51 protein-coding genes and 1 riboswitch (1 of these 52 cut by a window edge) are annotated in these 57671 nt (G+C 55.2%); of the genes, 22 read left to right on the top strand and 29 right to left on the bottom strand.

The features are described 5' to 3' along the window. Positions 1-158 precede the first annotated feature (158 nt). Entirely contained in the window at positions 159-707 is a 549-nt protein-coding gene (locus B9K09_RS02025; protein ID WP_087515283.1) for a cytochrome b, read from the top strand. An 88-nt stretch (positions 708-795) separates the two neighbouring features. Then, on the top strand, positions 796-1374 hold the full coding sequence (locus B9K09_RS02030; RefSeq protein WP_087515284.1) for a YceI family protein: 579 nt from the start codon (positions 796-798) through the stop codon (positions 1372-1374). A 131-nt stretch (positions 1375-1505) separates the two neighbouring features. Here the strand turns inward: B9K09_RS02030 and B9K09_RS02035 are convergent, their stop codons facing one another. From B9K09_RS02035 to B9K09_RS02045, 3 genes are all read right to left on the bottom strand, one after another. Beyond that, positions 1506-3392, bottom strand: coding sequence for a DEAD/DEAH box helicase (locus B9K09_RS02035; protein WP_087515285.1), 1887 nt, complete (start codon positions 3390-3392; stop codon positions 1506-1508). 365 nt (positions 3393-3757) lie between these two features. Next, the gene (gene metF, locus B9K09_RS02040) at positions 3758-4603 is read right to left on the bottom strand and encodes a methylenetetrahydrofolate reductase [NAD(P)H] (protein WP_087515286.1); all 846 of its coding nucleotides are present in this window, start codon (positions 4601-4603) and stop codon (positions 3758-3760) included. Positions 4604-4663: 60 nt separating this feature from the next. After that, positions 4664-6073 (bottom strand): adenosylhomocysteinase, encoded by a 1410-nt coding sequence (locus B9K09_RS02045; protein WP_087515287.1) that lies wholly within the window; start codon positions 6071-6073, stop codon positions 4664-4666. Between the two features lie 23 nt (positions 6074-6096). After that, positions 6097-6190, bottom strand: a riboswitch (S-adenosyl-L-homocysteine riboswitch). 140 nt (positions 6191-6330) lie between these two features. On the opposite strand from B9K09_RS02045, the gene B9K09_RS02050 reads away from it, so the two are divergent. Further along, on the top strand, positions 6331-6951 hold the full coding sequence (locus tag B9K09_RS02050; protein WP_087515288.1) for a TetR/AcrR family transcriptional regulator: 621 nt from the start codon (positions 6331-6333) through the stop codon (positions 6949-6951). Positions 6952-7064: 113 nt separating this feature from the next. On the opposite strand, the gene preA is transcribed toward B9K09_RS02050, so the two are convergent. The 3 genes from preA to hydA all read right to left on the bottom strand — a co-directional run bounded on the left by preA (position 7065) and on the right by hydA (position 11304). Further along, positions 7065-8342 (bottom strand): NAD-dependent dihydropyrimidine dehydrogenase subunit PreA, encoded by a 1278-nt coding sequence (gene preA, locus B9K09_RS02055; protein ID WP_177408695.1) that lies wholly within the window; start codon positions 8340-8342, stop codon positions 7065-7067. Further along, positions 8339-9706: an NAD(P)-dependent oxidoreductase gene (locus B9K09_RS02060; protein ID WP_087518945.1), complete on the bottom strand. Its 1368-nt coding sequence runs from the start codon at positions 9704-9706 to the stop codon at positions 8339-8341. The genes preA and B9K09_RS02060 overlap by 4 nt, the downstream gene beginning before the upstream one ends. A gap of 158 nt (positions 9707-9864) precedes the next feature. Beyond that, positions 9865-11304, bottom strand: a complete 1440-nt coding sequence (hydA, locus tag B9K09_RS02065; protein ID WP_087515290.1) for a dihydropyrimidinase — start codon at positions 11302-11304, stop codon at positions 9865-9867. Between the two features lie 616 nt (positions 11305-11920). Between hydA and B9K09_RS02070 the strand changes: the two genes are divergently transcribed. The 4 genes from B9K09_RS02070 to B9K09_RS02085 all read left to right on the top strand — a co-directional run bounded on the left by B9K09_RS02070 (position 11921) and on the right by B9K09_RS02085 (position 15816). After that, a complete protein-coding gene (locus B9K09_RS02070) occupies positions 11921-13411 on the top strand; it encodes an NCS1 family nucleobase:cation symporter-1 (RefSeq protein WP_087515291.1) in 1491 nt (496 codons plus the stop codon). Between the two features lie 35 nt (positions 13412-13446). After that, the gene (locus B9K09_RS02075) at positions 13447-14730 is read left to right on the top strand and encodes a Zn-dependent hydrolase (protein ID WP_087515292.1); all 1284 of its coding nucleotides are present in this window, start codon (positions 13447-13449) and stop codon (positions 14728-14730) included. 97 nt (positions 14731-14827) lie between these two features. Next, positions 14828-15214 (top strand): MAPEG family protein, encoded by a 387-nt coding sequence (locus B9K09_RS02080; protein WP_087515293.1) that lies wholly within the window; start codon positions 14828-14830, stop codon positions 15212-15214. Between the two features lie 152 nt (positions 15215-15366). Continuing rightward, positions 15367-15816 carry a cytochrome c gene (locus B9K09_RS02085; RefSeq protein ID WP_087518946.1) on the top strand — a complete coding sequence of 150 codons (450 nt, stop codon included), beginning with the start codon at positions 15367-15369 and terminating at the stop codon, positions 15814-15816. Between the two features lie 48 nt (positions 15817-15864). Here B9K09_RS02085 and B9K09_RS02090 read toward each other — a convergent pair whose 3' ends face one another. The 4 genes from B9K09_RS02090 to B9K09_RS02105 form a co-directional block, all read right to left on the bottom strand. Beyond that, on the bottom strand, positions 15865-16266 hold the full coding sequence (locus tag B9K09_RS02090) for a DUF1090 family protein (RefSeq protein ID WP_087515294.1): 402 nt from the start codon (positions 16264-16266) through the stop codon (positions 15865-15867). 81 nt (positions 16267-16347) lie between these two features. Beyond that, the gene (gene ligB, locus B9K09_RS02095) at positions 16348-18042 is read right to left on the bottom strand and encodes an NAD-dependent DNA ligase LigB (RefSeq protein WP_087515295.1); all 1695 of its coding nucleotides are present in this window, start codon (positions 18040-18042) and stop codon (positions 16348-16350) included. Between the two features lie 131 nt (positions 18043-18173). After that, a complete protein-coding gene (gene metK, locus B9K09_RS02100; protein ID WP_087515296.1) occupies positions 18174-19364 on the bottom strand; it encodes a methionine adenosyltransferase in 1191 nt (396 codons plus the stop codon). 12 nt (positions 19365-19376) lie between these two features. Next, a complete protein-coding gene (locus B9K09_RS02105) occupies positions 19377-20414 on the bottom strand; it encodes a metalloregulator ArsR/SmtB family transcription factor (protein WP_087515297.1) in 1038 nt (345 codons plus the stop codon). Between the two features lie 365 nt (positions 20415-20779). On the opposite strand from B9K09_RS02105, the gene tkt reads away from it, so the two are divergent. The 9 genes from tkt (at position 20780) to B9K09_RS02150 (ending at position 29448) form a co-directional block, all read left to right on the top strand. Beyond that, positions 20780-22777 carry a transketolase gene (gene tkt, locus B9K09_RS02110; RefSeq protein ID WP_087515298.1) on the top strand — a complete coding sequence of 666 codons (1998 nt, stop codon included), beginning with the start codon at positions 20780-20782 and terminating at the stop codon, positions 22775-22777. Positions 22778-22859: 82 nt separating this feature from the next. Then, on the top strand, positions 22860-23918 hold the full coding sequence (gene epd, locus B9K09_RS02115) for an erythrose-4-phosphate dehydrogenase (protein WP_087515299.1): 1059 nt from the start codon (positions 22860-22862) through the stop codon (positions 23916-23918). A gap of 4 nt (positions 23919-23922) precedes the next feature. Further along, complete coding sequence (locus B9K09_RS02120; RefSeq protein WP_087515300.1) at positions 23923-25101, top strand: phosphoglycerate kinase; 1179 nt, start codon at positions 23923-23925, stop codon at positions 25099-25101. Positions 25102-25170: 69 nt separating this feature from the next. After that, positions 25171-25365, top strand: a complete 195-nt coding sequence (locus tag B9K09_RS02125) for a hypothetical protein (RefSeq protein WP_256574187.1) — start codon at positions 25171-25173, stop codon at positions 25363-25365. Between the two features lie 268 nt (positions 25366-25633). After that, positions 25634-25960 carry an MliC family protein gene (locus B9K09_RS02130; RefSeq protein ID WP_087518947.1) on the top strand — a complete coding sequence of 109 codons (327 nt, stop codon included), beginning with the start codon at positions 25634-25636 and terminating at the stop codon, positions 25958-25960. A 61-nt stretch (positions 25961-26021) separates the two neighbouring features. Beyond that, on the top strand, positions 26022-27086 hold the full coding sequence (fba, locus tag B9K09_RS02135; RefSeq protein WP_087515302.1) for a class II fructose-bisphosphate aldolase: 1065 nt from the start codon (positions 26022-26024) through the stop codon (positions 27084-27086). Between the two features lie 203 nt (positions 27087-27289). Further along, positions 27290-27733: a hypothetical protein gene (locus tag B9K09_RS02140; protein WP_087515303.1), complete on the top strand. Its 444-nt coding sequence runs from the start codon at positions 27290-27292 to the stop codon at positions 27731-27733. Between the two features lie 26 nt (positions 27734-27759). Further along, entirely contained in the window at positions 27760-28890 is a 1131-nt protein-coding gene (locus B9K09_RS02145) for a PQQ-dependent sugar dehydrogenase (RefSeq protein WP_087515304.1), read from the top strand. A gap of 48 nt (positions 28891-28938) precedes the next feature. After that, a complete protein-coding gene (locus B9K09_RS02150; RefSeq protein WP_087515305.1) occupies positions 28939-29448 on the top strand; it encodes a M48 family metallopeptidase in 510 nt (169 codons plus the stop codon). Between the two features lie 13 nt (positions 29449-29461). On the opposite strand, the gene B9K09_RS02155 is transcribed toward B9K09_RS02150, so the two are convergent. The 4 genes from B9K09_RS02155 to B9K09_RS02170 all read right to left on the bottom strand — a co-directional run bounded on the left by B9K09_RS02155 (position 29462) and on the right by B9K09_RS02170 (position 31713). Continuing rightward, positions 29462-30025 (bottom strand): hypothetical protein, encoded by a 564-nt coding sequence (locus B9K09_RS02155; RefSeq protein ID WP_087515306.1) that lies wholly within the window; start codon positions 30023-30025, stop codon positions 29462-29464. Continuing rightward, a complete protein-coding gene (locus B9K09_RS02160) occupies positions 30022-30801 on the bottom strand; it encodes a DUF2092 domain-containing protein (RefSeq protein WP_087515307.1) in 780 nt (259 codons plus the stop codon). Before B9K09_RS02160 ends, B9K09_RS02155 begins: the two co-directional genes overlap by 4 nt. An 88-nt stretch (positions 30802-30889) precedes the next feature. After that, on the bottom strand, positions 30890-31135 hold the full coding sequence (locus tag B9K09_RS02165) for a DUF2789 domain-containing protein (protein WP_087515308.1): 246 nt from the start codon (positions 31133-31135) through the stop codon (positions 30890-30892). Positions 31136-31230: 95 nt separating this feature from the next. Then, on the bottom strand, positions 31231-31713 hold the full coding sequence (locus B9K09_RS02170) for a GreA/GreB family elongation factor (protein WP_087518948.1): 483 nt from the start codon (positions 31711-31713) through the stop codon (positions 31231-31233). A 180-nt stretch (positions 31714-31893) separates the two neighbouring features. Between B9K09_RS02170 and B9K09_RS02175 the strand changes: the two genes are divergently transcribed. Beyond that, the gene (locus tag B9K09_RS02175) at positions 31894-32124 is read left to right on the top strand and encodes a hypothetical protein (RefSeq protein ID WP_087515309.1); all 231 of its coding nucleotides are present in this window, start codon (positions 31894-31896) and stop codon (positions 32122-32124) included. 35 nt (positions 32125-32159) lie between these two features. On the opposite strand, the gene yccS is transcribed toward B9K09_RS02175, so the two are convergent. Next, entirely contained in the window at positions 32160-34340 is a 2181-nt protein-coding gene (yccS, locus tag B9K09_RS02180; RefSeq protein WP_087515310.1) for a YccS family putative transporter, read from the bottom strand. Positions 34341-34569: 229 nt separating this feature from the next. On the opposite strand from yccS, the gene B9K09_RS02185 reads away from it, so the two are divergent. From B9K09_RS02185 to ald, 3 genes are all read left to right on the top strand, one after another. Next, positions 34570-35157 (top strand): TetR/AcrR family transcriptional regulator, encoded by a 588-nt coding sequence (locus tag B9K09_RS02185; RefSeq protein ID WP_087515311.1) that lies wholly within the window; start codon positions 34570-34572, stop codon positions 35155-35157. Between the two features lie 48 nt (positions 35158-35205). Then, positions 35206-35886, top strand: coding sequence for a glutathione S-transferase family protein (locus B9K09_RS02190; RefSeq protein WP_087515312.1), 681 nt, complete (start codon positions 35206-35208; stop codon positions 35884-35886). 273 nt (positions 35887-36159) lie between these two features. After that, on the top strand, positions 36160-37281 hold the full coding sequence (gene ald / locus B9K09_RS02195; protein ID WP_087515313.1) for an alanine dehydrogenase: 1122 nt from the start codon (positions 36160-36162) through the stop codon (positions 37279-37281). 29 nt (positions 37282-37310) lie between these two features. Here ald and B9K09_RS02200 read toward each other — a convergent pair whose 3' ends face one another. The 9 genes from B9K09_RS02200 to B9K09_RS02240 form a co-directional block, all read right to left on the bottom strand. Continuing rightward, complete coding sequence (locus tag B9K09_RS02200; RefSeq protein WP_087515314.1) at positions 37311-39155, bottom strand: SLC13 family permease; 1845 nt, start codon at positions 39153-39155, stop codon at positions 37311-37313. Positions 39156-39296: 141 nt separating this feature from the next. Continuing rightward, positions 39297-40517, bottom strand: a complete 1221-nt coding sequence (locus B9K09_RS02205) for an NAD(P)/FAD-dependent oxidoreductase (protein ID WP_371917427.1) — start codon at positions 40515-40517, stop codon at positions 39297-39299. A 33-nt stretch (positions 40518-40550) separates the two neighbouring features. Further along, complete coding sequence (locus B9K09_RS02210) at positions 40551-41012, bottom strand: DUF302 domain-containing protein (protein ID WP_087515315.1); 462 nt, start codon at positions 41010-41012, stop codon at positions 40551-40553. Between the two features lie 131 nt (positions 41013-41143). After that, entirely contained in the window at positions 41144-42523 is a 1380-nt protein-coding gene (gene dbpA / locus B9K09_RS02215; protein WP_087515316.1) for an ATP-dependent RNA helicase DbpA, read from the bottom strand. Positions 42524-42762: 239 nt separating this feature from the next. After that, a complete protein-coding gene (gene mdtD / locus B9K09_RS02220; RefSeq protein ID WP_087515317.1) occupies positions 42763-44184 on the bottom strand; it encodes a multidrug transporter subunit MdtD in 1422 nt (473 codons plus the stop codon). A 241-nt stretch (positions 44185-44425) separates the two neighbouring features. Then, complete coding sequence (gene betA, locus B9K09_RS02225) at positions 44426-46126, bottom strand: choline dehydrogenase (RefSeq protein ID WP_087515318.1); 1701 nt, start codon at positions 46124-46126, stop codon at positions 44426-44428. Between the two features lie 133 nt (positions 46127-46259). After that, positions 46260-47732 carry a betaine-aldehyde dehydrogenase gene (betB, locus tag B9K09_RS02230; protein WP_087515319.1) on the bottom strand — a complete coding sequence of 491 codons (1473 nt, stop codon included), beginning with the start codon at positions 47730-47732 and terminating at the stop codon, positions 46260-46262. A gap of 293 nt (positions 47733-48025) precedes the next feature. Next, positions 48026-48616: a transcriptional regulator BetI gene (gene betI, locus B9K09_RS02235; RefSeq protein WP_087515320.1), complete on the bottom strand. Its 591-nt coding sequence runs from the start codon at positions 48614-48616 to the stop codon at positions 48026-48028. A 119-nt stretch (positions 48617-48735) separates the two neighbouring features. Then, complete coding sequence (locus tag B9K09_RS02240) at positions 48736-49044, bottom strand: putative quinol monooxygenase (protein WP_087515321.1); 309 nt, start codon at positions 49042-49044, stop codon at positions 48736-48738. Positions 49045-49215: 171 nt separating this feature from the next. On the opposite strand from B9K09_RS02240, the gene B9K09_RS02245 reads away from it, so the two are divergent. Next, entirely contained in the window at positions 49216-49806 is a 591-nt protein-coding gene (locus B9K09_RS02245) for an NAD(P)H-dependent oxidoreductase (protein ID WP_087515322.1), read from the top strand. A 95-nt stretch (positions 49807-49901) separates the two neighbouring features. On the opposite strand, the gene B9K09_RS02250 is transcribed toward B9K09_RS02245, so the two are convergent. Genes B9K09_RS02250 through B9K09_RS02260 form a run of 3 tightly spaced genes read right to left on the bottom strand, consistent with a single transcriptional unit; the run spans position 49902 to position 55621 of the window. Then, complete coding sequence (locus B9K09_RS02250) at positions 49902-51326, bottom strand: efflux transporter outer membrane subunit (protein WP_087515323.1); 1425 nt, start codon at positions 51324-51326, stop codon at positions 49902-49904. Beyond that, a complete protein-coding gene (locus B9K09_RS02255) occupies positions 51323-54460 on the bottom strand; it encodes an efflux RND transporter permease subunit (protein WP_087515324.1) in 3138 nt (1045 codons plus the stop codon). The genes B9K09_RS02250 and B9K09_RS02255 overlap by 4 nt, the downstream gene beginning before the upstream one ends. A gap of 12 nt (positions 54461-54472) precedes the next feature. Next, the gene (locus B9K09_RS02260) at positions 54473-55621 is read right to left on the bottom strand and encodes an efflux RND transporter periplasmic adaptor subunit (protein WP_087515325.1); all 1149 of its coding nucleotides are present in this window, start codon (positions 55619-55621) and stop codon (positions 54473-54475) included. A gap of 402 nt (positions 55622-56023) precedes the next feature. On the opposite strand from B9K09_RS02260, the gene B9K09_RS02265 reads away from it, so the two are divergent. Then, a complete protein-coding gene (locus B9K09_RS02265) occupies positions 56024-56395 on the top strand; it encodes a MarR family winged helix-turn-helix transcriptional regulator (protein WP_157699317.1) in 372 nt (123 codons plus the stop codon). An 81-nt stretch (positions 56396-56476) separates the two neighbouring features. Here the strand turns inward: B9K09_RS02265 and B9K09_RS02270 are convergent, their stop codons facing one another. Together B9K09_RS02270 and B9K09_RS02275 are read right to left on the bottom strand one after the other, a co-directional pair. Then, the gene (locus B9K09_RS02270; protein ID WP_087515327.1) at positions 56477-57334 is read right to left on the bottom strand and encodes a glycine betaine ABC transporter substrate-binding protein; all 858 of its coding nucleotides are present in this window, start codon (positions 57332-57334) and stop codon (positions 56477-56479) included. 218 nt (positions 57335-57552) lie between these two features. After that, positions 57553-57671: the 3' end of a choline ABC transporter substrate-binding protein gene (locus B9K09_RS02275; RefSeq protein WP_087515328.1), read on the bottom strand. Its footprint extends 826 nt past the window's final position; 119 of the gene's 945 nt are visible here — the last part of the coding sequence; the start codon falls outside the window, past its right edge — the gene reads right to left on this strand; the stop codon is at positions 57553-57555.

A 57671-nucleotide genomic window follows, 5' to 3' on the forward strand; every position in this document is an offset into this window, starting at 1 on the left:
TATGCTCTAGATACAAATAAATACTCTGTAAAGCCTGTAGCCCTTTGTTAGTTATCGTATTTCCCGATATTTCAAAGCGAAAATTTACGCTTTATATCGATAGTTTTGTTGCTAATCTTGGCTCAACTTGAAAGTCATAATTTTTGTGGAACATATTGATGCAGTGGCGCAACTCTCCCTCACGTTACGGCGTGATTAGTATTTCGATGCACTGGCTGGTGGCCGTGGTGGTATTTGGCTTGTTTGGTCTTGGTGTCTGGATGGTCGAGCTTGATTACTACAGCAGCGTTTACACCGATGCTCCGATGATCCATAAAGGCATCGGTATTTTGCTGTTTATAGCCATGCTCCTGCGAGTGTGCTGGCGTTGGATCAGCCCGCCGCCGGGACACCTACAAAGTCATGGTCGTGTGACTCAGCTGGCCACTAAATTGGGCCACGCATTCCTGTATATCGGTTTGTTTGTGTTGATGATTGCCGGTTACCTGATTTCAACTGCAGACGGTCGTGGTATCAGTGTCTTTGGCTTGTTTGAAGTGCCGGCGACCCTTACCGGCATTCCTGATCAGGAAGATATTGCAGGTTTGGTGCACGAATACCTGGCCTGGACGATCGTTATTTTTGCGGGGCTGCATGGTTTGGCTGCGCTCAAGCACCATTTTATTGATCGTGACAGCACGCTAAAACGCATGCTTGGCCGCGAATAAATTTTAGTTGTTGAATCGCGTGGACAGTCTGCGCACCCCTGAAACGTTGCAATATGATTTTGCAAGATTACTTTGGAAGGAAGACTCTATGTTGAAGAAAACGCTTGCCGCACTCGCGCTAGGCACTGCTTTGATCGGTGCGGGTCAGGCTTCTGCTGCTGATTACGTGATCGACACAAAAGGCCAGCACGCCTTTGTTAATTTCAAGATTAACCATTTGGGTTACAGCTGGTTGTACGGCACCTTTAAAGAATTCGATGGCAGCTTCAGCTACGACGCCAAGACGCCAGAAGCCAGCAAAGTTAAAGTAACCCTGCAGACCGAGAGCGTTGACACCAACCATGCTGAGCGCGATAAGCACATCCGCAGTGGTGACTTCCTTAACGTCAGCAAAAACCCAACAGCCACCTTCGAATCGACTTCGGTTAAATCGACTGGCGACGGTGCAGCTGATGTTACCGGCAACCTGACCCTTAACGGTGTGACCAAGCCTGTTGTTGTTAAGGCCAAGTTCGTCGGTGAAGGTGATGACCCGTGGGGCGGCTACCGCGCTGGCTTTGAAGGCACCACCACGATCAAGCTGAAAGACTTCAACATCGAAAAAGACCTCGGTCCTGCGGCGCAGGAAGTTGAGTTGATCATTTCGTTTGAAGGTGTTCGTCAGTAATTACTGATTGATCATAAAAAACGCCGACTTCAAGTCGGCGTTTTTTATGGGCGAAGAACACTCAATTCGCGGTGCGCAGATACAGCAACGCCGGCACTGGGCCGGCGTTGTTGTATGCAGCAGTTGCAGCCTTACTCGTCGCGGTTACGCGTTAGCAATGCTGGTTTCTCACTGCGTGGACGACTGCTCGGCAGTTGGTCCAGTTGCTCCGGTGTTGGGAACCGGTCAAGGCGCGAGCTTTTATGCATGATGACAGGCTGTTTGTCTGTCGTCTTGTTAGCCACTGGCTCGCTGCGTGGCAGCTCATCACGATTAAGTGAGGTGCTGCGCTCACGGTCACGTGGCGGGCGTGAACGGTTGGCTCCGGAGCCATTACGGCCCTGACCACCTTGACGCTTGCCTTGACCGCCGCTGTTGGGCTTGGCTGCACCGCCAGCAGCGCCACCGCTACGTGGGCCACGGCTCGGGTTGCGTGGTTGGCCTGATGTTGGCTGCGCAGCAGCTGCCGCAGGACGGCGTCCACGATTTTGCGACCTGTTCTGGTTCGGGCTGACGTAGTCAACGCGGTTACCAAAGTTATCAATTTCGTCGTCGCGGAACTCATCTGGCGCGCGGTCTGGGGGGAGTACCGGAATCGCAGCCGTGGCGGCTGGACGGTTACTGCGTTCGCCACGTGGCTTTGGCTTGCGGCCAGCACCTTCACGGCCGCCTTCGCGGCTACCGGCAGGCTTGGCTGCGCGACCGGTGTCTTTACCTTTGTCTTTACGACCGCCACCATGACGCTCACCATCAGGTGTAGCAGGGCGTGGCGCACGTTGTTGGCGCGGCTGACGTGGTTCGCGAACTTCAGGGCGCTCAGCTTCTACAGTGCTGGCGTCGAAGCCCATTACGTCGCCATCGGCAATCTTCTGCTTGGTCATGCGTTCGATGCCGCGCAGCAGTTTTTCTTCGTCTGGAGCTACCAGCGAGATCGCTTCACCGCTGCGACCTGCACGGCCAGTACGGCCAATGCGGTGTACGTAATCTTCTTCAACGTTTGGCAGCTCGAAGTTGACCACGTGCGGCAGTTGGTCGATATCCAGACCGCGAGCGGCGATATCAGTGGCTACCAAAATGCGCACTTTGTTGGCTTTAAAATCAGCCAAGGCTTTGGTGCGAGCGTTCTGGCTCTTGTTGCCGTGAATCGCAACCGCTGGCAAGCCGCGCTTGTCGAGGTATTCAGCCAGGCGGTTGGCGCCGTGCTTGGTACGGGTGAAGACCAGTACTTGTTCCCACGCGCCGGCAGTAATCAAGTGAGCCAACAGCGCACGCTTGTGGCTCGCTTGCAGGCGGAATACGCGTTGCTCGATACGCTCGACCGTGGTGTTCGGCGGCGTTACTTCGATGCGTTCCGGGTTATGCAGCAGCTTGCCAGCAAGGTCGGTAATATCTTTGGAGAAGGTCGCGGAGAACAGCAGGTTCTGGCGCTTGCTCGGAAGACGGGCGAGGACCTTCTTAACGTCATGGATAAAACCCATGTCGAGCATACGGTCGGCTTCGTCGAGTACTAAAATCTCGACGTGCGACAGGTCGATGCTGCCTTGGCCAGCAAGGTCAAGCAGGCGCCCCGGGCAGGCGACGAGAACGTCAACGCCCTTGGCGAGTGCCTGGACTTGCGGGTTCATGCCAACGCCGCCAAAAATGCAGGCGCTGACGAATTTCAAATCGCGGGCATACAGCTTAAAGCTGTCGTGCACCTGGGCGGCCAATTCACGGGTCGGTGTTAGCACCAGTACACGTGGTTGTCTTGGGCCGTGACGTTGTTCGCGGTCCGGGTGACCGTTAGGGAACAAACGTTCAAGGATTGGTAGGGCGAAACCGCCTGTTTTACCCGTGCCAGTCTGTGCCGCTACCATCAGGTCGCGACCTTGCAACGCGGCGGGAATAGCCCGCTGTTGCACCGGAGTTGGCTGGGTGTAGCCGGCGGACTCGACCGCACGAACCAAAGCCTCGGAGAGACCGAGGGAAGCAAAGGACATGTGAAATCCTGTCTAGTGAGGGCGTAGCCCTATGATGTATTGCCTGGCTTGAATCGCACGTGGGGCGCGCAATCCCGTCCGGTACTGCTGCCTCTGGGAGGGGCTAGCATCCGGGCGCAAGCCTGGCGGGAAGTCCCGAGTATAACAGAGCTTGGCCGTTGCGCAGTAGTTGCCTGCTTAATGGCGCTGCATTTGCTGCATACGGGGTTTAATTAATAGCATTGTCTTGGGCATGCGCAGTGGTAATTAGTTCGCATAAACCAAGGATTTACTGAGCAATTGCTCGAAATATTGCTCAGTAGAGGCCTGTGTCGTTGCACAGGCCTCTAGCTTTGGAGCTTATAACCGCGGCCCTAAAGTGCCGGTTAGCGCGGCAGCTTTAGGTTGTTCCAGATCGCCAGACTCGGTTCAGACTGGTTCAGCGTATAGAAGTGCAGACCTGGCGCGCCACCTTGTAGCAGCTGTTCGCACATTTCTGTAATCACTTGCTGGCCGAAGGCCTGAATGCTGTCGATGTCATCACCGTAAGCTTCCAGTTGCTTGCGCACCCAGCGCGGGATCTCAGCGCCACAGGCATCTGAGAAACGAGCCAGTTTGCTGTAGTTGGTGATCGGCATGATGCCCGGTACCACCGGAATCTCAACACCCATCTTGCGCACGCGCTCGACGAAGTAGAAGTAGCTGTCGGCATTGAAGAAATACTGGGTAATCGCACTGTCGGCACCGGCTTTCGCCTTGCGCACGAAGTTGGCCAGATCATCTTCAAAGTTGCGGGCTTGCGGATGCATTTCCGGGTAAGCAGCAATTTCGATGTGGAAGTGATCGCCACTTTGCTCGCGGATAAACGCAACGAGCTCGTTGGCATAGCGCAGTTCACCGCTCGCCATGCCCATGCCCGATGGCAAGTCACCACGCAGGGCAACGATGCGCTTGATGCCGTTGCTCTTGTAGAGATCCAGCAGCTCGCGAAGCTCAGCCTTGCTGTCACCTACGCAGGAAAGATGGGGTGCGGTCGAAACTTTGATCTCACCATCGAGTTGCAGCACGGTATTGACGGTGCGGTCGCGGGTTGAGCCGCCTGCGCCATAGGTGCAGGAGAAAAAGTCCGGATTGTATGTCGCTAACTGGCGCGCAGTGGCCATCAGCTTTTCGTGCCCAGCTTCAGTTTTGGTCGGGAAAAACTCGAAGCTGAAACGGCGTTCTTGACTCATGACGATGTCCTTGTGAGCACTGGCCGTACTCTGCATGCAGGCGTACGGCCAGTCGGCTACTTAGTAGCGGTAAGCATCCGGCTTGAAAGGGCCTTCAACGGTTACGCCGATGTAATCAGCTTGGGTTTTGGTCAGACGTGTAACGACGCCGCCAAAGCCTTTAACCATTTCCAGTGCCACTTCTTCGTCGAGTTTCTTCGGCAGAACTTCAACTGTCAGGCGTTGAGCTTTTTGCTCGTCAGCCAGGTCCGCGTACTTCTGTGCGAACAGGAAGATCTGTGCCAGAACCTGGTTGGCAAACGAGCCATCCATGATGCGGCTTGGGTGGCCAGTGGCGTTACCCAGGTTTACCAGGCGACCTTCAGCCAACAGGATCAGGTAGTCATCGTTTTGCGCATCGAAGCTGCCGCTGCCAGTACGGTGGATCTTGTGGACTTGTGGCTTAACTTCTTCCCATGCCCAGTTTTTGCGCATGAAAGCGGTGTCGATTTCGTTGTCGAAGTGACCGATGTTGCATACAACAGCGCGTTTTTTCAGCGCTTTGAGCATGCCCGCGTCACACACATTGGCGTTGCCAGTGGTGGTCACGATCAGGTCGATCTTGCCCAGCAGAGCTTTGTCGATGCAGGCGTCGGTGCCGTCATTGAGGCCGTCGATGTAAGGCGAAACCAGTTCAAAACCGTCCATGCAGGCTTGCATGGCGCAGATTGGGTCGATTTCCGAAACCTTGACGATCATGCCTTCCTGGCGCAGCGACTGCGAGGAACCCTTGCCCACGTCACCGTAACCAATTACCAGCGCTTGCTTGCCCGACAGCAGGTGGTCGGTACCACGCTTGATGGCGTCGTTGAGGCTGTGACGGCAACCATACTTGTTGTCGTTCTTGCTCTTGGTGACCGAGTCGTTAACGTTGATTGCCGGGATTTTCAGCTCGCCCTTGGCCAGCATATCCAGCAGGCGGTGTACGCCAGTGGTGGTTTCTTCGGTCACGCCGTGGATTTTTTCCAGCATGGCCGGGTATTTCTTGTGCAGGATCTCGGTCAGGTCGCCGCCGTCGTCGAGGATCATGTTGGCATCCCAAGGCTGGCCATCTTTGAGGATGGTTTGCTCGATACACCATTCGTACTCTTCTTCGGTCTCGCCTTTCCAGGCAAACACCGGAATACCAGCGGCAGCGATAGCCGCAGCGGCTTGGTCTTGAGTCGAGAAAATATTGCACGATGACCAGCGTACTTCAGCGCCCAGTGCGATCAGGGTTTCGATCAACACCGCAGTCTGGATGGTCATGTGGATACAGCCGATGATCTTGGCGCCTTGCAGCGGTTGCAGGCCAGCATATTTGCTGCGCAGGCCCATCAGGGCAGGCATCTCGGATTCAGCGATGATAGTTTCGCGGCGGCCCCAGGCAGCCAGGGAAATATCAGCAACTTTAAAGTCGTTAAAACCTTCAGGCGTCATAACAGCGCTCATAAAATGAGTCTCCATTCGTTGTCTGCGAATGGGCGCCGTTGATGCGTATGGTTAACGCCCCATCCGAGCCTGACAAACCACTGGTGTACAGGGTCTGCTGCAGCGCCCCTCGGATGGGTGGCGGGCGTAACCGAAGCGGTGTCGGTCACGTGTAGCCGGGCGATTATAGCGATACAGACGGTTTTGCCCAAGGCTTTCCGTCGCCCTACGCGCAACGCAGTGGTAGCCTTGGTCAATCCCGCAGTATTGGAGCCCGTATGGGCAATCACAAGATTGAGATTCGCCGGCGCAACATAGAAAAAATTCTGTTCTGTGCAGAAAAAGTTTTCGCCGAAAAAGGTTTTGGCAGCACCTCCATGGGCGATATTGCTGAAGAAGCCGGTTTGCCGCGCTCAAACCTGCATTATTACTTCAGCACCAAAGACGAGCTGTACCGCGCGGTATTGCTCGATTTGCTCGACGTCTGGAAGCAAGATGCCCTGTGTTTTGAAATGCTTGATGACCCGCGCGTTGTGTTGAGCAGCTATATCCGCGCCAAGATGAATCATTCGCGCACCCGCCCGCATGGCTCGAAAGTCTGGGCCAACGAGATTATCCACGGCGCACCCATGCTCGGTGAAACGCTGGACGACAGCTTATATAGCTGGGCGAAGATGAAAGAGGCGAAGATCAAGCAGTGGGTCGAAGACAAGCGGATTTTGCCGGTCGAACCGTCGAGCTTGCTGTATATGATCTGGGCTTCAACCCAGCACTACGCGGATTTTAACCATCAGGTAAAAGTGCTGAACGACCATCAAGCGCTGAGCGAGATGCAGTTCGAGAAAGCCGTGCAGACTATTACCACGGTGATTCTGCGTGGCATCGGCCTCGAACCGTAACATTCGCTTAGAGGGCCATGCGGCGTTGAACGCCGCATGGGTTTTCTCACGCCAAAGGGCCTGCTTATGCCACAGGCCCTGCAAAACCTAGCGCAGCAGTTTTCGGGAGCTTTTTAGCTGGCTACTCGGTATGGATTGCGCGGATCTTCATTCCAGTTCAGGTAGGGCTTGCCGGTGTCCTGCACGACCATTTCGATGCAGTCTTCGACCGGGCAAGTGATTTGGCACAGGTTGCAGCCGACGCATTCATCATCAATCACCTCGTATTTATGCGTGCCGTCCGCTTGTTTAAGGCTGGCGATGGCTTGGTGCGAGGTGTCTTCGCAGGCGATATGACATCTGCCGCAGCCGATACAGGCGTCCTGATCGATTTTGGCGATCACCTGGTAGTTGATATCGAGGTATTTCCAGTCCGTGGTATTACCCACTGCGCGGCCTGAGAAGTCGTCGAGGCTGGTATAGCCTTTGGCATCCATCCAGCGTGATAGACCGTCTTTCATGTCTTCGACAATGCGGAAACCATGCAGCATCGCAGCCGTACACACCTGCACGGCGCCGCAACCGAGTGCGACAAACTCTGCAGCATCACGCCAGCTGCCAATGCCACCAATGCCGCAGATTGGCAGGCCTTGGGTTTCGGGGTCGCGGGCGATTTCGGCGACCATGTTCAGGGCGATGGGTTTAACCGCTGCGCCGCAATAACCGCCGTGAGTGCTCTGCGTGCCGACAACCGGGAGCGCGACCATATTGTCGAGGTCAATGCTGGTGATGGAGTTGATCGTGTTGATCAGCGATACGGCATCGGCGCCGCCGCGATGTGCGGCGCGGGCAGACAAACGCACATCGGTGATGTTGGGGGTGAGTTTCACGATGACCGGCAGCGAGCTGTAGGTTTTGCACCAGCGCGTGACCATCTCGACGTATTCAGGCACTTGCCCGACGGCTGCGCCCATGCCGCGCTCCGGCATGCCATGCGGGCAGCCAAAGTTCAGCTCGATGCCGTCTGCGCCAGTGGCTTCGACCAGCGGCAAGATGTATTTCCATGACTCTTCAACACACGGCACCATCAAGGACACAATCAGGGCGCGGTCTGGCCAATCCTTTTTGACCTGAGTGATTTCGCGCAGGTTGATTTCCAGTGAACGGTCGGTGATCAGCTCGATATTGTTGATGCCCATCACTTCGCGATTCGGGCCGTACAGCGCCGAGTAACGCGATGACACGTTGACCGCTGCCGGGTCTTCACCAAGGGTTTTCCAAACCACGCCGCCCCAGCCTGCTTCATAAGCGCGGACCACGTTGTAGGCTTTGTCAGTCGGCGGCGCGGAGGCCAGCCAGAAAGGATTAGGGGCTTTGATGCCTGCGAAAACGATAGAGAGATCGGCCATTATGCAGCCTCCACTTTCATAGCGAGGGTTGAGTGAATGGCCTCGGCAGCCAGTTTGCCGTGTTGCACGGCTTGCACTGTAAGGTCTTGGTCGAGCGAGGTGCAGTCGCCACCGGCATAGATGCCCGCAATGCTGGTGCGCAGATTTTCATCGACCCAGATGCGCTCGCCTTGGCGTTTCAATTCTGCGGCAAGCGGATCACTCAGCGCATTGCCATCAAATGCTTGGCCGATGGCTTTAAAGATTGCATCAGCGGCCAGCTCGAAGGTTTCACCGGTGGTGATCAAGCGACCTTCGTCCATTCGGGTTCGGCTGAAACGCATGCCGCGTACTTTGCCAGCATCATCCAGCAATACCGCTTCAGGCTGGGCCCAGGTCATTAACCGGACTTGATTGGTTTTGGCTATTTCCTGTTCGTGACCGGTTGCGCCCATATCAGCCAAGCCGCGGCGATAAACCAGATTGACGTCTTGGGCGCCAAGCTTGGCCATTTGCACCGCCATGTCGATTGCCGTGTTGCCAGCACCGAGGACGATGCAGCGCTTGGCAACCGGCAGTTGGCTGAGGTCATCACTCTGGCGCAGTTCAGCAATGTAGTCGGTCGCGGCGAGTAACCCGGGCACATCTTCATTGGCCAGTCCAAGTTGTTTGCTGGCGCTCAGGCCGATACTCAGGAATACCGAATCAAATTGCTGATGCAGCTCACTTAAGCTCAGGTTGTCGCCAAGTTTCTGGCCGTGACGGATTTCGATGCCGCCGATTTGTAGCAGGAAGTCGACCTCCTGCTGCGCAAAGTTGTCGACGAGTTTGTACTTGGCGATCCCGTATTCATTGAGACCGCCAGACTTTTCTCTGGCCTCGAAAATCACCACGTCATGGCCATGCATGGCGAGACGATGTGCGCAGGAAAGCCCTGCTGGCCCCGCGCCAACCACGGCAACACGTTTGCCGCTGGCGGCTGAACGTTTGAATGGGTGTTCGCTGAACTTGGCATTATCAATCGCGTAGCGCTGTAGCAGACCAATCAACACCGGTGCGCATTCTTGCGCGTTATTGCGCACGCAGGCTTGCTGGCAAAGGATTTCGGTCGGGCACACCCGGGCGCAACTGCCACCCAGAATGTTGGCTGACAAAATGGTCTGCGCGGCGCCCGTGACATTGTCATGGCTGATGCTGCCAATAAACGATGGAATGTCGATATCGCTGGGGCAGGCATTGATGCATGGCGCGTCATAGCAATACAGGCAGCGCGCGCTTTCCAATGCGGCTTGGCGGGCATTGAGAGGCGGCGCAAGGTCACTGAAATTAGCGGCCAGTTCGGTGGCGTCTGCGTCCGGACGAGGTAAGTGGCTGAGTGTATCTATCACGGGTTTATGCCTCACGGTTTTGTGATTGTTATCAAGGCTGCTGACCGCCATATGAGGGGGCTAAACCCTCGGCGTTATTGGCCAGTAATCTTGTGGGCAGTCAAATCGTTGATACGGTTGCGGCCCACCTCTTCGGGTGGGTGCGCAGTGGTTGAGGGTTAGCGTTTCACCGCTGTTGGCCGTTGGTGCTCGGCGCGCTTGTTGAGTAGGTCGAATACCGCCGGATAAGCCGGGCGCTCGACATAACGCCCCGCACCACGTTCGGCGCGTAAGTCACCATCGGCCCAGACCAGGCGGCCTTGGCTGATGGTGTGGCTGGGCACACCACGAACGGTCTTGCCTTCAAAAATATTGAAGTCGACCTGCTGATGATGAGTCTTGGCTGAGATCGTGCGCGTTCCTTGTGGGTCCCATAGCACCAGGTCTGCATCCGCACCGACACGAATCGCGCCTTTGCGTGGGAACAAATTGAAGATCTTCGCGGTGTTGGTCGAGGTCAGTGCGACGAAGTCGTGCATCGACAATTTGCCGCTGTTGACCCCTTCATCCCAGAGCACAGCCATGCGGTCTTCGATGCCAGCGGTGCCGTTGGGGATTTTGCTGAAGTCATCACGCCCAGCTGCTTTTTGCTCGGCGCAGAAACAGCAATGATCGGTCGCGGTGGTGTGCAGATTTCCAGACTGCAGGCCTTTCCACAGTGCCTCTTGGTGACCCCGCGGACGGAACGGTGGGCTCATCACATAACCGGCAGCCGTTTGCCAGTCCGGGTGACGATAGACGCTGTCATCGAGCAACAAATGGCCGGCAAGTACTTCGCCATAAACCGGTTGCCCCTTGGCGCGTGCATAGGTGATTTCATCCAATGCTTCGCGGGTCGAGACATGCACCAGATACAGTGGCGTGCCTAAGGTTTCAGCAATCCGAATGGCTCGACTGGCTGCCTCGCCTTCAACTTGTGCGGGCCGCGACAAAGGGTGGGCTTCTGGTCCGGTTAAGCCCTGTGCCAGCAGCTTGTTTTGCAGGTGATAGACCAGTTCTCCATTTTCGGCATGCACAGTTGGCACTGCCCCCAATGTCAAACAACGTTCGAAACTGGCGACCAGGGTGTCATCGGCGGCCATGATCGCGTTTTTGTACGCCATGAAGTGCTTGAAACTGTTGACTCCATGCTTGCTGACCAACTCTTCCATCTCGGCGCTGACTTGCTCGCTCCACCAGGTAATCGCCACATGGAAGCCGTAGTCGGACGCTGATTTTTCCGCCCAGCCGCGCCACTGATGAAATGCCTCAAGCAGCGACTGCTGAGGATTGGGAATCACAAAGTCGATAATTGAAGTCGTACCGCCAGCCAGCCCGGCTGCGGTGCCGCTGTAGAAATCTTCACTGGCAACGGTACCCATGAACGGCAGCTGCATGTGGGTGTGAGGGTCAATGCCGCCGGGCATCAGGTATTGGCCGCTGCCGTCGAGTACTTCGCAGCCAGCGGGTGTGTCGAGGTCTTTGCCAACTGCTTGGATGATGCCGTCAGCGCACAGCACGTCGGCGCTGTAGCTTTCTTCATGGGTCACCACCGTGGCGCCACGGATCAATAAAGCCATACCAGTGTCCTCTCAGGCTGACCGGTGCATGCCGGTTCTTGGATTTCTTTGGGTGGAGCAGGGCAGTGATGCAGTTTTAATCCTGTCATCGCTGTCAGGAATAGAATCTAGTAGCACTTTGTCGATTGAGCAAGATTATTTTTAAAGTGTCTTTTATCTTGTTAAGTTACTGATAAATAACAATAAATATTAATAATCACCAAAATGGTGAGGCCTCTCACCATTTTGACGCACTTGACAGGTTCTAAATATGAGCGAGATTTCTTATGCAAAATCAGCCGTTTAAACCGGCGAAGTGATAAGCCTGATGATTTGAAAAAATTTGCCTTGCACCAGATTGAGTCCTGACTGAGCAGACAAGATCGGAAAAATCGGTTGTTGCACCTTGTCTGGGGATCGAATGGTTCACTGCATGATTTTTAAAGGCTATTTAAATCAATGCCTTGTAAGGATTTTTAAGTTGTATGTGGTTGGCTGCATGAGGGTTCGGCATGGTTATTGAGTGCTGCTGCCTCCATGTTCGTCGGTCATAAAGTGCCGCTGGCACTGTTCGAAGAACTCCAGCCACCGCATTAGCCCGGTGCGCTAACAATCAAAAAAATAATTGGAGAAGCCCATGCAGCAGAGCAGATCGGAAGTAACCGAACGCGATGGCCTGTTCGAACTCGACGCTGGCACCGATGTACTGGATAGCCCGCGCTATAACCACGATATCGCGCCGACCAAGGTGCATGAACGAACCTGGAACAAATGGCACATCACTGCGTTGTGGGTGGGCATGTCGATTTGTGTGCCGACCTACACCTTGGGCGGCGTACTTACCGCCTACTTTGGTTTGTCGGTGGGCGAGGCGTTGCTGGCGATTTTACTGGCCAACATCGTGGTCTTGATTCCGCTGACACTCAACGCATTTCCCGGCACCAAGTACGGCATACCGTTCCCGGTACTGTTGCGTTCGTCGTTCGGCATCATCGGCTCTAACGTGCCCTGTTTGATTCGCGCAGTGGTGGCATGTGGCTGGTTTGGTATCCAGACCATGTTCGGCGGCTTGGCGATTCACCTGTTTCTCGGTTCGATCTTCGAGGGCTGGAAGGCTTTGGGCGGCACCGGTGAGGTGATCGGTTTCATGATCTTCTGGGTGCTCAACCTCTGGGTTGTTTTACGCGGTGCCGAATCGATCAAATGGCTGGAAACCTTGTCTGCACCGCTGCTGGTGCTGGTCGGTGCGGGGCTGTTGGTTTGGGCGCTGCCGAATGTGTCGATGACCGAGTTGATGGCGCAGCCTCCCAAACGCCCTGAAGGGGCCAGTGTGGTGGGCTACTTCTTGGCCGGTCTAACCGCAATGGTCGGCTTCTGGGCGACATTGTCTTTGAATATCCCGGATTTCAGCCGCTACGCGAAAAGCCAGAAAGACCAGATCGTCGGGCAAATTATTGGTTTGCCATTGACCATGTTTCTGTTCGCCGCGCTGGGCGTGGTGATGACTGCTGCTTCGGCATCGCTGGTCGGTGAAACAGTCTCGGACCCGGTTAGTTTGATTGGCCATATCCAAAGTCCGGGTTGGGTGGCTCTGGCCATGGCGCTGATCATCGTGGCGACGCTCTCAACCAATACCGCCGCCAACATTGTCTCGCCAACTAACGATTTCCAGAACATTGCTCCCAAGCTGATCAATCGCAGCAAAGCGGTGTTTATCACCGGTTTTGTCGGCCTCGGTCTGATGGGTCATGAGTTGCTGAAAAAGCTCGGCTGGATTGTCTCCGATGTCAGCCTCGAGAGTGTGTATTCGAACTGGTTGTTGGGTTATTCCAGCTTGCTCGGGCCTATAGCCGGGATCATGGTGGTTGATTACTTTTTGATCAAAAAACAACGTTTGGATTTGCCGGGCTTGTATTTGGATAACGTTTATCCCGCCTGGAATCTAATGGGCTTCGCGGCCTTTGCGCTGCCAGTTGCCTTGACGCTGATGTCACTCAGCAGCGAGGCGTTCAGCTGGTTCTACGATTACGGCTGGTTTACCGGCTCGGCGCTGGGCGGGCTGATTTATTTTGTCCTGTGCAGTATGAGCAGCCCACGCCCTGCTGTTGTTGCCAAGCCGACGCTGTAAACCATAAGAGTTGCTTCTTGCCTGAGGAGGTAAACATGACTGCTACCAATGCTGTTTTGCAATCCACTGATCAGCACATCAATGGTGATCGTTTATGGCAATCACTGATGGAATTGGCCCAGCTTGGCGCCACAGCCAAAGGCGGTGTCTGCCGTTTGGCACTGACCGACCTGGATCGCCAGGCGCGTGACTTGTTCGTCAAGTGGTGCGAAGCCGCGGGGTGCAGCGTGACGGTTGATACGGTGGGCAATATCTTTGCGCGCCGCCCCGGGCGCAATCCTGATTTGCCGCCGGTGATGACCGGCAGTCATATCGACACGCAACCGACTGGCGGCAAGTTTGATGGCTGTTTTGGCGTGCTGGCCGGCGTCGAGGTATTGCGTACTCTGAATGATTTGGCAATCGAGACCGAAGCTCCGCTGGAAGTGGTGGTCTGGACCAACGAAGAGGGTTCGCGTTTCGCGCCATGCATGATGGGCTCTGGGGTATTTGCCAGTAAATTCACCCTTGAGGAAACCTTGGCCAAGGTCGATGCCGGTGGCGTGACGGTCGGTGAAGCGCTAAATGCTATTGGTTATGCCGGTAGCCGCAAGGCCACGGGGCATGCGGTTGGCGCCTATTTTGAGGCGCATATCGAGCAGGGGCCGATTCTTGAAGACGAAGAGAAAACCATCGGCGTCGTGCTCGGTGCATTGGGTCAGAAGTGGTTTGACCTGACCCTGCGCGGCGTTGAAGCGCATGCAGGTCCAACACCCATGCACCTGCGTAAAGATGCCTTGGTCGGTGCGGCCGCGGTGGTCGCGGCGGTAAATCGCGTGGCCCTTGAGCATCAGCCGCATGCCTGCGGCACCGTGGGTTGTTTGCAGGCATATCCGGGCTCGCGCAATGTGATTCCGGGTGAAGTGCGCATGACCCTGGATTTTCGTCACCTTGAGCCTGCGCGGCTGGACTCAATGATCGATGAGGTGCGTAAAGTCATAGAAACCATCAGCGCTGAGCATGGCTTAAGCGTTGAGTTGACGCCAACGGCAGATTTTCCACCGCTGTATTTCGACAACGTTTGTGTCGATGCGGTGCGCAGAGCGGCTCAAGGTTTAGGTCTGTCACACATGGATATCGTCAGCGGTGCGGGGCATGACGCAATCTTTCTTGCAGAGCTGGGTCCGGCCGGGATGATTTTTGTGCCTTGCGAGGGAGGGATCAGCCATAACGAGATCGAAAATGCTGCGCCCAGTGATCTGGCAGCAGGTTGCGCAGTGCTGTTAAGGGCAATGCTGCAAGCATCGGTAGCGTTAGCCAGCGGTAAACTGGCGGCATGATTGCCTGATACGCCTTGAAGTTGGCACATTTGCTGATGGACGACCGCGGCCCTACAGATCAAGCTGTAGGGCCTATCTGACTTACAGCGGAGCTGTTATGACCATTGCCTTCTGGTGTGTGTTGATTGCGATCTTCCTGCCCTACGTCTCGACCGCACTCGCTAAAGGACTTAGTAACGGGTTTTCCCCAAAAAATAACTATGACCCAAGGGCTTATCTTGGCAGTCTTGAAGGAGTCGCTCGTCGCGCTAACAACGCGCAGCTCAATGGTTTTGAAGTCACCCCGGCATTTGCGGCTGCGGTAATCATCGCTCACTTGGCCGGCGGTGCTCAGCAAAGTCTGATTGATCAGCTGGCGATCGCTTTTATCATCAGTCGGATTCTTTACACCGCTTGTTACCTTGCTGATTTAGCACCGGTGCGCTCGCTGATGTGGTTTATCAACATGGGCCTGATCATCAGCTTATTCGTGGTCGCCGCCTGACACACAGCGCTCTGTAGCTGTCGCGCAGCGCTGGATTGTTAGGTAAAACCCAGCGCTGCGCGACACATGCGGCAAATTACCGCGCTTGGCCGGTGCCGCTGGAGCATGGATACTGTCGCGCTTGTTGAGCCTGATTGCTGCGCGAAGGTGTTATGAAGCTGAGAAACGTATTATTGATTCTGCTGGCCAGTCTGACCCTTGCCGCCTGCGGTGGTGTTGACCCCAACTCTCCGCTAGGCCAGCGCCAAACCATCTTCAAACAAATGCTCAAGACCAGTGAAGATCTGGGGGGCATGATGCGCGGACGTATCGTTTTTGATGGGCCGCGTTTTGTTGCAGGCGCCGCTAAGCTGGACGCCTTGTCTAAAACGCCATGGCAGTACTTCCCGCAAGTTAAGGAAGAAGATGACACCAACGCCCGTGATGATGTCTGGAAACGTCAGGCGCGTTTCAAGCAGCTGGCTGATGAGCTTGAGGCCAATACCGCTGCGTTAGTCGTTGCAACCACTGCCAAACCGCTTAAAAGCTCAGGACTGGTCGCGCCGATGCAGGCTGTTGAGGACAGCTGCAAAGCCTGTCACCAAGAGTTCCGCAATCACTAAGCACTCTTTAAACCGCCGAGAAGCGCACTCGCTTTTTCCAGCGGCTCGCTAACTGCTCCTGGCTTGAGTTTCTACTTGTTCAAGTGTTTTGCGAGCTTTGCTGAGTCGTTTCTGGTTTGCGGAAATACTGTCGGCATTGCCTGCGCCCAGCGCGGCGATCAAGTGTTTCTCGCTATCACGCACGTTTGATTGGGCTTGGGACACCTGCGCGCCATGTGCGGAGTTCGAGCCTAGTTTTGCGCAATGTTGTTCGATCTTGTCCAGCTCTTGCTGGGTATCAGACAGTCGAGCGGTGTCGCCAAGGGTGCGGACTTGCTCAGTTTTATCCTTGAGGTCTTGGCGTTTACTGATGCAGTTGTTCAGTGGGTCGCTGCCCTGCGCCGCGATCACTGCATTAGTTAATAGCGCCGCGCCGCTGAGTAAGAAAATAAGCGTTGATCTCTTCAACATGGTCTTCGCCCTGTTTTTATTTTGGTTAAGAGTCTATGACAGCGCCGATTGAACTTAGTTTTTATCCTTTTCAGCGGGCCCCTAAAAACCATCGATTCCCGCTGCGTGCAGTTGCTCTTGAAGATTGATGACCTGCGGGTGAGCGAAGAACGCTTTCAGTTGTCTGGCGCGCACTTTGCCGACTCCCGGTTGTTGGCGCCATGCGGGGGTGTCGCGCTGAGCCAGTCTTTGCCAGTTATCGCCGGGCTGCAAGCGCAGGCCGGGCGGAGCTCCGAGTGCGGTTAACCAGCGATTGAACGGTTGCTGGCGGGCTGCATTAAAGCGCTGGCTCAACGCTGTGGCGCTGCGAGCAGCGAGTCCTGCAGTCTGTTGCAGCTGTTCTGCGGTTAGGTCGAGCCAGTCCAGTAAACCGCTAATGTGCTGCGCTTGGATAAGTTTGCGCCAGGTACCAGCACCAACACCGGGCATATTCAATCCAGCTCTACTGCCAAGCCAGCTGAGACGGGCGATAAATTGCTGAGCGCAAGCTGCTGAATACCGCCAGCAGCTCAAGCGGTGATAAGCGTTGGCATCTGGGGGCGTGATCGGTTGGCGAATGCTGCTGCGCATGACCACGCTTTCGAGCGTCGGGATGGTCAAGCCTGACAGGCGAATCGCAACTTGATCACCGGGGCGGATATCCATCGTTTGCCAACGCTGCAGGGTTGCGACGCTGACATGTTTGATGATGCGATCATCCAGTTGTGTGGCGGCGAGGGTCAGCACCGGAGTGATGCGTCCGCTACGGCCGATCTTGAACTTGACCTCGCGTACTTCTGCCAGCGCCTGACTGACCGGGTATTTCCAAGCCACAGCCCAATGTGGCGGCTTGGCTTGCCAGTATTGCGCCGCTTGGCGAGCGTTTTGGCGTAAGACGATGCCGTCGGTAGCGAAGGGCAGTGCGCTGGTATACCAGGTTGTGCGCCATTGTCGGGCCTGCTGGGCATTGTTGATCGGTTGGCTGAAGCGTTTGCTGTCACTGAACCCTAGTTCATGTAACCGCTGCAGGCGCTCACTCATATCTGCTGGACCTTGTGGCCAGTCCCAAACAAACAGTCCTACCCCATTTGCCAGTTCTCTACTTAACCGTTTACGCGCGAGCAGCCCCGCGACTTTGCTGCGCGCGCCGACACCTCCAGCGTCGGCTTGAATGTGGTTTTCCAGCCGCCAATACAGTTCACCTTGGAGGACTAGCGAATCTTGATAGGCAATACGCTTGGGGATGGCGGTTAACAGCAGCGCTTGTGATGTCCAGTCTTGACCGCGCTGACCGTCGCCCCGGCTGATCATTTGCTGAAATTGGCCGTTGTCATAGATCAGGCTAACCGCGACACCGTCGACTTTGGGCTGTACCCATATGTCCTGTCGTGTGCTGAGCCAAGTGGCTAACTCTTGGCTGTTGGTCAGTTTGTTTAAGCCGGTCTGCGCGATCGGATGTTTAATCTCGCCGCGACTACTGGCCAAAGGTTGCAGTGTACGCTGTGCATCAGTGGGGAAGCAGCGTTGCCAGTGTTGGCGTTTGGCGAGGGCTTGATCGTAGAGCTCGTCGGCGATCAGAGAGATGCCTAGGCGGTGGTAGGCATCGTCCCATTCGGCAATTTGTGTGCTCAGTTGGCTGATTTCAGTACGTACCTGTTGGGCAGACCATTGTGGGCAATCGGCGCTAATGCTGCGTTCGCTGTGCAGGGCAAAAGTTGCAGCGACTATGAGTGATAACAGTGGGGTGTTCATACGCATCCTTGCGTCGCTTCGATACCCCGTTCAGCCTACGCGCTGACCCCACACGCGGCAGCCCGACTTTTAATGGGGGCTGACGGGCCCGCCAAAAAAAAGCCCCGCACGAGGCGGGGCTTTCAGTGTTGCTTGAATTACAAGCCAGCAGCCGCGCGCAGGTCAGCAGCTCTGTCAGTACGTTCCCAGGTGAATGCGGTGAAGGTGTCGCCTTCAAAAGTCATTTCATACGGGTTGCGACCGAAGTGGCCGTAGGCAGCAGTTGGCTGGTACATCGGGTGCAGCAAATCGAGCATCTTGGTGATTGCGTATGGGCGCAGATCGAAGTGCTCGCGAACCAGCTGGATGATTTTGTCATCACTGATTTTGCCGGTACCGAAGGTGTTCAGCGAGATAGAGGTCGGTTGCGCTACACCAATGGCGTAGGACACCTGAATCTCGCAACGCTCAGCCAAACCGGCAGCAACGATATTCTTGGCAACATAACGGCCAGCGTAAGCAGCTGAACGGTCAACCTTGGATGGGTCTTTGCCGGAGAACGCGCCACCGCCGTGACGGGCCATGCCGCCGTAGGTGTCAACGATGATCTTGCGACCGGTCAAGCCGCAGTCACCAACCGGGCCACCAATCACAAAGTTACCGGTTGGGTTGATGTGGAACTGGGTGTCCTTGTGCAGTAATTCAGGTGGCAGCACGTGCTTGACGATCAGTTCCATCACGCCTTCGCGCAGGTCGTTGTAGCCAACTTCCGGGTTGTGCTGGGTTGACAGTACGATGGCGTCGATGCCGACCACTTTGCCGTTTTCATAACGGCAAGTGACTTGCGACTTGGCATCCGGGCGCAGCCAAGGCAGCAGGCCCGACTTGCGGGCTTCGGCTTGACGCTCAACCAGGCGATGCGAGAAGCAGATCGGCGCGGGCATCAATACGTCGGTTTCGTTGCTGGCATAGCCGAACATCAGGCCCTGGTCGCCAGCGCCTTGATCTTCTGGCTTGCTGCGGTCAACGCCTTGGTTGATGTCGATCGACTGCTTGCCGATGATGTTCAGTACGCCGCAGGTCGCGCCGTCGAAACCAACAGTCGAGCTGTCGTAGCCAATATCGATAATGACTTTACGAACCAGGTCTTCAAGGTCAACCCAGGCTGAAGTGCTGACTTCGCCGGCGATGATTGCCACACCGGTTTTGACCATGGTTTCACAGGCAACGCGGGCGTGTTTGTCTTTGCTGATGATTGCATCGAGCACTGCATCGGAAATCTGGTCAGCAATTTTGTCCGGATGTCCTTCAGACACAGACTCGGAGGTAAACAGGGAGTATTCGCTCATCTATCGGTCTTCCTAATTAATACCGGTGGGTGAGATCGGCTGCGGGCGGAAATCCGCTCTCAAGCCTGTGTAGTCATCGGGTTTGGCAAAGTGCCGCACCTGAATTTGGAATCCATTGCGTAGGCCAACATACAGGCTTTCACCCGGCGTCAGCCCTGCGGCGATAGCCCAATGGGCCAAATCGTCCTGTTCAAAGCCTAACCAGAGGTCACCGCAGGCCTGCCTGGCCCAGCTCTGGTTATGGCTGCATAACTCGGTTACCAACAAGCTGCCGCCGGGATTAACCTGCGCCGCTAGTTGTTTAAGCGCTTCCGCTGGCGCTGCGAAATGGTGAAGCACCATATTCAGCACCAAGCAGTCGGCGCTTGGGTATTGATCATTCAGCGCGTCAGCAAGCACCAATTGCACATTGCTCAAGCTGCTTTTGTCGCAAGTCAGGCGTGCTATTTCGAGCATTGCCTGGCTGTTGTCCAGTGCTGTCACCTGGCTAAAGCGGCTCGCTAACTCAGGCAGAAAGCCGCCGTCGCCAGGGCCTACTTCAATAACGCTCGCTGTGGCGGCAAAGCCCAGTGTATCCAGTACCGCCAGTACGCTATCGCGATACTGCGGCAGACCTGCAATCAAGTCCTGCTGGGCTTGAAAGTTATCCGCCATGCGGGCAAAAAACTCTTGGCTGGCGCTCGCCCGCTGGGCATGGACCGCAGCAATACGCGCTTGTACTTCGGCAGGTAACTCCAGCGCATCAACTTCATCGAGCATGGCGCTGTGTAACCGGCCGCCAAACCGTTTGTTATCAGCGAAGGCGCGACGATAAAAAATCGCATTGCCTTCGCGGCGTGTTGCAACCAACCCTGCTTGTGCCAGCACCTTCAAGTGGTGGCTCATGCCCGACTGGCCAATGGCAAATATCTGCGCCAGCTCAAGCACACCAAATGAATCGTTACTCAGTGCGCGCAGTACATTGAGGCGCAAAGGGTCACCGCCAGCTTTACACAAAGCGGCCAGTTCATCGGCTGGCTCAAAACGGAGCTGGGGTACACGCATGTTCATAGGGTGGGCAGTCTAAGCGGTCATTTTTCATACAGCAACAGCAATATCAAAATATTTTGATATTGCTGTTGTGGGTTGCGATTGGGCCGCTCTATATAAGGAGAGGGCCAAGTGTTTCGGAGTGTGTGGGCGACCCGACGCATCGGCAAGGCAGATGCTTGGACGTACGGGTCGAGAAAAACAGTGTGTGAGCATGCTTGCGTGCCATCAAGTGCGACAGATTTTCTGGTGACGGGGCAGAAAATCGACAAGATTGCGGCTTTTCCTTAAGTAATCACCGCTGCGCGACTATCTGTCATTGCCCCGCACTGCCTTGGTGGGCGAAAATGGGTGCCTTTTCCAATTTGTCCCTCAGGAGATCAGCGATGCCCAGCCGTCGTGAATGTGCCAATGCCATCCGTGCTTTAAGTATGGATGCCGTGCAGAAAGCCAACAGCGGCCACCCGGGTGCCCCAATGGGTATGGCCGATATCGCTGAAGTTTTGTGGCGCGATTACCTCAAGCACAACCCAAGCAACCCTGAGTTTGCCGACCGTGACCGTTTTGTACTGTCCAACGGCCATGGTTCGATGCTGATTTACTCGCTGCTGCACCTGACTGGCTATGACTTGGGTATCGAAGATATCAAGCAATTCCGCCAGATGGGCAGCCGCACTCCAGGTCACCCTGAATATGGTTACACCCCAGGCGTTGAAACCACCACCGGCCCGCTGGGTCAGGGGATTGCCAACGCTGTAGGTTTCGCCATCGCCGAAAAAGTCTTGGCTGCGCAGTTCAACCGCGACGGCCACAAGATTGTCGACCATTACACCTACGCCTTTATGGGCGACGGCTGCATGATGGAAGGCATCTCCCACGAAGTGTGCTCGCTGGCCGGCACCTTGGGTCTGGGTAAGCTGATTGCTTTCTACGATGACAACGGTATTTCCATCGACGGTGAAGTTGAAGGCTGGTTCAGTGACGACACACCGAAGCGTTTTGAAGCCTACGGCTGGCAAGTGATCCGCAATGTTGACGGTCACGACGCTGAAGAAATCAAGATCGCTATCGAAACTGCACGCAAAAGCGAGCAACCAACGCTGATCTGCTGCAAAACCATCATTGGTTTTGGCTCGCCGAACAAGCAAGGTAAAGAAGATTGCCACGGCGCTGCACTGGGTAACGATGAAATCGCGCTGACCCGCGCAGCGCTAGAGTGGAACCATGGCCCATTTGAAATTCCGGCGGATATCTACGCCCAGTGGGATGCCAAGCAAGCGGGTGCTGCTGTTGAAGCAGAGTGGGATAAGCGTTTCGCCGCTTACGCCGCCGCGCATCCAGAGTTGGCCAGCGAGTTGAAGCGTCGCATGGCCGGTGAGTTGCCCGCTGATTTCTCCGAGAAAGCCGCTGCCTACATCACTGAAGTTGCGGTCAAGGGCGAAACCATTGCCAGCCGTAAGGCCAGTCAGAACACCCTAAATGCTTTCGGCCCACTATTGCCTGAAATGCTAGGTGGTTCGGCAGATTTGGCGGGTTCGAACCTGACCTTGTGGAAGGGTTGCAAGGGCGTGTCGGCTGAAGATGCCTCCGGTAACTACATGTATTACGGCGTTCGCGAGTTCGGCATGAGCGCGATCATGAATGGTATTGCCCTGCACGGTGGTTTCGTACCGTACGGCGCAACCTTCCTGATCTTCATGGAATATGCGCGCAATGCCGTGCGTATGTCGGCGCTGATGAAGAAGCGCGTGCTGTATGTATTCACCCACGACTCAATCGGTCTTGGTGAAGACGGCCCGACCCACCAACCAGTCGAGCAACTGACCAGCTTGCGCTCTACTCCGAACCTCGATACCTGGCGTCCAGCCGATGCGGTTGAGTCGGCAGTGGCGTGGAAATACGCAATCGAGCGTAACGACGGTCCATCGGCGTTGATCTTCTCGCGTCAGAATCTGCCGCACCAAGGCCGTGATGTCGCCCAGTTGAGCGACATTGCCCGTGGCGGTTATGTGCTGAAAGATTGCGATGGCGAGCCAGAGCTGATCCTGATCGCCACCGGTTCGGAAGTCGGCCTGGCGGTCGATGCCTACGAAAAACTGACGGCTCAGGGCAAAAATGTTCGTGTCGTTTCGATGCCATGCACCAGCGTTTTTGACGCGCAGGAGGCAGGCTACAAACAGGCAGTATTGCCGGTCCAGGTTGGCGCGCGTATCGCCATCGAAGCTGCTCACGCAGACTTCTGGTACAAATACGTCGGCCTTGAAGGTCAGGTCATCGGCATGACCACCTTTGGTGAGTCAGCACCGGCGCCCGCGCTGTTCGAGCACTTTGGTTTCACAGTTGAAAACATTCTGGAAACCGCTGCCGAGATGCTTGAAGGCTAACGGACTGTGTACGCGCAAGTTAGCCAGTGTTGCTGGCTAACTTGCAGTCTATTCCCGCACCTTGTCGAGAGCTGAACTCAGCATGTCCAAGCGTCCTTACAGAATTGCACTGAATGGTTACGGCCGCATTGGCCGTTGTGTGCTGCGTGCCTTGCACGAGCGCGGGGAAGGGGGTGGCATTGAAATTGTCGCGCTCAACGACCTGGCTGATCAGTCGAGCATTGAATATCTGACACGCTTTGATTCAACCCACGGGCGCTTTCCCGGTGAGGTTCGAGTTGATGGTGACTGTCTGCATATCAATGGTAATTGCGTGAAAGTGCTGCGTGGGGAAACCCCGGAAAGCATCAACTGGACTGCTCTGGATATCGACTTGCTGCTCGAATGTTCGGGGCAATACACCACCCGTATGGACGTGCAGCGTTTCATCAATGCCGGTGCTCCACGGGTGTTGATGTCGCAACCGATGGCCAGCGAAGCTGATGCCGATGCGACAATCGTATTCGGCGTTAACCAACATGCATTGACCGGTGCTGAGCGTCTGGTTTCCAACGCCTCATGTACCACCAACTGCGGCGTGCCGCTGTTGAAGGTGCTGAACAAGGCGGTGGGTATCGAATATGTTTCGATTACCACTATCCACTCGGCGATGAATGATCAGCCGGTTATTGACGCTTATCATCATGAAGATCTGCGCCGCACGCGTTCGGCGTTTCAGTCAGTAATTCCGGTGTCTACAGGCTTGGCCCGTGGCATTGAGCGATTAATGCCGGAACTTGCTGGGCGGATCCAGGCCAAAGCTATACGCGTGCCGACGGTTAACGTGTCTTGCTTGGATATCACTATTCAAACTGCACGTGATACCAACCCCGAAGAAATTAATCGGGTGTTGCGCGAAGCTTCAGAGGCTGGGCCGCTGCAAGGTTTGCTGGCCTACACTGAATTGCCACACGCCAGTTGCGACTTCAACCACGACCCGCACTCGGCGATTGTTGATGGTAGCCAGACCCGGGTTTCCGGGCCGCGCTTGGTCAACATACTGACGTGGTTCGACAACGAATGGGGCTTTGCTAATCGCATGCTCGACGTTGCTCAGCACTATTTGAATGTTTCCACCCAAACAGCCCCTATGAAGGACTGAATAAATGGCTTCTGCTTTTAAACCCGTAGTGAAAATGACCGACCTTGATCTGCAAGGTAAACGCGTACTGATTCGCGAAGATCTCAATGTGCCGGTAAAAGACGGTGTTGTAAAAAGTGACGCCCGCATTCTGGCCTCATTGCCAACCATCAAGTTGGCGTTGGAAAAAGGCGCGACAGTGATGATCTGCTCGCACCTTGGCCGCCCGACCGAAGGCGAATACTCCGAGGAAGACAGCCTCAAGCCAGTGGCTGATTACCTGAGCAAGGCGCTCGGTCGCGAAGTCCCGCTGGTCAAGGATTACCTCGGCGGTGTTGAGCTGGCAGCCGGTGATGTGGTGCTTCTGGAAAACGTGCGTTTCAACGCCGGTGAAAAGAAGAATACTGACCAGCTGGCACAGCAATATGCCGCTTTGTGTGATGTCTTCGTGATGGACGCTTTTGGTACGGCTCACCGCGCTCAGGGTTCGACCCACGGCGTAGCCAAATTCGCCAAAGTGGCTGCAGCTGGCCCGTTGCTGGCCGCTGAGTTGGAAGCCCTGGGCAAAGCCCTGGGTAATCCAGCCAAGCCAATGGCCGCAATCGTTGCCGGCTCCAAGGTTTCGACCAAGCTTGATGTACTTAATAGCCTCAGCGAGATTTGCGATCAGTTGATCGTCGGCGGCGGTATTGCCAATACCTTCCTTGCTGCTGCGGGTTTCCCAGTCGGTAAGTCGCTGTATGAAGCGGATCTGGTCGCAACTGCCAAAGCTATCGCCGCCAAGGTCAGCGTGCCGTTGCCGGTTGATGTGGTAGTCGCCAAGGAGTTCGCTGAGTCTGCAGCGGCTACGGTTAAGCTGGTTGCCGATGTAGCTGAAGACGACATGATTCTCGACATCGGCCCGCAAACCGCTGCGCAGTTTGCTGAACTGCTCAAGTCATCCAAGACTATCCTGTGGAATGGCCCTGTCGGTGTGTTCGAGTTCGACCAGTTTGGTCAAGGCACTAAAACTCTGGCCTTGGCCATTGCTGAAAGCCCTGCGTTTTCGATCGCAGGCGGTGGCGACACCCTGGCGGCAATCGACAAATATGCAGTTGCCGACAAGATCTCATACATCTCCACCGGTGGTGGTGCGTTTCTTGAGTTCGTTGAAGGTAAAGTATTGCCTGCAGTAGAAATGTTGGAGCAGCGCGCCAAAGGCTAAATCTGGCTCTGCGGCTTAGGAACACAGACCCAGCAGGAGCTGGGCTAAATTGATAAGGAGTAAGTTACGATGCGAAATATAATGGTTCTGTTGGCTTCAACCACTTTGCTGGCCGGTTGCATGAATGAGGCGCGTCACGAGCGTGTCTGTGAAATATTCAGCCCTGCCAACATCGAGTCACCGACGGAAAACCAGGATATACGTATCGAAACGCAGAGCACCGGCGATCCAACCGGCACCTCTTATGAAGAAACCAATTGCTAATTGTTTGGCTCATAAAGCGGGCGGTGTGATGTTGAGGTCGCTAAGTGTCTTGGCTCTGTTGACGGTTGCTTGCTTGACTGTCGCGGCCTGTAGTTCGGCTACGATCGACCACGATCAAGGCTGTGATGTTGTGTATATGCAGCCTGAACGACCAGCGGTGACATATGACCGATATAGCCGTGATGGGGTTAGTCGGCATGTGCTGCAGCACGAGGTTCCTGCTGCGGGTCCTGAACTGATGAATGATTGCTAAGGAACCCATGCGATGATTAAGGCACTCTGCGCCGCAGTTGTGTTCTCAGGTTTAAGCCTGGTCGCGGGATGTGCGACTGAGCAGCCGACCGACACATGGACGCGCTGGGTTTGTGACAGCCAGGCTGAAGTGCTCTGGCGCTTTACTGACTCGTCGCAAGATGCCGTCGATGTGCGGCTTGGTGGTGGTGATATTGTTCACCGCCTAGAGCGTCAGCCTTCCGGCTCTGGCGTTATGTACAGCGATGCAATGTTGACCTTTCATACCAAAGGCAACGAAGGTTTGGTTTACCGTACAGCCACTGATGATTTGATTGGTCGGGGCTGTAAAGCACCTTTATAAGTAAGCCTGCCTTAACCGCAGGCTTTAATGATGAATGAGCCCAATTGGGAGACAGGAAAATATGGCACTTATCAGCATGCGCCAGATGCTCGACCACGCCGCCGAATACGGTTATGGCGTACCAGCATTCAACGTTAACAACCTTGAGCAGATGCGGGCCATTATGGAAGCCGCTGACAAGACTGATTCCCCGGTTATCGTTCAGGCTTCGGCGGGCGCACGCAAATACGCTGGCGCGCCTTTCTTGCGTCATCTGATTCTTGCCGCCATCGAAGAATTTCCGCACATTCCGGTGTGTATGCACCAGGATCACGGCACTAGCCCGGGTGTGTGTCAGCGTTCGATTCAACTGGGCTTCAGCTCGGTGATGATGGACGGCTCGTTGAAAGAAGACGGCAAAACCCCGGCCGACTACGACTACAACGTCCGTGTGACCCAGGAAACCGTCGCCATGGCTCACGCCTGTGGTGTCTCGGTTGAAGGTGAGCTGGGCTGCTTGGGCAGCTTGGAAACCGGTCAAGCTGGTGAAGAAGATGGTATTGGCGCCGAAGGTATTCTTGATCACAGCCAGATGCTGACTGATCCGGAAGAAGCGGCTGATTTCGTTAAGCGTACCCAGGTCGATGCCTTGGCCATCGCTATCGGTACCAGCCACGGTGCTTACAAATTCACCAAGCCGCCTACCGGCGATATTCTGGCGATCGACCGAATCAAGGCGATCCACCAGCGTATTCCCAATACCCATTTGGTCATGCACGGTTCATCTTCGGTGCCGCAGGAGTGGCTGGCGATCATCAACCAGTACGGTGGCGATATCAAAGAAACCTACGGCGTGCCGGTTGAAGAAATTGTTGAAGGCATCAAGCATGGTGTGCGTAAGGTCAACATCGATACTGACTTGCGTCTGGCGTCGACCGGTGCCATGCGTCGCATGATGGCTGAACAGCCGAGCGAGTTCGATCCGCGTAAATTCTTCGGTAAAACCGTCGAAGCCATGCGTGATATTTGTATTGCTCGCTACGAAGCCTTCGGCACTGCGGGTAATGCATCGAAGATCAAGCCCGTCTCGCTCGAAGCAATGTTTCAACGTTATGCAAGCGGTGAGCTGGCCTCGAAGGTCAAGTAAAGCGCCTGAAACATCCAAGAAGCCCGCAATTGCGGGCTTTTTTGTGCCTGGCGCATAACAAATCGACGCGTGCTGCAGTGATTTATCTGCGTATTTTATGACCGCCGAGGACTTTACGAAAAACCATGTAAAACTCCTAACGCCCCTCTTGCGCGGGTCTGGCTCATACTTGCCGGACAATTCGTTCAGGATGTTCTCATTTTATGCCCAACAACTCGCGAGTCTTGCTGCAGTTTGTCCTCGCTGTGTTGGTGACGACGCTGGTGGGAAGCATTTTACAAACGCAGTACAACCTCGCTCAGTTGCAGGCCTTGGGTGCTCCGATGCCAATCGATGTGCGCGTGCAAAGCACCTGTTTGGATGTTCTGAGATTTAGCCCGGTATTTGCGATTTTAGTGTTGTTGGGTTTTGCCGCCGCCTTACCTGCCGCGGCATGGATGAGTGCAAAAGTGCCGGCTGCACGCTGGACGTTGTTTGCGTTAGCTGGCGCTCTGGCAATTTTGTTGGGCCTTACGCTGGCGAATGCGGCATTGCCTATGCCGACCTTCATTGGGGCAAACCGCACGCTGGCGGGCACTTTGGGTTTGATGGCCAGCGGCAGCGTAGGTGCCTTGTTTTTCGCCATCCGCTGCCGGACTACCGAGTAGTTTTGCGTCTACTAAAAGGTTTTACCATGATCAATAAAGCACGTAGCCATTTCGCCAAACCGCTGTATGGCGCTGCAATATTGCTCGCCTGCTTTTGGCTGAGTCCAGTGTCAGCCACCACTGATTATCGTATCGAGACCTTCACCGAAGGGCTTGAGAACCCCTGGGCGATGGCATTCTTGCCCGACGGACGCATGTTAGTCACCGAGCGCGCAGGGCGCCTGCGTATCATTGCGGCGAACGGTCAGTTGCAAGCGCAACCTGTTGCTGGTTTGCCCGAGATATATGCCACCTCGCAGGCAGGCTTGCTGGAAGTAAAGCTGGACCCTGAGTTCAGCACTAATCAGCGAATATTTATCAGCTATTCCTATGGCGATCGCGACGCCAACAACACGCGCCTTGCCAGTGCCAGGCTGGTTGATAACCAGTTGCAGGATCTAAAGACGATATTCACGGCCCTGCCTGCTAAAGCCGGAAGCTCGCACTACGGTGGCCGGATCGCTTTTCTGCCGGATAACAGCCTCCTGTTAACTTTGGGCGATGGCTATGACTACCGCGAAGAAGCACAAAACCTAAGCAATCATCTGGGTAAAATTATCCGGATCAACCGCGACGGCAGCGTGCCTGCGGATAATCCGTTTGTTGATGTCAAAGACGCGGCTCCGGAGATATACAGCTACGGCCATCGCAATGTGCAAGGCATTGTCTATGTGCCGGAACTCAAGCGTATCTACAGCCACGAGCACGGCCCTAGAGGCGGTGATGAGCTGAACTTGATCAAGCCTGGAATCAATTATGGCTGGCCGCTTATCACCTACGGCGTTGATTACAACGGCGCGCAAATCTCTCCTTACACTGAGCTTGAGGGGTTGGAGCAACCACTGTTGCAGTGGACACCCTCAGTTGCGCCGTCGGGTCTGATGGTCTACAGCGGTTCGCGTTTCAAGTACTGGCAGGGCGATTTGTTTGCTTCGACGCTGGCGGAAAAAAGCGTCAGGCGTATCCGCATGAAAGACGGCATGTTGGCAGGTCAGGAAGTGCTGTTTGAAGAACTTGATGAGCGTATTCGCGCGGTATACGGCGGCCCGGATGGGTATATCTATCTGCTCACCGACAACCCGCAAGGGCGGGTGCTCAAGGTCATACCGACTGAGTGAGGCGTTGCGGCATAATGGTCTGTATTCCGTACGCTGAAAGCCGTGACCATGACGCCGCTTAAATACCTGCAAGCTTATCCTGCCGCGCTGCAAGACCAGGTTCGCCAGTTGATCGATCAAGGTCGTCTGGGTGATTACTTGGCGCAGCGTTACAGCGGCAAACACAGTGTGCAGAATGACAAAGCCCTGTACGCCTACACCATCGGGCTGAAACAGGAACATCTGCGCAATGCACCGAGTATCGACAAGGTGTTGTTTGATAACCGTCTCGACCTGACGCACCGTGCGCTGGGTCTGCACACCGCTATTTCACGGGTGCAGGGTGGCAAGCTCAAAGCCAAAAAAGAGATTCGCGTAGCGGCGCTATTCAAAGAGGCTGCTCCGGAGTTTTTGCACATGATCGTGGTGCACGAATTGGCCCACCTGAAAGAATCCGAGCACAACAAAGCGTTCTACAACCTTTGCGAATACATGCTGCCGGGTTATCAGCAAATTGAATTCGATCTGCGTGTGTATCTGACTTGGCAGGAGCTCAACCGCCAGCTCCCTGACGGTTGAGCCTACAGTTTATTTACGGATTATTGACGACTACGTACACCACGGTGTTGTTGTCCCACTGCGGCTGGTAGTACTGGTTGTTGCAATAGTAGTACTCGTTTCCATGGCGATACACCTGCTGGCAGTTGGGCGGTAGGCTGTTGATCATCGAGCCGATGGCCAAGACGCTACCAGTGACAATTGCTGCAGTGGCCACCGGATGACGATGATCGACATCGACGTCAATATCCCAATCGCCACGGCCATTATGGTCAACGTCGATATCTACATCTTCGTCCCAGCCCCAGCCGTGATGATCAACATCAATGTCGACGTCGCCGCGGCGATAGTCGCGATTGTTATTGATGTTGACGTTTTTATTGATATTGACGTTGTTGTTACGCCTGACCGGTTGATTGTTGCGATTGATATTGCGGTTCTGCTGCACGCGGGGAGCGTTTGCCATCCGCGCATTACTGATCGAACTGTGCGCTCTGACCCCACCACCATGACCCGCGAGGCGGGCGGCTTCAGCAACGGAGACGCTGAATATGAGCAATAACAGGGTCGCGCAGCCAAGGCACTTTAGGCTGTTCATGGCTGTGGCTCCTTTTTGGGTGCTACGCGGTCAGAGGTAAAAGGGATGCGGGTGGCACCTTTTCCGGCAACGAAGGTGAAGTGATCGGCGGCAAATTTGACGTCTGTTTTCCACTTCATGGTCGCTTGATACTGTGGGTCGCCCACTGTGTAACGCGTTGTAATCACCAGTTTGCAAGGTAACGCCTGCTGGCCTTGGCTGACCCAGAGTTGCCAGTCGATATTGGGTTCGCGAAAAGCCAGGTGATCACAGGTTTGTCCGTCAATCTGCTCGCTACCGACCAGCAAACCGCGCTTAACCCCAGCTAGAAATTGCTCTTGCAGACCTTGGCTGAGGAAATCGATTAGCGGAATTTCAACATCATGCGCAATCAGTCCATTTACCAGTTGCTTTAGCGTTGCGGGGGCTGGTGTTTGCGCGTAGTAGCCTTCTTCGAGGCTGGATAAGGTCAGGGTTTTGCCATCGTAGACATAGAGTCGTGGTGTTTCGCCGCTAATCTGCGCCTTCAAGTGCATGGGCGGCTGCACATCAAGCGTTGCCTGGCTGTTGCGTTGCAGCTTGTATCCATAGTCGAGGACTTCATCCTGGCTCGACTGCACACTTACGGAGTACTGCTTGAGCGCACGCAGGCTATTGCGCATGCGTTCATAAACAGCCTTGGCTTCGGCTGTTACTGCGCTTTCAGGGGCTTCTTCAGCTTCGGCTGCTAGCGCCTGTGGGCCAAATACAGATAAGCACAGGGCCAGGCACAGTCGCGTATGGCGTGGGGCGTTCATACAGGCTCCAGCAATCTAAATGGATAGCTGTTGAAGCGTAGCCCAGCATTGCTCTACCTGTTATGTGGCCCGGCTGTGATTTGAGCGCTTATTTGGGACGCGCGCCACGCAGCATCAGATTCAGTTGGTCAACGATTTCAGCCCAGTCGGCATCTTCACGTATTTCTTCACGCAGAAATGCAGCTTGGGACTTGCTCCAAAAGCTTGCATCGGCCAGTACGCAGTCTTCCGGCAACGGTGAGTGAGTACTGATGAATGCGTCGATGCTGGCTGGGTCGTTGTCTAAACCCAGTTGTGCAAACAGGCTGGGTAGATCATGAACGGGCGGCTCCATGGTGTCGTCCTCCGGCAATAATGTTGGCACTGCACTGAAAAGATTAGCGCAGTCTGCCCTGTTGGTAAGTCACTGGACTAACTTACTGGGCTAAGTTATTGGACCCAGAGAATCTCGAAGTGTTGCGTGCTATTGGCAATTCTCAAACTGACATCATCACCAACAGTTTTGCCGAGCAAGACTTTACCCAGCGGCGCTTCATGGCTGATCACCTGAATGGTCTGGCCGTCATGCAGCAGTTTCATGCTGGCGCCGTTGGGACCAAGCAGCAGTAATTGCTCGGTTGCATGTTCGTCCACCAGGCAAATAAGTGCGCCAAGTGCGATGCCGGATTCTTCTGCGAAAGGGCGCAGGTTTAGCTGGCGCCACATGGCGATGGCCTGGCGGATAGCCTCGACCCTGCGCGCTTGGCCGGTCGCCAGGTAGGCGGCTTCAAGGCCCAGAGTGTCATATTTGTTCTCGGCTATATTCTCTTCATGGGTCGCGGTTTCATGTGCCACCTGTGCCGCGTGCGCCGCAGCTTGCAGGTCTGCCTCAAGACGCGTCAGTACGAGTTGTTGCAGCAGTGATTTATCTATCAAGTTTGGCTACCGAGTGAGCGCGCAGAACAATCGCGCAGGGTAACGGAAATAAGCAGCGTGGGGGAGCATTGTCAGGCATCTTGCACCAAGGTCTAGTGTTGCCAGGTCGATGCTTGGACGATAGTTGATAACTGCTGAAAACTACTGCGCTGGAGATGCCCAGCCGGAGGACGATTGATGGACCTGTTACGTGCAATTGGTTTTTGTTTTTTAGGTGTAGTGGTTCCGCTGGGAGCACTGCTGGCGAGTAATCCTTCGGGAATAGCGCAGTGGTTGTCCGAGTTATTCGGCGCTGAAGTCACCCGCGCTGCGCTGGGTATCGGCTTTTTAGCCTTGGCAGCTATTTGTCTGAAAATTGACTTGACCATTCGCCGCCGTGCGCAAGCGGCCAAGGCCAAGTTGGCTTGATTTTTCAGGCCAGTAAATACGGCCTCGCAGCATCCTTAACTGGGTGTTTTTACGCCCTTAAGCAAGTGCGCCGAGGCTGTGCGTAGTGGTCCAAGCTGCTGGCTGATCAGGGCTAGCTGGGTTTGCACTAAACGCTGCTGGTCATCCAGCTCATCAGAAATTTGCTCCAGCTCAAGCGCAAGCTTTTCTTCGGCGTCGCTGTGAATCGCCACCCCAGACTTCTCACTCAAGCCCTTGGCAATTTCATCGAGGCTGGCAGCCAGTTGCTCGGCACTGGTTAGCAGGTGCTGCTGGTTTTCATCCAACTTAATCTCGCCACGGTGCGCACCCAAGCCCGACAGGTAGCTGAGCAGCGTGTGCGATAACACCAGAAAACGAAAACCTATGTCGGACTCTTTGCGAAAGTGCCCCGGCTCCATCAGCATGTTGGCCAGCGTGGTCGACAGGGCAGCATCGGCGTTATGGGCATTGCGCCGCGCCAACCGGTAACTGAGGTCGTCACGTTTACCCTGTGCATATTGCTGAATGATCTGTCGCAGATAAGTGCTGTTGCAGCTCAGGGTTGTGGCGATCATGCGGTTAAGGCTGCGGCCTTGCCAGTCCGGCAGAATCAGGAACACCGCTAAACCTGCAATCAAACTACCGATCAAGGTATCGACCAAGCGCGGAATAAACAGCCCGTAGCCGTTGCCTACCTGGTTGAAGCAGAACAACACCAGCAGGGTAATTGCGGCGGTTGCCAGCGTGTAGCGGCTGGTCCGGGTGGCGAAAAAGGCAACGCCAGCGGCCACCGCAAACAGTGATTGGATCAGTGCGTTTGGAAAGAGATCAAACAACGCCCAGCCAATCAGCAAGCCGAGCACGGTGCCACTAATGCGCTGCACCAGCTTGCGCCGCGTTGCGCCATAGTTGGGCTGGCAGACAAATACCGTCGTCAGCAATATCCAGTAGCCTTGCGCCGGGTGAATCCAGTTGAGCACTGCATAACCAACGGTCAGGGCCACCGCTAAACGTAAGGCGTGGCGAAATAGAAATGAGCTGGGCGTGAGCTGAGCACGGAAGCGGTTAAGCACGTCTTTGAACGACTGTGGTTCACGGTCAAGCAGGCTGCTGTCTTGCTCGTCAGCCAGTGCATCGGGGTTGCTGGCATTGCTGAACAAGTTGTCCAGCGTGCCGAGGTTATTGGCTAGAGCATTGAGCGAGCGCAGCAAATGTCGGCGTGGCGGGTTGGTTTGCTGTTGCAGGTATTCGAGCGAGTCGTGCAAGTCAGTCAGCGCTTGGCTGCACAGCTCACGAAACAGATATGGCTGACGCAGTTCGATCGCTTCAGCCAGTCGCTCGCAGGCCTCGCCATGCAGCCGCAATAGACGCTGGCAGCGAAACATCACATCGCTGTGGAAAAACGCTTCGGCCAATTCGTTGTAAGGATAGTGCGATGAGCTGGCGCGTTCATGAATATCCTGCGCCAGAAAATACAGCTTTAAGTAGCGGCTGACTTTGCGCCCGGCACGCCCACTTCCCACTCGATGCAGGAGTATTTCCTTGGTGGCATTGAGCGCGGCGACTACTTGACCGTTTTGCTTGGCCAACGCGAGCCTGCGTTCTTCAACATCAAGTTGACGCAATGGCTCGAACAGCGCTGCTTTAAGTTTCAGGTAGCGTCCAAGCTCTCGAAATAACTTGGCCAAGCTCAGTTGCACCGGTTGATTGGAGAATATCGCGTGCCAGAACACCGAGAGCAAGCCATACCATGCTGCGCCCGCAACCAAGAGCAAGGGTTGCAGAACCGAGCCACTGGTGCCGCCGCGTTGTTCGACACCGATCATGCTGTAGATCGCCAGAATCAGTGTCGCCGAGCCGAGCGTTGCATAGCGCTCACCCAGTGCGCCAAGCATGGTCAAAGAGAAGGCGGAGGCGGCGAGTGCGGCGGCGAATAACCACGGGTAGGCAAAGACCCATTCCACGGTCAACGAGGCGGCACTGAAGCAACCCAAGGTGACCAGTAGTGCGGTCAAGCGGCCTTGCCAACTGTCATCCGTTTCAGCCAGTGCGCTGGCGATAACCCCGAGAAACAGTGGAATCAGCGCGTGCATCTGGTCTTGCGACCAGCACAGGATCAAGCTGCCACTTAGCGCGATAAACACTCGTAAGCTGTAGCTGAATTTGTCCAATGCCCAAAGGCGGCGCAAGGATTGGCGAAATGAAGGGCGAGTCATTGGCTGGCCTTAATGCGTAAATGAGCGACTGAAAACTAGTGCCTGGGTATTACCGTAGCTCGTTGCTTTTTTCAGGGGCTCCTAAGTAATCGCAGATTAACGGATCAGTTATGACGAGTGCTATGGGTTGGGCGATACAAGCGTGGGATCCAGCAGGCCGGCAGGGGTGAGTTACAGGTTGGGGTGAGCTGAGCTTGATATTTGGGACTGATCGGTTCTAAATGGATAAATGAATCGCGGACGCCCCAGATCATTCTGCCCTGAGCAAGCCTTGGAAAATGCCATGCAGGTGTTTTGGCAGCGTGGCTATGAAGCCACGTCGCTGCAAGACTTGCTCACTGCTACTGGTTTGTCGAAGAGCAGCCTATATCAAACCTACCCCAGTAAGCTGGCCTGGTTTGAAGCCGCTTTTGCGCGTTATTGCCACAACCGTCAACAACTGTTGCTTGAGTTGTTGGAGCAATCAAGCTCGCCGCTCGACTATATACGCAGTCGTTTGCTCGGTGTGCTTGATGACGATGGTCTGGACGGCATACCGCGCGGTTGCATGTTGGTGAATGTGGCCAATGAGTTTTCACTTAATCAACCCAGCATCGCGTTGCTGATGAAAAAGGCCACTGAGGGGGGGGCTCAGGTACTGACCACTGCACTCAAGCGCGCTCAAGCGCTAGGCGAGTTGGATGCTCAGGCTGACACCGAAGCCTTGGGGTTTTATCTGCAATGTGTAATCAGCGGTTTGCGCACGCAAGTGAAGTCGGGTTTATCGGCCGATCAAATAAAGGCGACTGTGACCCATGTGATGAACAGCCTTAACTAACCCTTTAAGCAAAATATGGATTGATTGTCCTTAAACTGGGAGTTGAACATGCTCGAACTATTCGAACTTCGTGGTGCCGATTCAGAGATTTTATTCTCGCCGTATTGCTGGCGGGTACGCTTGGCACTGGCCCACAAAGGTTTGCCATTCAAGGGTAATCCGCTGCGTTTTACTGACAAAGAACCACTGGCTTGCTCGGGCCAGGGTTTGGTCCCGGTGATCCGCGATGGTGAAAAAGTGGTGAACGACAGCGTAGCGATTTTCCAGTACTTGGACGCCACTTATCCTGAGAAAACCCTGTTGGGTGACTCACTGGCTGCCAATCGCGCACGTTTGCTGGAAAAGCTGATTTTTACTGCGGTGCGCATGCCGCTGCTGAAAATACTGGTTCCCCGTGTATTTGTGGCCATTGATAATGCGGATAAAGACTACTTTCGCAGCAGTCGTGAAAAGGCCCTGGGCATGAGCTTGGAAGCGTTCGCCGATAGACAAGCCGGTCTTGATGCATTTGTTTCAGCAGTTGCACCGCTGGAAGCATGGCTCCAAACGCAGGAGTATCTTGATGGCGAGCAACCTGCAGGCACCGACTACCTTGTCGCCGGTTTGTTTTTCTGGGCATGGTGCCTCGGTGAGCAGCCATGGACGCCTGGGTCTGCAGTTGATGCCTGGTTTCAGCGAATCCTGAAACAGTATGAAGCTCAGTTCGGAGCGGTAAAGCGCGCGGCCTGAACCGAGCGTAGGCAAATCCTGGTTGATCTGTATGGCTGGTCTGTATTTAACGGCCTCAAGGTCAGCCGTTTTCTTGGTCAACGGCGCGTGGGCTGCTGGACAGGTTTCGCGCCGTCTTTATTGCAGGTTGCCTCACCCATTTCGTGCTGAATAAATGCTGGTTTTAGGTGTTTTAACTGAAATCAATCGCTAATTCAGACTGGCTCAAACCTCAGCTTCTCTAAACTTAAAGTGCACGATATCGACTCACTAGACCCCCTTCAGGAGGTGGCTATGCGTATTGGCGTACCCAAAGAAATTAAGAACCATGAATACCGTGTCGGCCTGACACCCCATTCGGTGGCTGAATTGACAGCCTTGGGTCATGAGCTGCTGGTCGAAACCCAAGCCGGAGCGGCAATTGGTTTCAGCGATGCCGATTATGTCGCTGCTGGTGCGCAAATAATGACCAGCGTTGACGCGCTATTTGCCGATTCGCAGTTGATCGTCAAGGTCAAGGAGCCGCTGGCGGAAGAACGTGCCCGACTGCGTCCTGAACACACATTATTTACCTATCTGCACTTGGCTCCGGACCGCGCCCAAACCGACGATTTAATGGCCAGTGGTGCCACCTCCATTGCCTATGAAACCGTGACTGATGCTCATGGCCGCCTGCCCTTGTTGGCGCCGATGTCAGAAGTTGCAGGGCGCATGTCGATCCAGGCTGGTGCTAATTGTTTGGAAAAAGCCAAGGGCGGTCGCGGTGTTTTACTGGGTGGAGTACCGGGAGTTGCGCCAGGTAAAGTCGTGATTCTCGGTGGTGGCGTGGTGGGTAGCCATGCCTTGGCTATGGCGGTTGGTCTTGGCGCGGATGTCACGGTGCTGGATAAAAGCGTTGATGCGCTGCGCCGGCTGGACTCGCTTTACGGTAACCGTATAACCACCTTGTATTCGACGGGTTCGACCCTGCGTGAGCAGATTCTAGCGGCTGACCTGGTAATCGGAGGGGTACTTATTCCGGGCGCTGCCGCACCGAAGTTGATCAGTGCAGAGATGGTCAAACAGATGCAGTCAGGTGCAGTGCTGGTGGATGTCGCCATTGATCAGGGCGGCTGTGCTGAAACCTCCAAAGCCACCACTCACGCAGATCCAACCTACGTGGTCGATGATGTGGTGCATTACTGCGTGGCCAATATGCCCGGTGCTGTTGCGCGTACGTCGACGCTGGCGCTCAATAACGCGACCCTGCCGTTCGTTATCGAGCTGGCACAAAAAGGTACACGTCGCGCCCTTCAAGAGAACCTGCATCTGTGCAGCGGTCTCAGTGTCTCCAAAGGCGTGATTACCTGTGCCAGTGTGGCAGAGGCGCATGGCCTGGAATATCACTCAGCCGCCAGCGTGCTTGAGCACCTCTGAGCCTGTAGTTTGGCTAAGTAGCTTGGCCGTTACAGCGGCCAAGCCCAAAGCAGCATTGGCACGCTGAGCGCCACCACGACAATTTCCAGTGGTAAGCCGAGGCGCCAGTAATCACCGAAGCGAAAACCACCGGGGCTTAGAATCAAGGTGTTGTTCTGGTGTCCGATTGGTGTCAGGAAGGAACACGAGGCGCCAATGGCCACCGCCATCAGCAATGGGTCTGAATTGACCTCGAGCTGATTGGCCAGGCTCAGCGCAATCGGGCACATAACCGCCGCGGTAGCAGCGTTGTTCATAAAGTCAGAAAGGGTCATGGTGACGATCAGCAGCACCGTTAGCACCACGATTGGTTCCCCTTGGGCAATGTGCTCCATCAACAGGCGGGCCAGTAAGTCAGCCGCCCCGGTTGATGACATGGCTCCAGCCACAGGTATCAACGCGCCGAGCAAGACAATCACTGGCCAGTCGATTGACTCGTAGAACGAGCGCAAAGGCACCACGCGCATCACCATAAACACCAGCACGCCACAGGCGAAAGCCACCGCCGCAGACAATAAGCCGAAGGCTGAAAGGGCAATTGCGACGACCATCACGCCAATCGCTAATCCTGCTTGGCCGGGGTTAGGAATACTGATTGCGCGGTCGGCCAGGGGGACACAGCCGTAGTCAGCTGCGAACTCGGCAATATCTTCCAGCGAGCCCTGCATCAGTAATACATCGGCACTCTGGATTTGTGTCGAGCGCAGGCGTTTTATTGAGCGGTGGCTTTGTCTGGAAATGGCTAACAGATTGATCGAATAACGGCTGCGCAGTCGCGTACCGCTGGCGGTACGACCGATCAGTTGGGCGTCAGGTCTAACCAGTAACTCTTGCAATATGCTGGCTTCACCATTGTCCTTTTTGTCTGATTCAGCTGCGTCTGCTTTATCGTCGTCGCCTGCTTCGCGCTCGTTCTTGGGATCGGCTTCTTTGTTCTTTTTGGCTGAGTCGCTGGCTTCCAGTGTCAGGCCAAGATTGCTCAACACGCTGCCTAGAGACTCGGGCTCAGCCTCAATTACCAGCACATCATCAATCTCAAGTACGCGCCGTGGGTTGGGGGCTGATAAGCGCATTTTGTTGCGCACCATTGCAACAATTTGCGCATCAGCTTCCTCCAGCGACTGCTCGACTTCACGGATGCTTTGGCCAATGGCCTTGCCGCCCTTGACCACGCGCGCTTCGGTGAGATAAGTGCCGGTTTCGAAGCTTGCTGCGTTGCCGACTTGGCGTTTTGGCACCAGTCTCCAGCCAATCAGCAAAATAAAGGCAATACCGATCAGCGCAACAGGAACACCGACCATGCTGAAATCAAACATGGCAAACGGGCCCGCATCGGTTTTGGCGCGAAAGCTGGAGACAATCAAGTTAGGGGGCGTGCCGATCAAGGTGGTCATGCCGCCAAGAATGGTGCCGAAGGCCAGCGGCATCAGAACTCGCCCGGGCGGTAACGATTGTTTGTTGGCAACCTGCAAGGCTATGGGCATCAGCAGCGCCAGTGCGCCGACATTGTTCATAAAAGCCGACAGCACGGCGCCTAAACACGTCAGGGCTGTCATCGTCATCATTGGCCCAGCCTTGCTGGGTATCACTCGCTGCGCCAGCGCATCAACCGCACCGGTGATCTGCAGGCCATAGCTGAGCACCAACACACAGGCAACAGTGATTACTGCCGGATGGCCGAAGCCAGCAAAGGCGTTCTGGTCGGCTACCAAGCCGCAGATAACACAGGCTAATAAGGCGCCGAGCGCGACGATGTCATGCCGCCAGCGTCCCCAGATAAACAAACCCATGGTTATGGCGAGAATGGCAAAGATCAATCCTTGGTCTTGAGTCATGTAGCGATCAATCCTGTGTAGGTCGAACAGCAGTCGGCGAGACACTCTTGCTACAAATACTCTATCTACTAAAGCAGATTGCGCAGTTAAACGGCAGTTCCATGCTGCTTGGATTATTTAGGGAATCTCTGAAAAAGGCGACTATGCGTATTGCGCTGCCGCATAACCGGACGCCCATGCCCACTGAAAGTTAAAACCGCCGAGATGTCCGGTGACATCCAGCACTTCACCAATGAAGTAAAGACCAGGCGACTTTAGTGACTCAAGGGTTTTTGATGACACCTCACGTGTGTCGATCCCGCCCAAGGTGACTTCTGCCGTGCGATAGCCTTCAGTGCCAGCCGGCACTAATTGCCAGTCTGATAACGCCTCGGCAATGGTTTTAAGCTCGCTCGGGGTGTACTGCTTCATCGGTTTTGAGACAAACCAGTTGTCGGCAAGCAACCCCGCCATCTTCTTGGTGAAGAGCTCTGCCAGCAGAGTTTTAAGCTCGCTGTTGGGGCGTTCGCTCTGCTGCGTGGCCAGCCATTGGGGCAAATCAATATGCGGCAACAGGTCGATTGTTATGCGGTCACCGGGTTGCCAATATGAGGATATTTGCAAAATCGCCGGGCCGCTCAGCCCACGGTGAGTGAACAGGATATTTTCGCGAAAGCTGGTGCCATTGCAGCTGACCAAGCAATCTTCAACCGAAGTCCCAGACAGTTCTGTGCACAGGGTTTTCAGTTGAGGGTCGGTAATGGTGAACGGCACCAGACCTGCACGGGTTGGCAGAAGCTCATGGCCAAACTGCTTGGCGACCTGATACCCAAAACCAGTGGCACCTAAAGTTGGGATGGAAAGGCCACCAGTGGCGATAACCAACGACTGGCATTGGACGGTGCCGATAGAGGTTTCGAGGCTGTAGCCTTGTTCCTGCTTGCTGATGGTTTTGACTGAAGTCTCAAGACGCAGATCAACGCCTACCGCTTCGCACTCGGACAAAAGCATTTGCAGAATGTCGCTGGACTTGTTGTCGCAAAACAGCTGGCCAAGTTTCTTCTCGTGATAAGGCACGCCATGCTTGGCGACTAAACCGATGAAGTCCCACTGGCTGTATCGCGCCAACGCGGATTTGCAGAAGTGTGGGTTGCCGGAAAGAAAGTTGCCCGGCTCGCAATACATATTGGTGAAGTTGCAGCGCCCGCCACCAGACATAAGGATTTTCTTGCCCGCTTTATTGGCGTGGTCGAGCAGCAGCACGCTGCGGCCACGGCCAGCCGCAGTGAGGGCGCACATAAGACCGGCCGCACCGGCACCGATGATGACAACATTTGCAGCGAGCACAGCAACTTCCTCAACCCAGAGACACAGTGCGCGCATATTACCCGAAGGCGCTATGCGCGTATCACTGGATCACGGTGCTTGAGGCGCGACGGTCTCATCAGCAATGGCCTGCAGAACAGTTTGCAGCTTGGTAATCACCGGGCAGTCGCTGGCCCCGTGACGGGCGCCGATATAAGCCGGATCGTTATAACCCACCCAGACTTGCTCGGATGCGTCCTGCCAGACCAGTACTTTGAGCGGTAAATCAATTGCCGAGGTTTGCGCGCACTCCATCAGCGGTGTGCCGCCTTTGGGGTTACCGAATATCAGTAGCTGGGTTGGGCGTAGGGCCATATCGACTTTGGCTGCGCCGGCGGCATGATCAACTTTGGCAAAAATAGTCAGCTCACGGGTGGTGACTGCATGCTCGACGCGTTGCATGGTCTTGCTGACGTTGTAGGGACTTTTCAGCGTAATGAGACCGTCGGCTGCATAGCTCATCGAGCTGATCGTCATGAGGATCAAGGTTGTAAAGAATTTGCGCAAATTCACGTGCTACTCCTGCCTTGATTGGAGAGTCCATCAAGGCTATAGAGCGAGCAGTGACCGTTTTGTTTCAGCGCTCGACGGGCAAGCTGAAACAACGGTTGTTATTGGCGCGCGCCGACGCGCCAATAACAGGTTCAAAGCGCGCGAATGCGCAGGGTGCGGCCCTTGATTTTGCCGTCGCTAAGGCGCTTGAGTGCCTGTTTGGCAACACTGCGCTCGACTGCCACGTAAGCCTGGAAGTCAAAAATAGCGATCTTGCCGACCTGAGTGCCAGGAATACCGGCATCGCCGGTCAGGGCACCGAGAATGTCACCGGGGCGCAACTTGTCTTTACGCCCGGCGCCAATGCACAGAGTGATCATCGGTGGCTGCAGCGGGTCGCCAGCCATGGGCTTGAGGCTGCTCAGCGGGTGCCAGTTCAGCGCACCTTGCTGGAGCTTTTCAATTGCTTGGGCACGGTGTGCTTCAGGCGGTGCAACAAGGCTTACGGCAACGCCTTTGGCTCCTGCGCGACCGGTACGGCCGACGCGGTGAATATGGGTTTCAGAATCACGCGCCAGTTCAACGTTGATCACCATGTCGAGGGCGTCGATATCCAAGCCGCGAGCCGCAACATCGGTTGCCACTAAAACGCTAAGGCTGCGGTTAGCAAACATCGCCAGCACTTGATCGCGATCACGTTGCTCAAGGTCGCCATTCAGAGCGCCTGCGGATATACCGCTGGCGGCAAGGTGATCGACCACTTCCTGGCATTGCTGTTTGGTGAAACAGAAGGCCACGGCCGATTCTGGACGAGCGCTGGCCAACACCTTGACCACGGCGTCCATGCGCTCCTCTGGAGAGATTTCGTAGAAGCGCTGCTCGATTTGCGTGTCATCGTGCATGGCTTCAGCTTTTACCCGCTGCGGGTCACGCATAAATGAGGCCGACAATTGTTTGATGGCGCTCGGGTATGTGGCTGAGAACAGCAGTGTCTGGCGGCGATCTGGTGTGTAGCCGATAATCTCGGCGATGCTGTCGTAGAAGCCCATGTCGAGCATGCGGTCGGCTTCGTCGAGGATCAGCGTATTGAGGCCATCGAGTTTCAATGTGCCCTTGGCCAAGTGCTGTTGAATGCGACCCGGTGTGCCGACGATGATCTGTGCGCCGTGCTCCAGCGAGCCGATTTGTGGGCCAAACGGCACGCCGCCACACAAAGTCAGCACCTTGATGTTGTCGGCGCCGCGGGCCAGACGGCGAATCTCTTTGGCCACCTGGTCGGCCAATTCGCGAGTTGGGCACATCACCAGCGCCTGGCAGCCAAAGAAGCGCGGGTTCAGCGGGTTGAGCAAGCCAATACCGAAAGCGGCGGTTTTACCACTGCCGGTTTTCGCTTGGGCAATCAGGTCCATACCTTTGAGTATCACCGGCAGGCTTTGCGCTTGAATTGGGGTCATCTGCGCATACCCGAGGGACTCGAGATTCGCCAGCATGGCGGCGGAAAGCGGCAGAGATGAAAAAGCGGTGTTAGTCACGGTACAGACCTGCAAAAACGAAATGGCGCGCAGTGTAACAGGTGCAGCGTCCCGCACTGTGGTTGGGCCGACCGAAGTGCTTGAAAAGAGTTGACGCTGCCTGAAGGTTTTCTAGTCTGCGCGCGTCGCCGAATTCTACTGCGGGCTCAACAACGGGAGCTGGTAATGGACGACTTAACCCGGTGGTTGCGGGAGCAGCCGCAGGTGATGCTGCTCGATTAGCTGAATATTGCAGCGATTTAATCCTGCGGATCGTGCGCGGGGTCAGCACGTCTTGGCTGACGCCCCTCGGCTGGGGACAACTGCAAAAATATCGCGGCTGCGAACATTGAAAGTAACCCGATGCACAAATAAGTGGCTTTGAACGCCCACACAACAGCATCGGGATCGCCTTTGCTCTCTGCGGTGAACCCGCTCAGCAGGGCCGCTGCCGCAGCAATTCCGATACTCATCGACAGTTGCACCACAACAGAGAGCAAGCCGTTGCCGCTGCTCGCCTCGTCATCACGCAAATCGATCAAGGTGACGGTATTCATCGCGGTGAACTGCAATGAGTTGAAGGCACCGATGAGTGACAGTTGAATGATCAGTTGCACCGGTGAGCTATTCGCATCAACCAAGGCCATGCTGGCGATCAGCGCACCAAGCAGCAAGGTGTTGCCGGTGAGAATGCGTCGATAACCGAGGCGATCAATCAGCGGTTTGGCCAGCGGCTTCATAAGCATCGCCGCGAGTGCCAGCGGGATCATGCTCATGCCCGCTTGCGAGGGTGAATATCCCATGGCCAGTTGCAGCAGTAGCGGCGTCAGAAACGGTAATGAACCACTGCCTAAGCGAGCGAACATATTGCCCAGAATACCCACCGCGAAGGTGCGGGTGTTAAAGAGCTTGGGCGAGAACAGCGCATTTTCCGTGCGCCCTGCACGCAACCAATACGCCGCCAGGCAGGCCAGGCCGCCAAGCAACAGCAGCATCACCCGCACATGCGCCATGCCCAGCTCACCCAAACCTTCAAGGGCGATGGTGATCAGCACCATAGAGGCGCCAAACAAGATGAAACCAATCGCATCAAAGCGGGTGCGTTTAGGTCCGCGTAAGTCCGGCATCACCTTGAATGCTGCCCAGCAACCCAGCGCACCGACCGGCAGGTTGATGAGAAATATCCAGTGCCAGCTGGTGTATTCAACCAGCCAGCCACCCAGTGTCGGGCCAATTAACGGGCCGAGCAGGCCGGGCAGGGTGATGAAGCTCATAATCCGCACTAGATCGCTACGCGGATACGCGCGCAGCACCACCAAGCGCCCAACTGGCATCATTAAAGCGCCGCCCAGGCCCTGAATTACCCGGGCACCGATCAGCATATTGAGTGATTGGGACAGCGCGCAAAGCAATGAGCCGACGCTGAACAAGAGAATGGCCCCAAAGAAAATCCGCCGGGTGCCAAAGCGATCGGCAATCCAGCCGGATGCCGGAATCAATAAGGCCACGGTCAGCATGTATGCAATGACCACCGACTGCATGCGCAGTGGGTCTTCGGCCAGATCATGAGCCATGCTCGGTAGGGCGGTATTGAGAATGGTGCCGTCCAGCGTTTGCATAAAAAACGCGATGGCAACAATCCAGGGCAACAGGCGGGCGGTGCGGGGATCAAGCGGCAGCATAGTGAACCTCAGTCACAGCAAACCCCTACAACTGTAATGCAATATTGTAGCTAATGTTGGCAATGCCTTGTTTTAGACAGTCTGCCTGGAACGGCTGGGCGTTCTCAACCATTTAATGCGAACGCACCCGACGTAGGGCAGACAGCGCTCTTTTGTCCGCCAGCCACAGCAAAAACCTGCGGCTATTGACCGAGCGCCGGTGGACAAGCTGCGCGTTGTCACACCCTACTGTTCGCAGGTCTTATCGCGTAGTCGCCGATGCACGCATGGCAGGCCCGCGAACGGCTGCGCCATTGGCGACATAGTACGGAGCGGTGCTACGTGGCAATGGCGCGCGTCCGCGAATTTTATCTGCGATCTTCTCGGCCATCATGATGGTCGGTGCATTGAGGTTGCCGGTGGTGATCAGCGGCATGATCGAGGCATCGACTACGCGCAGACCTTGCAGGCCATGCACTCGGCCCTGGCCGTCAACCACAGCCATGTCGTCTTCGCCCATCTTGCACGAGCACGAAGGATGGAAGGCGGTCTCGGCATGTTCGCGGATAAAGTTATCCAACTGCTCATCGCTGGTGACATCGATGCCCGGGCTGATCTCGCGGCCACGATAAGGATCCAGCGCAACCTGCGCCATGATCTCGCGGGTGATACGAATACCGTCGCGAAACTCTTGCCAGTCCTGTTCGTGCGCCATGTAGTTGAACAGGATGCTTGGGTGCTGGCGCGGGTCTTTAGACTTGGCGCGCACACGGCCGCGGCTCGGTGAACGCATGGAGCCTACATGAGCTTGGAAGCCATGCTCACTGACCGCATTGCTGCCGTTGTAGTTAATTGCCACAGGCAAGAAGTGATATTGAATATTTGGCCACTCAAACTCTTCTCGCGAGCGAATAAAACCGCCAGCCTCAAACTGGTTGCTGGCACCGACGCCGTTGCCCATGAACATCCATTTGGCACCAATTGTCGGCTGGTTCCACCACTTAAGGGCTGGGTAGAGTGACACCGGTTGTTTGCAGCTGTACTGCAAATACATTTCCAAGTGGTCTTGCAGGTTTTCGCCGACGCCGGGCAGGTCGTGGACCACTGGAATATCCAGCTCCTTGAGTAACGCTGCCGGGCCAACACCTGAACGCTGGAGAATTTGCGGTGAGGCAATCGCGCCGCTGCAGAGCAACACCTCACGACGGGCGGTGACCTCGACCGGCGTGTCGCTGTTGCCCTGCAAATAAGCCACACCCGTTGCGCGTTTGCCGCTGAACAAGATGCGATCAGTCAGGGCATGGGTGACTATGCTTAGATTGCTGCGCCCTCGGGCCTGGTCCAGATAACCGCGGGCGGTGCTGGCGCGCCGGCCTTTTGGGGTTACCGTGCGATCCATCGGCCCGAAGCCTTCCTGCTGAAAGCCATTGAGGTCATCGGTACGTGGATAACCGGCCTGCACACCGGCTTCGATCATCGCGTGGAATAATGGGTTGTTGCCGGTTTTCGGGGTGCACACGCTCACCGGACCATCGCCGCCATGATAGGCGTTGGCGCCAATGTCGCGGCTCTCGGCCTTGCGAAAGTACGGCAGGCAGTCGAGATAACTCCAGTCTTCGAGGCCAGTGTTTTTCGCCCAGCCGTCGTAGTCCATGGCGTTGCCGCGGATGTAGCACATGCCGTTGATCAGCGATGAGCCGCCCAAACCTTTGCCGCGGCCACACTCCATGCGCCGGTTATTCATGTGCGGCTCTGGGTCGGTTTCGTATGCCCAGTTATAGCGCTTGCCTTGTAGCGGGAAGGCCAGCGCAGCAGGCATTTGCGTACGGAAATCAAGGCGATAGTCTGGGCCGCCAGCTTCGAGCAGCAGCACGCTGACATCGCTGTCTTCAGTCAGGCGGGTGGCCAGGACGTTGCCAGCAGAGCCAGCACCAATGATGATGTAGTCAAATTCTTGATTCATGATCTGTACCTGCGTTGCGGCGGTTGCATGACGTTCTCGGTCGTTGCTTTCAGCATCTGTCTAAACGGCAGTAGCAGGGCCTTAAAGCGCTGACGAGTGTGGGTCATGCGCTGGTTGGCCACAGCGTTTGCGGTTAGAACACCGAGGCGTAATCGCCTAATTCAACTTGAACCGACTTGATGCGCGTGTAGTGGGTCAATGTGCTCAGGCCATTCTCACGGCCTACGCCGGACTGCTTGTAACCGCCAACAGGCATTTCGGCGGCTGATTCGCCCCAGGTATTGATCCAGCAAATACCAGCCTCCAGCTTGTGGATAACCCGGTGAGCACGGTTCAGGTCGCGGGTGACGATGCCAGCGGCCAAGCCGTAGTCGGTATCGTTGGCACGGCGCACCACTTCATCTTCAGTGTCGTAAACCAGAATGCTCATGACCGGGCCGAAAATTTCTTCGCGGGCGATGGTCATGTCATCCGTGCAATCGGTGAAGACTGTTGGCGCCACGTAAGTGCCTTTGGCGAACTCACCGTCGGTGACCTGTGCGCCGCCACAGAGCAAACGAGCTCCTTGGGTTTTACCGGTTTCGATATAGCGCAGCACGTTTTGCATGTGCCCTTGGCTGACTAGCGGACCAAAGTTGGTGTTTTCGTCTTGCGGGTCGCCCATGCGAATACGTTTCACGCGCTCGACAATCTTGCTCTCAAAGCGTGACTGCAGCATGCGCGGGATAAACACCCGAGTGCCGTTGGTGCAGACCTGACCCGAGCTATAGAAGTTGGCCATCATCGCGATGTCTGCTGCGCGGTCGAGATCAGCATCTTCAAAGATGATCAGCGGAGACTTGCCGCCCAGTTCCATGGTCACATCTTTCAGCGTTGAACTAGAGGCGCTGGCCATGACCTTCTTGCCGGTGGTAGTGCCGCCGGTGAATGAGATTTTGGCGATACCCGGGTGCTCAGTCAGCATCTGCCCAACCGTGCTACCGCTACCGGTGAGTACGTTGAAGACACCGTCTGGAACGCCAGCTTCGGTGTAGATCTCAGCCAGTTTTACCGCGCTCAGCGAAGTGACTTCACTGGGCTTGAAGATCATCGCGTTACCGGCAGCCAATGCGGGTGCGGATTTCCACATGGCGATCTGGATCGGATAGTTCCATGCGCCAATGCCCGCGACTACGCCCAGTGGCTCGCGGCGGGTGTAAACGAATGAGCTGTCGCGCAGCGGGATTTGCTCACCTTCAATCGCTGGGATCAAACCGGCGTAGTACTCAAGCACATCGGCGCCGGTGACGATATCGACAAAGCGGGTCTCGGAAAGGGGTTTACCAGTGTCGAGGGTTTCCAGCGCGGCCAGTTCATCGTTGCGCTCGCGCAGAATATCGACTGCGCGGCGCAGAATTCTTGAGCGTTGCATGGCCGTCATGGCTGCCCAGATTTTTTGCCCTTGGTGGGCGCTGGCAACGGCGTTATCCACATCCTGCTGATTGGCTTGCTGAATATTGGCGAGGACTTCACCGGTGGCGGGGTTGATGCTTTCGAATGTTGAAGCGCTGCTGGAGTCGACGTAGCGACCACCAATATAGAGTTTCTGGTCTTCGAATCGAGCCATGGGAAATCCTCTCTCGGTTGTTCTGTGCAAGGCAGACAAATGACTTAAAGCGCCTTTGTCGAATAGGTCGGCGGTGGGCAGCGCGCAGTTCAACTGCAGGATGACGGCCGGAAATGATGCCATTAGGCTACGTTATTTTTATTGAACGATCAATCAATAAAAAACTCAATGGCGACCGAAAGCGCTCTGTTAGCGACAGGATTTACGCGGTCTTGAGGTTGTTTAGCGCTTGGTCAGAGGTGCCGACAGCGGGGCAATTTGTAGCGTGTTTTCGTTGTTGTGTGGTGCCGCGGTTAAACGGCTTCGCCGAGTTGCATGTCGAGATAGTCGTAGGCGATGTTCAGCGCTTCTTCGGTATCAAAACCCTCGCCGGACAATGCACCTCGCAGCCACAAGCCATCAATTAACGAGGCCAGACCGCGTGCAGCGGTGCGAGCACGCTCTTGTGGTAATACGCGACGAAATTGCCCGCAGAGATTGGAATACAAGCGGTGGTCGTTGACCCGCTGCAAGCGCCGCAGTGAAGGTTGATGCATGCTGCTGGCCCAGAAGGCCAACCAGGTTTTCATCGCCGGGCCGCTGACTTGGCTTTGATCAAAGTTACCGCCGATTATCGCGCGCAAGTTGTGCCGTGGGCTGTTGTCCTTGAGGGCGCTGCGGCGTTCGCGAACCGCATCGCTCAACGCCAGCATCAAATGGCGCATGGTGGCTTCGAGCAAGCCATTTTTATCTTTGAAATAATGGCTGATGATGCCATTGGAAACCCCGGCCAGCTTGGCGATATAAGCAATACTGGCGTCGCTCATGCCAACTTTATCAACTGCTTCAAGGGTCGCAGCGATCAACTGTGATCGACGGATCGGCTGCATTCCGACCTTGGGCATTTGAGACTCCAACAGGCGCTTATAAGGGCGCCCAGTCTAGGGCCATTTTTGTTGATCGATCAATCAATATTAGCGCTGGTGATTCGGCCTCTTATGACTTTAACCGTCCAAGTCGCTCATTACAGAGGCTCAGCAACCGCTGGCTCTATCATTCTGACCTGTAGCTCGCGGCTCAGATAGTTCATGCGCTGCTCATGGAACTCACGCATGTGCGGCAAGGCTACGTGGCGGTTGAAAGCGGCTTGGTCCTGCCAGACTTCGTAAAAGGTAAAGCGCGTAGGCTCAAGTGGGTCGCGCAGCATGTGGTACTCAATGCAGCCATCTTCAGCCCGACTGGATGCGATATAGCCGCGAAACAGATTCGCGAATGCCTCGGACTGTTCCGGGCGTGTGTAGGCGTCGAGGATAAAGGCATAAGGCTGGGTCATGAGTCGCACTCAGAGGGGTGATTGATGAGTGCACTTTAAAGCAGTAAATCCAGTTGTATTAGTGACTTTTAAGCAAATGTCATTTGTCCACCACTCTATTTTTAGCTGTGCTCAAGGTCTCTAAACTGCGCACAACTAAAACTTACTGGGTGTTTCGATATGTCTAACGTAATGAAAAAAGTTCTGCTGCTCGACGGTGGTAAACAGTTCGCTCACTCTGCGGGGCTTTATAACAGCACCATGCATGAGACTGCGTTGCAGGTGCTTGACCACGCAGGTTTTGAGTTAAAAGCAACTCGCATCGATGATGGTTACGATATTCAGGAAGAGGTTGAGAAGTTTCTCTGGGCTGACGTGATCATCTATCAAATGCCGGGTTGGTGGATGGGCGCACCTTGGACGGTCAAGAAATACATCGATGAGGTGTTTACCGAGGGCCACGGTAGCTTGTACGCCAATGATGGCCGTACCCGTTCCGACAGCTCGCAGAAGTATGGCAGCGGCGGCTTGCTGCAAGGCAAGCAATACATGCTGTCTTTGACTTGGAATGCGCCGACTCAGGCGTTTGATGACCCGACTGACTTTTTCTCTGGCAAGGGTGTTGATGCGGTCTATCTACCGTTTCACAAAGCCAATGAGTTTCTCGGCCTGAGCGGTTTGCCGACCTTTATCTGTAACGATGTGATGAAAGCGCCAGCAGTCGAACAAGACCGTGCACGTTATGCCGCGCACCTGGCCAAGGTCTTTGCGTTGCCTGCTTAAATGCGCAGCAGGGCGCGCACAAAGCGAGCCCATGCTGAAGTGTACGGTGCGATTAACAGGTGGATGAAAAAGCTTCATCCACCTTATCCGTCAGCTTATGAACCGTCGGCCAGCTCGCTACCGGGCTGCCAGCCACCGCCCAAGGCTTTGTACAGGTTTACTTCGCTACTGAGTTGGGCGAGACGGTCGCTGATCAAGTCCTGACGCACCTGAAACAGCAGGCGCTGGGCATCGAGGAAGATCAAATAGCTGTCAACTCCGCCACGATAGCGCTGTTGCGCCAAGTCGAAGTATTGCTGGGTGCTATTGAGTAATTCCTGTTGCGCTGCAAGCTGCTCTTTGTAGGTCAGGCGTGCGGTCAAACCGTCGGACACTTCCTGAAAGGCCAGTTGGATGGCTTTTTCGTATTGCGCGATCTGGCTGTTTTTCTCAATCTCAGCCACATCCAGTGAGGCATTCAGGCGCCCGGCGTTGAAAATCGGCAGATTGATTTCTGGCTGAAACAGCCAGGTGCCGGTGCCGCCACTGAACAAGTCTGACAACGACGAGCTCATGGTGCCTGCGTTGGCGGTGAGGCTGATGCTGGGAAAGAACGCTGCGCGCGCCGCACCAATATTGGCGTTAGCGGCTTTGAGCATGTGTTCAGCTTGGAGAATATCAGGGCGGCGTTGCAGCAACTGAGAGGGCAGACCTGCTGGTAATTCAGTCAGCAGATTGTCGTTTAAATCCGGGCTGGCGGGCAGATCTTGCGGCAGAGCACCACCGAGCAATAGCTCCAATGCGTTTTGGTCCTGGGCCACTTGCCGGCGATATTGAGCCAGCACCACGTTGGCACTATCCAGCGAGGTTTTCGCTTGGCTCAAAACAATCGCCGAAACAGCTCCGGCTTCCAGACTGCGCTTGGTCAGGTCATAGCTGTCTTGGTAGGTCTTGCCCGTTTGCTCTGTGATTTGCAGCAGTTGCCGGTCGGCCTGCAAGGTAAACCAGGCATTGGCGACGCTGGCGATCAGGCTGATGCGCACACTTTGTTGCGCCTCAATCGTGGCGAAATATTGCTCAAGAGCTGCCTGATTCAAACTGCGCAGGCGGCCGAAGAAATCCAGCTCCCAAGCACTGACGCCTAAAGTGGCGCTGTATTGGCTGTTAGTGCTCGAATCACTGCTCTGGTTGACCCCTTCGGGTATGCGCTGACGTGTACCCGTGCCATTGGCATTAACCTCAGGAAATAACTCGGCCCGCTGGATGCGGTATTGCGCCTGATACGCCTCTACATTCAAGGCCGCAACGCGCAGGTCGCGGTTGTTGTTAAGTGATTGTTCGATCAGCTTGATCAGCGCCGGATCCTTGAAAAAGCTGCGCCACTCCTGCAACTGAGTTGCTTCGGCCGTGCCTTGCGTCGGATAAGCGTCGGCACTTGGGTAAACCGTATCAACGGGTGACTGTGGCTGGCTGTACTCAGGGTTCATCGAGCAGCCACTGAGCAGGGCAAGGGTGATAATGCTCAGGCTAAATTTATTCATGGCTGCACCTCATCCTGCGCAGTCTTTATCCGCTGTCTTGGTTTAAACCAAGAGCTGACCAGGACAAAGAATAACGGTACCCAGAATATTGCCAGCACGGTTGCGCTAAGCATGCCGCCGATAACGCCAGTGCCGATTGCGTGTTGGCTACCCGCACCCGCACCGCTGGAAATTGCCAGTGGTACCACGCCGAGAATAAACGCCAGCGAGGTCATGATGATAGGTCGCAAGCGCATGCGGCAGGCCTCAAGCGTGGCCTCGACAAGGCCTTTGCCATTGTCGTTAAGCTCTTTGGCGAACTCGATGATCAGAATGGCGTTTTTCGCCACCAAACCAATGGTTGTGAGCAAGCCGACCTGGAAGAACACATCGTTGGACAGCCCGCGCATACTGGTCGCCAGCAATGCACCGACTATCCCCAGAGGCACCACGAGCAGGACTGCAAACGGAATGGTCCAGCTCTCATAAAGCGCCGCCAGACACAGGAACACGAAGATCATCGACAAGGCATACAGCGCGGGTGCTTGTGAACCAGACAAGCGTTCCTCATAAGATATGCCTGTCCAGGAATAGCCCACGCCGAGAGGCAGTTTTGCGGCCATCTCTTCCATCGCTTGCATGGCTTCGCCGGTGCTGTAGCCCTCGGCGGGAGCACCGAGAACCTCCATGGCTGAAACACCGTTATAACGCTGCAGCTTCGGTGAGCCGGATACCCATTTACCGCCCGCAAAGGCGCTGAAGGGCACCATTTTGCCTTCACTGTTGCGCACGTACCATTTGTTCAAATCTTCGGGGGCCATGCGTGCTGAGGCTTCACCTTGCAGGTAAACTTTTTTCACCCGGCCTTTATCGATGAAATCGTTGACGTAGCTGGAGCCCCAGGCAATCGACAGTGTGTTGTTGATGTCGCTGAGACTCAATCCCAGCGCTCGCGCTCGCTCGTCGTCGATTTCCAGTTGGTATTGCGGCTCATCTTTCAGGCCGTTAGCCCGCACGCCTGTGAGCACCGGGTTCTCGCGCGCCATCCTCAGCAACTGATCCCGCGCTTCAGTCATGACCTCATGGCCGACGCCAGCACGGTCCTGCAAGAACATGTCAAAACCGCTGGAGTTACCTAATTCACGAATGGAGGGTGGGGCAAAGGCAAACACCATGGCGTCGGTGATTGAGCGAAAGCGCTCTTGCGCACGACTCACCAGACTGAAGACACTGTTGACCTCGCCGGGGCGCTCCTCCCAAGGTTTCAGGGTCACAAACGCCATGCCAGAGCTTTGCCCGCGACCTGCAAAGTTGAAGCCGCTGATACTGAATACCGACTCGACAATATCGCCTTCCTCATTGAGCAGGTAATCACGTACTTGATCCACGACCTCCTTGGTCCGCGCCATGCTGGAGCCAGACGGTGTTTGCACCTGCGCATAGAACGAGCCTTGGTCTTCCTCGGGTAGGAATGCGCTGGGAATACGGCTGAACATCCAGGCAATGATGCACAGAATCAAGGCGTAAAGAATGAGGTAGGGCAGCTTGTGTTTGAGGATACTGACGACGCTGCGCTCATAGCCATTAACACCGCGTTCGAAGGTTTTGTTGAACCAGCCGAAGAAGCCGCGCTTGCTGTGGACCTCGCCGTCTTTGATCGGTTTGAGCAGGGTTGCGCACAGCGCCGGAGTGAAGATTAGTGCAACCAGTACCGAGAGGGTCATCGCGGCAACGATGGTGATCGAGAACTGGCGATAGATGACCCCGGTCGAGCCGCCGAAGAACGCCATCGGTAGAAACACAGCAGACAGCACCAGCGCAATCCCGACCAGCGCTCCCTGAATCTGGCCCATGGATTTACGTGTGGCTTCGAGCGGGGAGAGCTTTTCCTCGGCCATCACCCGTTCTACGTTCTCCACCACGACAATGGCGTCATCCACCAGCAACCCAATCGCCAGCACCATACCGAACATGGTCAGGGTATTAATGCTGAAGCCGAATGCATCGAGCACTGCAAACGTGCCAAGCAACACAACCGGCACGGCCAAGGTAGGGATCAGCGTGGCACGGAAGTTCTGCAAAAACAGATACATCACACAGAACACCAGAACGATGGCTTCCATCAGGGTGAAAATCACCTCTTTGATCGAACCGGCAATCACTGGGGTTGTGTCGTTGGGGTAAACGATTTCAAGGCCTTTCGGGAAGAATGGCTTGAGCTCTTCGAGGGTGCTGCGAATGGCTGCCGAGGTTTCTAGCGCGTTGGCGTCCGTCGCCAGCCTGATCGCCATGCCCGCTGCGGGATTGCCATTATATTCTGCCGAGGTGCTGTAGTTTTCCCCTCCCAATTCAACTTTTGCGATATCACCCAGGCGAACCTGTGAGCCATCAGAGTTGACCTTGATCAGGATTTTTTCGAATTGCTCCGGGGTTTGCAGGCGGGTTTTGCCAATAATTGTCGCATTCAGTTGCTGGCCATTCTGAGCGGGCAACTGACCGAACTGGCCGGAGGAAATCTGCACGTTTTGCGCTTGAATGGCGGTTTTAACATCCACTGGCGTCAACTGGTAATTGTTCAGCTTTTCCGGGCTGAGCCAGATACGCATGGCGTACTGCGCGCCAAAAATCTGGAAGTCGCCTACGCCTTTGGCCCGCAGTAACGGATCTTGAATATTGGAGACGATGTAATCGGCGAGATCGTCGCGGTCCATGCTGCCATCTGTGGACACCACGCCGACAATCATCAGGAAGTTACGCACTGCTTTGGTGACACGAATACCTTGCTGCTGCACCTCTTGGGGCAATAGCGGAGTCGCCAGTTGCAGTTTGTTCTGCACTTGCACCTGGGCGGTATCGGCATCGGTACCCTGATCGAAAGTCACCGTAATGGTCATGGTGCCATCTGAGTTACTTTCGGAAGAGATATAGCGCAGGTTGTCCAGGCCGTTGAGCTGCTGCTCGATTACCTGAGCGACAGTGTCTTGTACGGTTTGCGCAGAGGCGCCGGGGTAAGTGACTCTGATGCCAATGGCCGGTGCAGCAATGCTGGGATACTGATTGATCGGTAAGTTGAGGATGGCCAGGCTGCCAACCAACATGATCATCAGCGCAATTACCCAGGCAAAGATCGGCCGGTCGATAAAAAAACGAGACATGCGTGCCGCTCCTTATTGAGGTTCAGCGGCATTTGCCGGAATGGTCGCGGGGTCTACTTCTGTCTCAATCTCGGCTTCCGGCTCAGGGTCACTCATGCCTTTGATGTTCTGCGCAGCGACGGGGCTGACTGTGTCGCCAGGCAGAACGTATTGCAGGCCTTCTGTGATCAAGCGATCGCCATCCTTCAGCCCAGCAGTCACGAGCCAGTTACTGCCGGACGTGCTGTGGGTCGTAATTGAGCGCAGCACCACTTTGTTATCAGCATCCACCAACAGGGCAACAGGCTCGCCTTTGTGGTCGCGGGTAATACCTTGCTGGGGTGCGAGAATTGCCTGTTTACGCACACCGCTGATCAACTTGGTGTGCACGAACATTCCGGGCAGCAGCATATGGTCGGGGTTGGGGAAAACTGCGCGCAGGGTTACCGAGCCGGTTGTTTCGTCAACTGACACCTCGGAAAACTGCAACGTACCCGTGTGCTGGTATTGGCTGCCGTCTGGAAGAATTAACCGGGCTTCAGCCTGGTTTTTACCTGCTTTGTCGAGTTCTCCTACGGCGATAGCTGTGCGCAGTGCCAGTTGGTCTTTAACTGACTGGGTGACGTCGACGTAGATCGGATCATATTGTTTGATCGTTGCAAGGGCAGTGCTTTGACCATTGGTCACCAACGCGCCTTCGGTGATCGTGGAACGTCCGATGCGGCCACTGATGGGGGCTGTGATCTTGCTATAGCGCAGGTTGATGCGGGCTTGGTCTGCGGCTGCTTCGGCTTCGAGGCTGGCGGCGCGGGCGGCTTCGTAGTCTTGACGACTAACTGCCTGGTTGGCGACCAGTAACTCATAGCGCTTGGCTTTGGCTCTAGCTGAAGCGAGCGTCGCCTCGGCGCTCTTTAACGTGGCTTGATAAGTTGCTGGGTCTATCTGATAGAGCACTTGCCCAGCTTTTACATCATGGCCTTCTTCAAACAGGCGCTTAAGGATGATGCCGTCAACTTGCGGGCGAACCTCTGCGACACGTAATGCCGTGGTGCGCCCTGGCAACTCGACCGTTTGCTCGAAGCGCCTGGCTTTGAGGGTGACAATGCCAACTTGTTGTGCCTGTTTTTCGGCCGGTGCGTTGGGCTTATCACAGCCAGTTAACACGACACTCAATGCGACCATCGAGATAATTAGTAAGGGGCTGAGGGATCTCTGAAAAACTACTACGCTAGATATTACTGCGTTAAAAAACTGCTCAAAATGCTCATTTACAGCACGTAAAGTCGAGCGCGACCCCGGTCGCTTTTTCGCACTCTTTTGCCTTGTACTATCTTCGCTCGCTACATTTTTCAGCGGATCCCCGAGGTTGCCTTGCATGCCCTGCTCTCCGTTACGACGTACTGGCAACCAGCGCTGCGGTGTCTGGCAGGTAAGTTCAGTACAAAATGCGATATAGTTGATAGGGTCAACATTCTCGCGATAGGGTTGACTGAGTCAACATTGTTTACAGAATCCTTACTTCCGAGTGTTTCCACCGTGACCAACCAAGCGTTATCTCGCGCCCTGCGTCGGCTGATTATGGGTATGAAACACAATGTTTTACGCGATCTGCGTGAAGCGAATCTTGCACTTAACCCGCCAGATGTCCTGTTGCTTGAGCAATTGGCGGAGCAGCCGGGTCTCAATCCGCTCGCGCTGACAAAACTCAATGGTTGTGACAAGGCCTTGATTACTCGGCGGGTGCGCAGCCTTGAGGCGCGCGGCTGGATAAAACGTGAGCCAGACCCGCAAGATCAACGCAGTGTGCAGTTGAGCGTGACTGCGCAAGGCGCGCAGGTTAAAGATCAGGCTTTGGATATCTTTTATGCGGCTGAAACTGCAGCATTCGCACCGTTGAGTGATGCTGAGCGCGAAGCGTTATTGGCGCTGTTAACCAAGTGCTTACCTGCTGAGTAAGTCTTGGTCTTGGTGGTATCAATATTCGCGCACAAAAAAAGCGGACCGAAGTCCGCTTTTTAACACTGAGATAAATACGGCTTATTTAAGCCACTCAGCTACGCGCTCAGGGTTATCAGCAATCCACTTTTTGGCAGCATCTTTAGGGTCAGCGCCTTCGCGGATGGCCAACATGACCGTACCCACTTCTTCACCACTCCACGAGATTTTCTTCAGGAATGCTGCAGCATCGGGTGCTTTAGTTGCCAGTGCAGGGTTGGCCACGGTGTCTACGTGCTCGTCATCGCCGAAGACTTTTTTCGGGTCATCAAGGAAGCGCAGTTTCCATTTGGCGAACATCCAGTGTGGAATCCAGCCAGTTACGACGATTGCCTTCTTGTCTTTCTCCGCACGCGCCAGGGCGGTAGCCATGCCTGGGCCTGAGCTTGGCATTAGCTTGATGTCGAGGTTGTACTGCTTGATCGCGTCTTCGGTACGGCGCATAACGCCTGCACCGGCATCAATACCGGTGATCTTGCCGTCGATGTCTTTGCTGTACTTGTTCAGGTCTTCGATGCTTTTAGCCGCGAAGTAGTCAGGCACGATCAGGCCGATTTTAGCGCCTTGATAGTTAGTGCCGAGGACTTCAACCTTATCTTTGAAGCGTTTGAAGTATTCGCCGTGAGTCGTTGGCAGCCAAGCAGACAGGGTCACATCAAGGTCACCACGGGCCACGCCTTGCCACATGATTGCAGGTTCTACCGCTTGCAGCTTGACGCTGTAACCGAGTTTGCTTTCGAGTACTTCAGCCGCAACGTTGCTGACTGCGACACTGTCGTCCCAGCCGTTTACGAAACCGATTTTCAGCTCTGGTTTATCCGCAGCCATTGCTGAAGACATGCCAAGCGCCAAGGCTGCAACGCCAAGGCCTTGCAAGCACATTGATTTGATTTTACGCATAGGGTTTTGCTCCGTCAGTGTGAGTGGCAGTTGTTATAGGTTTACTGGCTCGTTCTGATTGCGGGCCTGTTGCAGCCGTAGTTGGCTACACCCTTCTGGTCCACAGGGGCGCTCACTGCGAGGTGAGTCACCCAGTAAACCGGCAAACAGGGTTTGCTCGGTTTTATCAAGCCTTTCCGCCAATACTGGCGGAAAGGTGTTGAATCTAATCGGCAATTTTACAGGCCGACGAATTTCTTGACGGCAGCAACACCGTCTTCCCCGTCAACAGTGGTTACACCTGCAAGCCACTTATCGAGAGCTTCTGGGTGCGCCTTGATCCACTCTTTGGCCACGG

Source organism: Pseudomonas sp. M30-35 (assembly GCF_002163625.1).
GTDB lineage: Bacteria > Pseudomonadota > Gammaproteobacteria > Pseudomonadales > Pseudomonadaceae > Aquipseudomonas.

Coding starts and splice junctions, on each gene's coding strand:
- B9K09_RS02025 (WP_087515283.1), top strand. CDS start 159: ATGCAGTGGCGCAACTCTCCCTCACGTTACGGCGTGATTAGTATTTCG.
- B9K09_RS02030 (WP_087515284.1), top strand. CDS start 796: ATGTTGAAGAAAACGCTTGCCGCACTCGCGCTAGGCACTGCTTTGATC.
- B9K09_RS02035 (WP_087515285.1), bottom strand. CDS start 3,392: ATGTCCTTTGCTTCCCTCGGTCTCTCCGAGGCTTTGGTTCGTGCGGTC.
- metF (WP_087515286.1), bottom strand. CDS start 4,603: ATGAGTCAAGAACGCCGTTTCAGCTTCGAGTTTTTCCCGACCAAAACT.
- B9K09_RS02045 (WP_087515287.1), bottom strand. CDS start 6,073: ATGAGCGCTGTTATGACGCCTGAAGGTTTTAACGACTTTAAAGTTGCT.
- B9K09_RS02050 (WP_087515288.1), top strand. CDS start 6,331: ATGGGCAATCACAAGATTGAGATTCGCCGGCGCAACATAGAAAAAATT.
- hydA (WP_087515290.1), bottom strand. CDS start 11,304: ATGGCTTTATTGATCCGTGGCGCCACGGTGGTGACCCATGAAGAAAGC.
- B9K09_RS02070 (WP_087515291.1), top strand. CDS start 11,921: ATGCAGCAGAGCAGATCGGAAGTAACCGAACGCGATGGCCTGTTCGAA.
- B9K09_RS02075 (WP_087515292.1), top strand. CDS start 13,447: ATGACTGCTACCAATGCTGTTTTGCAATCCACTGATCAGCACATCAAT.
- B9K09_RS02080 (WP_087515293.1), top strand. CDS start 14,828: ATGACCATTGCCTTCTGGTGTGTGTTGATTGCGATCTTCCTGCCCTAC.
- B9K09_RS02085 (WP_087518946.1), top strand. CDS start 15,367: ATGAAGCTGAGAAACGTATTATTGATTCTGCTGGCCAGTCTGACCCTT.
- B9K09_RS02090 (WP_087515294.1), bottom strand. CDS start 16,266: ATGTTGAAGAGATCAACGCTTATTTTCTTACTCAGCGGCGCGGCGCTA.
- ligB (WP_087515295.1), bottom strand. CDS start 18,042: ATGCGTATGAACACCCCACTGTTATCACTCATAGTCGCTGCAACTTTT.
- metK (WP_087515296.1), bottom strand. CDS start 19,364: ATGAGCGAATACTCCCTGTTTACCTCCGAGTCTGTGTCTGAAGGACAT.
- B9K09_RS02105 (WP_087515297.1), bottom strand. CDS start 20,414: ATGAACATGCGTGTACCCCAGCTCCGTTTTGAGCCAGCCGATGAACTG.
- tkt (WP_087515298.1), top strand. CDS start 20,780: ATGCCCAGCCGTCGTGAATGTGCCAATGCCATCCGTGCTTTAAGTATG.
- epd (WP_087515299.1), top strand. CDS start 22,860: ATGTCCAAGCGTCCTTACAGAATTGCACTGAATGGTTACGGCCGCATT.
- B9K09_RS02120 (WP_087515300.1), top strand. CDS start 23,923: ATGGCTTCTGCTTTTAAACCCGTAGTGAAAATGACCGACCTTGATCTG.
- B9K09_RS02125 (WP_256574187.1), top strand. CDS start 25,171: ATGCGAAATATAATGGTTCTGTTGGCTTCAACCACTTTGCTGGCCGGT.
- fba (WP_087515302.1), top strand. CDS start 26,022: ATGGCACTTATCAGCATGCGCCAGATGCTCGACCACGCCGCCGAATAC.
- B9K09_RS02140 (WP_087515303.1), top strand. CDS start 27,290: ATGCCCAACAACTCGCGAGTCTTGCTGCAGTTTGTCCTCGCTGTGTTG.
- B9K09_RS02145 (WP_087515304.1), top strand. CDS start 27,760: ATGATCAATAAAGCACGTAGCCATTTCGCCAAACCGCTGTATGGCGCT.
- B9K09_RS02150 (WP_087515305.1), top strand. CDS start 28,939: ATGACGCCGCTTAAATACCTGCAAGCTTATCCTGCCGCGCTGCAAGAC.
- B9K09_RS02155 (WP_087515306.1), bottom strand. CDS start 30,025: ATGAACAGCCTAAAGTGCCTTGGCTGCGCGACCCTGTTATTGCTCATA.
- B9K09_RS02160 (WP_087515307.1), bottom strand. CDS start 30,801: ATGAACGCCCCACGCCATACGCGACTGTGCCTGGCCCTGTGCTTATCT.
- B9K09_RS02165 (WP_087515308.1), bottom strand. CDS start 31,135: ATGGAGCCGCCCGTTCATGATCTACCCAGCCTGTTTGCACAACTGGGT.
- B9K09_RS02175 (WP_087515309.1), top strand. CDS start 31,894: ATGGACCTGTTACGTGCAATTGGTTTTTGTTTTTTAGGTGTAGTGGTT.
- yccS (WP_087515310.1), bottom strand. CDS start 34,340: ATGACTCGCCCTTCATTTCGCCAATCCTTGCGCCGCCTTTGGGCATTG.
- B9K09_RS02185 (WP_087515311.1), top strand. CDS start 34,570: ATGAATCGCGGACGCCCCAGATCATTCTGCCCTGAGCAAGCCTTGGAA.
- B9K09_RS02190 (WP_087515312.1), top strand. CDS start 35,206: ATGCTCGAACTATTCGAACTTCGTGGTGCCGATTCAGAGATTTTATTC.
- ald (WP_087515313.1), top strand. CDS start 36,160: ATGCGTATTGGCGTACCCAAAGAAATTAAGAACCATGAATACCGTGTC.
- B9K09_RS02200 (WP_087515314.1), bottom strand. CDS start 39,155: ATGACTCAAGACCAAGGATTGATCTTTGCCATTCTCGCCATAACCATG.
- B9K09_RS02205 (WP_371917427.1), bottom strand. CDS start 40,517: ATGCGCGCACTGTGTCTCTGGGTTGAGGAAGTTGCTGTGCTCGCTGCA.
- mdtD (WP_087515317.1), bottom strand. CDS start 44,184: ATGCTGCCGCTTGATCCCCGCACCGCCCGCCTGTTGCCCTGGATTGTT.
- betA (WP_087515318.1), bottom strand. CDS start 46,126: ATGAATCAAGAATTTGACTACATCATCATTGGTGCTGGCTCTGCTGGC.
- betB (WP_087515319.1), bottom strand. CDS start 47,732: ATGGCTCGATTCGAAGACCAGAAACTCTATATTGGTGGTCGCTACGTC.
- betI (WP_087515320.1), bottom strand. CDS start 48,616: ATGCCCAAGGTCGGAATGCAGCCGATCCGTCGATCACAGTTGATCGCT.
- B9K09_RS02240 (WP_087515321.1), bottom strand. CDS start 49,044: ATGACCCAGCCTTATGCCTTTATCCTCGACGCCTACACACGCCCGGAA.
- B9K09_RS02245 (WP_087515322.1), top strand. CDS start 49,216: ATGAAAAAAGTTCTGCTGCTCGACGGTGGTAAACAGTTCGCTCACTCT.
- B9K09_RS02250 (WP_087515323.1), bottom strand. CDS start 51,326: ATGAATAAATTTAGCCTGAGCATTATCACCCTTGCCCTGCTCAGTGGC.
- B9K09_RS02255 (WP_087515324.1), bottom strand. CDS start 54,460: ATGTCTCGTTTTTTTATCGACCGGCCGATCTTTGCCTGGGTAATTGCG.
- B9K09_RS02260 (WP_087515325.1), bottom strand. CDS start 55,621: ATGGTCGCATTGAGTGTCGTGTTAACTGGCTGTGATAAGCCCAACGCA.
- B9K09_RS02265 (WP_157699317.1), top strand. CDS start 56,024: ATGAAACACAATGTTTTACGCGATCTGCGTGAAGCGAATCTTGCACTT.
- B9K09_RS02270 (WP_087515327.1), bottom strand. CDS start 57,334: ATGCGTAAAATCAAATCAATGTGCTTGCAAGGCCTTGGCGTTGCAGCC.